The 57087-nt window shown below is 58.7% G+C and carries 53 protein-coding genes, 1 tRNA gene, 2 rRNA genes, 1 pseudogene and 1 riboswitch (1 of these 58 only partly in view); of the genes and pseudogenes, 27 read left to right on the top strand and 30 right to left on the bottom strand.

All coding sequences use genetic code 11. The annotated features are described in order from the left end of the window. The 5 genes from fadB to BN4575_RS18440 form a co-directional block, all read left to right on the top strand. Positions 1-200 carry the 3' end of a fatty acid oxidation complex subunit alpha FadB gene (fadB, locus tag BN4575_RS18460; RefSeq protein WP_068979281.1) on the top strand. It extends 1948 nt beyond the left edge of the window, so the window shows 200 of its 2148 coding nt (coding positions 1949-2148); its start codon lies off the left edge, out of view; it ends in the stop codon at positions 198-200. Further along, entirely contained in the window at positions 201-1385 is a 1185-nt protein-coding gene (gene fadA, locus BN4575_RS18455; protein ID WP_205125021.1) for an acetyl-CoA C-acyltransferase FadA, read from the top strand. 278 nt (positions 1386-1663) lie between these two features. Beyond that, a complete protein-coding gene (locus BN4575_RS18450) occupies positions 1664-2386 on the top strand; it encodes a response regulator (RefSeq protein ID WP_042021059.1) in 723 nt (240 codons plus the stop codon). Beyond that, complete coding sequence (locus BN4575_RS18445) at positions 2383-3825, top strand: ATP-binding protein (protein ID WP_068979280.1); 1443 nt, start codon at positions 2383-2385, stop codon at positions 3823-3825. The genes BN4575_RS18450 and BN4575_RS18445 overlap by 4 nt, the downstream gene beginning before the upstream one ends. A 6-nt stretch (positions 3826-3831) precedes the next feature. Then, on the top strand, positions 3832-5070 hold the full coding sequence (locus BN4575_RS18440; protein WP_068979279.1) for an ABC transporter substrate-binding protein: 1239 nt from the start codon (positions 3832-3834) through the stop codon (positions 5068-5070). 75 nt (positions 5071-5145) lie between these two features. Here BN4575_RS18440 and BN4575_RS18435 read toward each other — a convergent pair whose 3' ends face one another. Then, positions 5146-5337: a hypothetical protein gene (locus BN4575_RS18435; protein ID WP_005339471.1), complete on the bottom strand. Its 192-nt coding sequence runs from the start codon at positions 5335-5337 to the stop codon at positions 5146-5148. A gap of 169 nt (positions 5338-5506) precedes the next feature. Here BN4575_RS18435 and tusA point away from each other — a divergent pair, with 169 nt between their 5' ends. The 3 genes and pseudogenes from tusA to BN4575_RS18420 all read left to right on the top strand — a co-directional run. After that, positions 5507-5752 carry a sulfurtransferase TusA gene (gene tusA / locus BN4575_RS18430; RefSeq protein ID WP_068979278.1) on the top strand — a complete coding sequence of 82 codons (246 nt, stop codon included), beginning with the start codon at positions 5507-5509 and terminating at the stop codon, positions 5750-5752. A 21-nt stretch (positions 5753-5773) separates the two neighbouring features. Next, positions 5774-6121, top strand: a complete 348-nt coding sequence (locus BN4575_RS18425; RefSeq protein WP_042021067.1) for a RidA family protein — start codon at positions 5774-5776, stop codon at positions 6119-6121. Between the two features lie 28 nt (positions 6122-6149). After that, positions 6150-6239, top strand: a pseudogene (locus BN4575_RS18420) (endoribonuclease L-PSP); the annotation flags it as partial. 132 nt (positions 6240-6371) lie between these two features. Here BN4575_RS18420 and BN4575_RS18415 read toward each other — a convergent pair. After that, on the bottom strand, positions 6372-7028 hold the full coding sequence (locus tag BN4575_RS18415; protein WP_068979277.1) for an OmpA family lipoprotein: 657 nt from the start codon (positions 7026-7028) through the stop codon (positions 6372-6374). 254 nt (positions 7029-7282) lie between these two features. Between BN4575_RS18415 and BN4575_RS22500 the strand changes: the two genes are divergently transcribed. Then, positions 7283-7918: a hypothetical protein gene (locus BN4575_RS22500; protein ID WP_256029016.1), complete on the top strand. Its 636-nt coding sequence runs from the start codon at positions 7283-7285 to the stop codon at positions 7916-7918. Beyond that, on the top strand, positions 7918-9318 hold the full coding sequence (locus BN4575_RS18410) for a bacteriohemerythrin (protein ID WP_256029014.1): 1401 nt from the start codon (positions 7918-7920) through the stop codon (positions 9316-9318). Before BN4575_RS22500 ends, BN4575_RS18410 begins: the two co-directional genes overlap by 1 nt. Before the next feature lie 116 nt (positions 9319-9434). Here the strand turns inward: BN4575_RS18410 and BN4575_RS18405 are convergent, their stop codons facing one another. Both BN4575_RS18405 and BN4575_RS18400 read right to left on the bottom strand, forming a co-directional pair. Further along, positions 9435-9773 (bottom strand): hypothetical protein, encoded by a 339-nt coding sequence (locus BN4575_RS18405; protein WP_042021073.1) that lies wholly within the window; start codon positions 9771-9773, stop codon positions 9435-9437. 78 nt (positions 9774-9851) lie between these two features. Then, a complete protein-coding gene (locus tag BN4575_RS18400; RefSeq protein ID WP_068979288.1) occupies positions 9852-10427 on the bottom strand; it encodes a DNA-3-methyladenine glycosylase I in 576 nt (191 codons plus the stop codon). A gap of 236 nt (positions 10428-10663) precedes the next feature. Between BN4575_RS18400 and glyQ the strand changes: the two genes are divergently transcribed. The 4 genes from glyQ to BN4575_RS18385 all read left to right on the top strand — a co-directional run bounded on the left by glyQ (position 10664) and on the right by BN4575_RS18385 (position 15741). Then, on the top strand, positions 10664-11614 hold the full coding sequence (gene glyQ, locus BN4575_RS18395) for a glycine--tRNA ligase subunit alpha (RefSeq protein WP_042021076.1): 951 nt from the start codon (positions 10664-10666) through the stop codon (positions 11612-11614). Between the two features lie 9 nt (positions 11615-11623). Continuing rightward, positions 11624-13693 carry a glycine--tRNA ligase subunit beta gene (gene glyS / locus BN4575_RS18390; protein ID WP_068979276.1) on the top strand — a complete coding sequence of 690 codons (2070 nt, stop codon included), beginning with the start codon at positions 11624-11626 and terminating at the stop codon, positions 13691-13693. Positions 13694-13765: 72 nt separating this feature from the next. Further along, positions 13766-14377 (top strand): hypothetical protein, encoded by a 612-nt coding sequence (locus tag BN4575_RS21900; protein ID WP_141689867.1) that lies wholly within the window; start codon positions 13766-13768, stop codon positions 14375-14377. 476 nt (positions 14378-14853) lie between these two features. Continuing rightward, a complete protein-coding gene (locus BN4575_RS18385) occupies positions 14854-15741 on the top strand; it encodes an endonuclease/exonuclease/phosphatase family protein (RefSeq protein ID WP_068979275.1) in 888 nt (295 codons plus the stop codon). A gap of 396 nt (positions 15742-16137) precedes the next feature. Here BN4575_RS18385 and BN4575_RS18380 read toward each other — a convergent pair whose 3' ends face one another. Continuing rightward, positions 16138-16851 carry a hypothetical protein gene (locus BN4575_RS18380; protein WP_068979274.1) on the bottom strand — a complete coding sequence of 238 codons (714 nt, stop codon included), beginning with the start codon at positions 16849-16851 and terminating at the stop codon, positions 16138-16140. Positions 16852-17091: 240 nt separating this feature from the next. Here BN4575_RS18380 and BN4575_RS18375 point away from each other — a divergent pair, with 240 nt between their 5' ends. Further along, positions 17092-17586 carry a DM13 domain-containing protein gene (locus BN4575_RS18375; RefSeq protein ID WP_068979273.1) on the top strand — a complete coding sequence of 165 codons (495 nt, stop codon included), beginning with the start codon at positions 17092-17094 and terminating at the stop codon, positions 17584-17586. Positions 17587-17662: 76 nt separating this feature from the next. Here BN4575_RS18375 and BN4575_RS18370 read toward each other — a convergent pair whose 3' ends face one another. Together BN4575_RS18370 and BN4575_RS18365 are read right to left on the bottom strand one after the other, a co-directional pair. Further along, positions 17663-19927: a methyl-accepting chemotaxis protein gene (locus BN4575_RS18370; RefSeq protein WP_068979272.1), complete on the bottom strand. Its 2265-nt coding sequence runs from the start codon at positions 19925-19927 to the stop codon at positions 17663-17665. 252 nt (positions 19928-20179) lie between these two features. After that, positions 20180-21184 carry a substrate-binding domain-containing protein gene (locus tag BN4575_RS18365; protein ID WP_042021087.1) on the bottom strand — a complete coding sequence of 335 codons (1005 nt, stop codon included), beginning with the start codon at positions 21182-21184 and terminating at the stop codon, positions 20180-20182. Positions 21185-21618: 434 nt separating this feature from the next. On the opposite strand from BN4575_RS18365, the gene BN4575_RS18360 reads away from it, so the two are divergent. The 8 genes from BN4575_RS18360 (at position 21619) to BN4575_RS18325 (ending at position 28368) form a co-directional block, all read left to right on the top strand. After that, a complete protein-coding gene (locus tag BN4575_RS18360) occupies positions 21619-22740 on the top strand; it encodes a branched-chain amino acid ABC transporter substrate-binding protein (RefSeq protein WP_042021088.1) in 1122 nt (373 codons plus the stop codon). Positions 22741-22808: 68 nt separating this feature from the next. Next, complete coding sequence (gene livH / locus BN4575_RS18355; protein ID WP_042021090.1) at positions 22809-23735, top strand: high-affinity branched-chain amino acid ABC transporter permease LivH; 927 nt, start codon at positions 22809-22811, stop codon at positions 23733-23735. Between the two features lie 100 nt (positions 23736-23835). After that, positions 23836-25104: a high-affinity branched-chain amino acid ABC transporter permease LivM gene (locus tag BN4575_RS18350; RefSeq protein WP_068979271.1), complete on the top strand. Its 1269-nt coding sequence runs from the start codon at positions 23836-23838 to the stop codon at positions 25102-25104. 100 nt (positions 25105-25204) lie between these two features. After that, entirely contained in the window at positions 25205-25978 is a 774-nt protein-coding gene (livG, locus tag BN4575_RS18345; RefSeq protein ID WP_042021094.1) for a high-affinity branched-chain amino acid ABC transporter ATP-binding protein LivG, read from the top strand. Between the two features lie 10 nt (positions 25979-25988). Further along, on the top strand, positions 25989-26690 hold the full coding sequence (locus tag BN4575_RS18340; RefSeq protein ID WP_042021096.1) for an ABC transporter ATP-binding protein: 702 nt from the start codon (positions 25989-25991) through the stop codon (positions 26688-26690). 122 nt (positions 26691-26812) lie between these two features. Beyond that, positions 26813-27136, top strand: a complete 324-nt coding sequence (gene glpE / locus BN4575_RS18335) for a thiosulfate sulfurtransferase GlpE (RefSeq protein WP_068979270.1) — start codon at positions 26813-26815, stop codon at positions 27134-27136. Then, positions 27133-27966, top strand: coding sequence for a rhomboid family intramembrane serine protease GlpG (glpG, locus tag BN4575_RS18330; RefSeq protein WP_068979269.1), 834 nt, complete (start codon positions 27133-27135; stop codon positions 27964-27966). The genes glpE and glpG overlap by 4 nt, the downstream gene beginning before the upstream one ends. Before the next feature lie 144 nt (positions 27967-28110). After that, positions 28111-28368 carry a ubiquinone biosynthesis accessory factor UbiK gene (locus BN4575_RS18325; RefSeq protein ID WP_068979268.1) on the top strand — a complete coding sequence of 86 codons (258 nt, stop codon included), beginning with the start codon at positions 28111-28113 and terminating at the stop codon, positions 28366-28368. A 57-nt stretch (positions 28369-28425) separates the two neighbouring features. Here BN4575_RS18325 and BN4575_RS18320 read toward each other — a convergent pair whose 3' ends face one another. From BN4575_RS18320 to trxA, 6 genes are all read right to left on the bottom strand, one after another. Beyond that, positions 28426-29457 (bottom strand): diguanylate cyclase domain-containing protein, encoded by a 1032-nt coding sequence (locus BN4575_RS18320; RefSeq protein ID WP_256029013.1) that lies wholly within the window; start codon positions 29455-29457, stop codon positions 28426-28428. Between the two features lie 205 nt (positions 29458-29662). Continuing rightward, positions 29663-30361, bottom strand: coding sequence for an NAD(P)H-flavin reductase (gene fre, locus BN4575_RS18315; RefSeq protein WP_068979266.1), 699 nt, complete (start codon positions 30359-30361; stop codon positions 29663-29665). A gap of 155 nt (positions 30362-30516) precedes the next feature. After that, positions 30517-31986 carry a 4-hydroxy-3-polyprenylbenzoate decarboxylase gene (gene ubiD / locus BN4575_RS18310; protein ID WP_068979265.1) on the bottom strand — a complete coding sequence of 490 codons (1470 nt, stop codon included), beginning with the start codon at positions 31984-31986 and terminating at the stop codon, positions 30517-30519. A gap of 33 nt (positions 31987-32019) precedes the next feature. Then, positions 32020-33018 (bottom strand): hypothetical protein, encoded by a 999-nt coding sequence (locus BN4575_RS18305; RefSeq protein ID WP_068979264.1) that lies wholly within the window; start codon positions 33016-33018, stop codon positions 32020-32022. A gap of 108 nt (positions 33019-33126) precedes the next feature. Continuing rightward, positions 33127-34392: a transcription termination factor Rho gene (gene rho, locus BN4575_RS18300; RefSeq protein WP_042021112.1), complete on the bottom strand. Its 1266-nt coding sequence runs from the start codon at positions 34390-34392 to the stop codon at positions 33127-33129. 209 nt (positions 34393-34601) lie between these two features. Beyond that, positions 34602-34928: a thioredoxin TrxA gene (gene trxA / locus BN4575_RS18295; protein ID WP_005339416.1), complete on the bottom strand. Its 327-nt coding sequence runs from the start codon at positions 34926-34928 to the stop codon at positions 34602-34604. Between the two features lie 113 nt (positions 34929-35041). On the opposite strand from trxA, the gene rhlB reads away from it, so the two are divergent. The 3 genes from rhlB to BN4575_RS18280 are packed head-to-tail and all read left to right on the top strand — an operon-like array spanning position 35042 to position 38123. Continuing rightward, positions 35042-36334 carry an ATP-dependent RNA helicase RhlB gene (gene rhlB, locus BN4575_RS18290; protein ID WP_042021114.1) on the top strand — a complete coding sequence of 431 codons (1293 nt, stop codon included), beginning with the start codon at positions 35042-35044 and terminating at the stop codon, positions 36332-36334. 13 nt (positions 36335-36347) lie between these two features. Further along, positions 36348-37838, top strand: a complete 1491-nt coding sequence (gene gppA / locus BN4575_RS18285; RefSeq protein WP_068979263.1) for a guanosine-5'-triphosphate,3'-diphosphate diphosphatase — start codon at positions 36348-36350, stop codon at positions 37836-37838. Between the two features lie 30 nt (positions 37839-37868). After that, positions 37869-38123, top strand: coding sequence for a Rho-binding antiterminator (locus tag BN4575_RS18280; protein ID WP_068979262.1), 255 nt, complete (start codon positions 37869-37871; stop codon positions 38121-38123). A gap of 67 nt (positions 38124-38190) precedes the next feature. Here BN4575_RS18280 and BN4575_RS18275 read toward each other — a convergent pair whose 3' ends face one another. From BN4575_RS18275 to prlC, 3 genes are all read right to left on the bottom strand, one after another. Then, positions 38191-38943, bottom strand: a complete 753-nt coding sequence (locus BN4575_RS18275; RefSeq protein ID WP_068979287.1) for a class I SAM-dependent methyltransferase — start codon at positions 38941-38943, stop codon at positions 38191-38193. Between the two features lie 63 nt (positions 38944-39006). Then, positions 39007-41556, bottom strand: a complete 2550-nt coding sequence (locus BN4575_RS18270; protein WP_068979261.1) for a putative bifunctional diguanylate cyclase/phosphodiesterase — start codon at positions 41554-41556, stop codon at positions 39007-39009. A gap of 206 nt (positions 41557-41762) precedes the next feature. Further along, the gene (gene prlC, locus BN4575_RS18265; protein ID WP_068979260.1) at positions 41763-43805 is read right to left on the bottom strand and encodes an oligopeptidase A; all 2043 of its coding nucleotides are present in this window, start codon (positions 43803-43805) and stop codon (positions 41763-41765) included. 460 nt (positions 43806-44265) lie between these two features. Further along, positions 44266-44350, top strand: a riboswitch (cyclic di-GMP riboswitch). A 47-nt stretch (positions 44351-44397) separates the two neighbouring features. Here prlC and BN4575_RS22600 point away from each other — a divergent pair. Then, positions 44398-46593 carry an immunoglobulin-like domain-containing protein gene (locus BN4575_RS22600; RefSeq protein ID WP_068979259.1) on the top strand — a complete coding sequence of 732 codons (2196 nt, stop codon included), beginning with the start codon at positions 44398-44400 and terminating at the stop codon, positions 46591-46593. Positions 46594-46752: 159 nt separating this feature from the next. Here the strand turns inward: BN4575_RS22600 and hemB are convergent, their stop codons facing one another. The 14 genes from hemB to BN4575_RS18190 all read right to left on the bottom strand — a co-directional run. Further along, positions 46753-47769 (bottom strand): porphobilinogen synthase, encoded by a 1017-nt coding sequence (hemB, locus tag BN4575_RS18255; RefSeq protein WP_068979258.1) that lies wholly within the window; start codon positions 47767-47769, stop codon positions 46753-46755. Between the two features lie 3 nt (positions 47770-47772). Then, a complete protein-coding gene (locus tag BN4575_RS18250; RefSeq protein ID WP_068979257.1) occupies positions 47773-48558 on the bottom strand; it encodes a TatD family hydrolase in 786 nt (261 codons plus the stop codon). Positions 48559-48746: 188 nt separating this feature from the next. Then, complete coding sequence (tatC, locus tag BN4575_RS18245) at positions 48747-49502, bottom strand: twin-arginine translocase subunit TatC (protein WP_042021128.1); 756 nt, start codon at positions 49500-49502, stop codon at positions 48747-48749. Continuing rightward, positions 49499-49963 carry a Sec-independent protein translocase protein TatB gene (gene tatB, locus BN4575_RS18240; RefSeq protein WP_068979256.1) on the bottom strand — a complete coding sequence of 155 codons (465 nt, stop codon included), beginning with the start codon at positions 49961-49963 and terminating at the stop codon, positions 49499-49501. Before tatB ends, tatC begins: the two co-directional genes overlap by 4 nt. A gap of 3 nt (positions 49964-49966) precedes the next feature. After that, complete coding sequence (gene tatA, locus BN4575_RS18235; protein ID WP_042021132.1) at positions 49967-50218, bottom strand: Sec-independent protein translocase subunit TatA; 252 nt, start codon at positions 50216-50218, stop codon at positions 49967-49969. A gap of 42 nt (positions 50219-50260) precedes the next feature. After that, positions 50261-51901: a ubiquinone biosynthesis regulatory protein kinase UbiB gene (gene ubiB, locus BN4575_RS18230; protein ID WP_068979255.1), complete on the bottom strand. Its 1641-nt coding sequence runs from the start codon at positions 51899-51901 to the stop codon at positions 50261-50263. Further along, positions 51901-52509 carry a ubiquinone biosynthesis accessory factor UbiJ gene (locus BN4575_RS18225; RefSeq protein WP_068979286.1) on the bottom strand — a complete coding sequence of 203 codons (609 nt, stop codon included), beginning with the start codon at positions 52507-52509 and terminating at the stop codon, positions 51901-51903. Before BN4575_RS18225 ends, ubiB begins: the two co-directional genes overlap by 1 nt. 20 nt (positions 52510-52529) lie before the next feature. Continuing rightward, the gene (gene ubiE / locus BN4575_RS18220; RefSeq protein WP_068979254.1) at positions 52530-53282 is read right to left on the bottom strand and encodes a bifunctional demethylmenaquinone methyltransferase/2-methoxy-6-polyprenyl-1,4-benzoquinol methylase UbiE; all 753 of its coding nucleotides are present in this window, start codon (positions 53280-53282) and stop codon (positions 52530-52532) included. Between the two features lie 65 nt (positions 53283-53347). Next, positions 53348-53725 carry a fluoride efflux transporter CrcB gene (gene crcB, locus BN4575_RS18215; RefSeq protein ID WP_042021137.1) on the bottom strand — a complete coding sequence of 126 codons (378 nt, stop codon included), beginning with the start codon at positions 53723-53725 and terminating at the stop codon, positions 53348-53350. Between the two features lie 95 nt (positions 53726-53820). Next, positions 53821-55086, bottom strand: coding sequence for a cytosine deaminase (locus tag BN4575_RS18210; protein ID WP_068979253.1), 1266 nt, complete (start codon positions 55084-55086; stop codon positions 53821-53823). Next, on the bottom strand, positions 55080-56324 hold the full coding sequence (gene codB / locus BN4575_RS18205; RefSeq protein ID WP_068979252.1) for a cytosine permease: 1245 nt from the start codon (positions 56322-56324) through the stop codon (positions 55080-55082). Before codB ends, BN4575_RS18210 begins: the two co-directional genes overlap by 7 nt. A gap of 240 nt (positions 56325-56564) precedes the next feature. Further along, a tRNA-Thr gene (locus BN4575_RS18200) sits at positions 56565-56640 on the bottom strand. A 106-nt stretch (positions 56641-56746) separates the two neighbouring features. Then, a 5S ribosomal RNA gene (gene rrf / locus BN4575_RS18195) occupies positions 56747-56861 on the bottom strand. A gap of 121 nt (positions 56862-56982) precedes the next feature. Then, positions 56983-57087: ribosomal RNA gene (locus BN4575_RS18190) — 23S ribosomal RNA — on the bottom strand; the annotation flags it as partial.

The raw sequence follows: 57087 nt of genomic DNA, 5'->3' as shown, positions 1-57087 counted from the left end.
CCACCCCAGCCGAAGCCGACATCGCACTGGTCTACGGTCTGGGCTTCCCTCCCTTCCGCGGCGGCGTATTCCGCTATCTGGACACCATTGGTCTGGATCGTTACGTGGCCATGGCCGACCAGTATGCCGATCTGGGCCCGCTCTACCGCGTCAGCGACAAGCTGCGTGAGATGGCCGCCCAGGGCAAAACCTTCTACTGATTGCGGAAAGGAGATCCATTCATGAAAGACGTAGTCATTGTCGACTGTATCCGGACCCCCATGGGCCGGTCCAAGGGCGGCGCCTTCCGCAACGTGCGTGCAGAAGATCTGTCCGCGCACCTGATGAAATCCATCCTGCTGCGCAACCCCAACCTCGACCCGAACGAGATCGAGGATATCTACTGGGGCTGCGTGCAGCAGACTCTGGAGCAGGGCTTCAACATCGCCCGTAATGCCTCACTGCTGGCTGGTATTCCGAAGCAGGTGGGGGCGGTCACCGTCAACCGTCTGTGCGGATCAAGCATGCAGGCGCTGCATGACGCCTCCCGCGCCATTCAGGTGGGTGATGGGGACATCTTCATCATCGGCGGCGTCGAGCACATGGGCCACGTGCCGATGAGCCACGGCGTCGACTTCCACCCCGGCATGGCCAAGTCGGTGGCGAAAGCCTCCGGCATGATGGGGCTGACCGCCGAAATGCTCGGCAAGCTGCACGGCATCAGCCGCCAGCAGCAGGACGAGTTTGCCGCCCGCTCCCATCGCCGTTCCTATGCTGCGACCGTGGAAGGGCGTTTCGCCAAGGAGATCGTCGGGCTGGAAGGCCATGACGCCAGCGGCGCCCGCTTCTTCTACGACTACGACGAAGTGATCCGCCCGGAGACCACGGTCGAAACCCTGAGCCAGCTGCGCCCGGTGTTTGACCCGGTCAACGGCACCGTCACTGCCGGCACCTCCTCAGCCCTGTCTGACGGCGCCGCCGCCATGCTGGTGATGAGTGCGGATCGCGCCAAGGCCCTCGGCCTCACGCCCCGTGCCAAGGTGCGCGCCATGGCGATCGCCGGTTGTGATGCCGCCATCATGGGCTACGGCCCGGTGCCGGCGACCCAGAAAGCGCTCAAGCGTGCCGGTCTGACCGTTGGCGATATCGACCTGTTCGAGCTGAACGAGGCATTTGCCGCCCAATCGCTGCCCTGCGTCAAGGATTTGGGTCTGCAGGATCTGGTGGACGAGAAGGTCAACCTGAACGGCGGCGCCATTGCGCTGGGCCACCCCCTCGGCTGCTCCGGTGCGCGTATCTCCACCACCCTCATCAATCTGATGGAGGAGAAGGACGCCACCCTGGGGGTTGCCACCATGTGTATCGGTCTGGGTCAGGGCATCGCCACCGTGTTTGAACGGGTGTGATAACCAGCCGGATCGACGGGATGCATGACTGAGTGTTGTCCCTTTTCGGGGTCAGTCTGACTGGCCCCTTTTCAAGTCTGTGACGAGAGCCACACGGGGTGATCGTCAGTAGTCAGAAGTTATCTGTTGGCCGTCCCGTTTGGGTCGGCCTTTTTTCGTTTTAAAGTTATCAATAGCCTGTTATTGCCTTAAACCTCACATTAGATGGGGGGCTTGCTTGCTTTTTACTCCCCCGACAGGTTCAATCTGCACAAAAAAATGGGTGGATGCACATACATATGTCAATGAGCAAACAACTGCTGATCGTCGATGACGACCAAGAGATCCGCGAGCTGCTCAATGAGTACCTGACCCGGGCGGGCTTTCAGGTATTGACGGCCGCCGGTGGCAACGAGATGCGCCAGCAACTCGCCCAGCACAGCCCGGACCTGATTATTCTGGACATCATGATGCCCGGCGAGGACGGTTTTACCCTCTGCCAGCAGATCCGTCGTGACTCCCAGGTGCCCATTATCATGCTGACCGCCGCCTCCGACGAAGCGGATCGGGTGATCGGCCTCGAACTCGGCGCCGACGACTATATCGCCAAGCCGTTCAGCCCCCGTGAACTGCAGGCCCGCATCAAGGCGCTGCTGCGCCGCGCCGAATTCCGCCAACCGGAGAAAGAGAAGGAGCCGAGCCGCCGCCTGCGTTTTGCCGAGTGGACCCTCGACACCCTGAGCCACCAGCTGACCCATGACGATGGCAGCCTGCTGGATCTCTCTGGCAGCGATGCCATGCTGCTCGGCATGTTCCTGCAGCAGCCCGGTCTGGTGCTGGATCGCGATACCATCTCCGATGCCACCCGCGGCCGCGAGAGCCTGCCGATGGAGCGCGGCATCGACGTGCAGATCAGTCGCCTGCGCCAGAAGCTGGGTGACAACGGCAAGAGCCCGCGCATCATCAAGACCATTCGCGGCAGCGGTTACATGCTGATTGCCGAGGTGCACGAGCTGCCATGAGCAACAAGTGGTCCTGGGGGGCGCTGGTGCCCCGCTCCCTGCTATCACGGATGATCCTGCTGCTGTTGCTGGCCATCCTGCTCTCCCAGACCATTTTGACCGGCATCTGGATGCAGCAGATCCAGAAGCGGGAACTGGAGGGGATGATCAGCACCACCCGCAACCTGGCGCTCTCCGCCGCCTCCACCGTCAACTTCTTCAAATCCCTGCCGCTGCAGTATCGCCATATCGCGCTGGACCAGCTGCGCAACATGGGCGGCAGCCGCTTCTTCGTCTCGCTCAACGAGGAAGAGATCCACATCAACGCCATCCCCGACAGCGAGCGCAAGACGCTGGTGCTGCAGGAGGTGCAGGGGGTGCTGACCCGCAAGCTCTCCGATGCCATGGCGATCAAGGTGGACTTCTCCCGACCCGACGACCTTCACGTCTTCAACAATGACACCCTGCTGGCGGATCTCCCCTCCTCCTGGGCCCGCTACACCCTGTCGCTGGAACCGCTCAACCCGCCGGTACTGGTGACCCAGATCGAGATCGAAAAGGGGGAGTGGCTCTATCTGGCAGCCCTGCTGCCCGCCCCCTACATGACCCTCGACGATACCGTGATGCCAAGCAATCAGGTGCGCTTTATCGCCCTGATGACGGTGTTCCTCTGCTTCTTCACCTTTATGCTGGTGCGCTGGCAGACCCGCCCGCTGCGCCGTCTCGCCAAGGCGGCGGTCAATCTGGGCAAGGATATCGACCAGCCTTCGCTCAAAGAGGAAGGGGCGTCGGAGATCGTGGCGGCCACCCGCGCCTTCAACATCATGCAGCACCGCATTCGCCGTTATATCGATGATCGGGAACGGCTGTTCAGCTCCATCTCCCACGACCTCAAGACCCCCATCACCCGGCTGCGGCTGCGGGTCGAGCTACTCGACGACGAGGTGCAGATCGGTAAGTTCAACAAGGATCTCGACGAGCTGGAGCTGATGGTGAAAGGGGCGCTGCAGACGGTAAAAGAGACTGACATCCACGAGAACATCGAGGAGATCGACATCAACGCACTGCTGGAGCAGATGGCGGAGTCGATGAACCTCCATGACGAGCGGCTGACTATCGAGGGGCACTGCAAGTGGCCCTATCGCGGCAAGCTGCTGGCCCTCAAACGCTGCATCGGCAATCTGGTGGATAACGGCATCAAATATGGTCAGCGGGTACGCATCATCATCATGGATGACGCGGAAATGTTGATTCTGTTCATCATGGATGAAGGTCCCGGCCTGCCGGAAGATCAGTTCGAACGCATCTTCGAACCCTACTACCGGCTCAGCACCGATCAGGCTGGAACCGGCCTTGGCCTTGGCATCGCCCGCAATATTTCCCACGCCCATGGCGGCGATCTGGTGCTGGAAAATCGTCCGCAAGGCGGCCTGCAAGCCACCCTCTCTCTCCCAAGGTAGTTGCCCATGAAGTGGTTCCCGATCTCCCTGCTTGCCCTGCTCTGTGGCTCTGCCTCCGCCTCCCAGGTGGAGGTGCTGCACTGGTGGACCTCCGGTGGTGAAGCGAAAGCGGTGGAAGAGCTCAAATCCGAATGGGCTGCCCAAGGCAATCAGTGGAATGATTTCGCGGTGCAAGGGGGCGGCGGCAAGAGCGCCATGACGGTACTGAAAAGCCGGGCGCTGGCAGCCAACCCGCCGGAGGCTGCGCACCTCAAGGGTTACGAGCTCAAGGAGTGGGCCGGTCTCGGTTTCTTGCGCGATTTGAGCCCGATGGCCGAGCACCTTGGCTGGTATGCCAAAATGCCCCCCATGGTGCGGGCGACCCTCAGCCAGCATGACGCCCTGATGGCGGTGCCGACCGGTATCCATCGGGTCAACTGGCTGTGGCTAAATCGCAAGGTATTCGAGCAGCAAAAACTGACGCCACCCGACGACTGGGCCCAGTTCATCACGGTCGCCGAGCAGCTTAAAAAACGGGGCATCACGCCGCTCGCCATCGGCAACGAACCCTGGCAGCTGGCGGTGCTGTTTGAAACGGTGGCGCTCGGTGAGGGCGGTAAAGAGTTCTACCGTAAGGCGTTTCTCGAACAGGACAGCGCCACCCTGACCGGCCCCGACATGGTGCGGGTACTGACCCGCTTCCACCAGCTACGCGCCTATGTTCCACAAAAATACGCGGGTCTTAAGTGGCACCAGGCAACCAACTTGCTGGAGAGCGGTGGTGCCGCCATGCAGCTGATGGGGGACTGGGTGAAGGGGGAGCTGAGCGCGGGGAACTACCGGCCGGGTGAGGATATCGCCTGCCTGCCGAGCCCGGGCAGCGCCGGGCTGTTCAGCTACAACCTCGACTCCATCGCCATGTTCAAGCAGCGGGATCCGGCCCAGCTGCAGGCCCAGGGCGACTTGGCCCAGCTGCTGATGACACCGAAATTCCAGCAGGAGTTCAATCGGGTGAAGGGATCGATCCCGGCACTGACCAACCCCGATATGAGCAAGTTCGACCGCTGCGCCATCCACTCCTATCAGGATTTCCTGCAAGCGGAAAAGCAGGACAACCTGCTACCCAGCATGGCAGAGGGGATGGCCACCCCGACCAATATGCGTCAGGCCATCTTTGACGTGCTCGGTAACTTCTTCAATGACACCAAAGGCGACCCGCAACAGACGGCGCTGCAACTGGAACGGGCCATGCGCTCGACCCGCTGATCCGGACAAATTGCCAAACGGCAGAAATGACAAAGGCGGAATTGCTCCGCCTTTGTTGTTGAATCGTCATCCGATTCAGGATTGATCGTTTTCGTCCTCATCCTCGTCATAGTAATCGCTGAGCTCGATCCAGAGCCCCAATCCGACCATCACCATGGAGCCGAACCAGGTACCGGTATTCCCGATCGGGCTGCCCATCACTATCATGGCGAAAGACAAGAACCCCATGCCTGCGTAGGCCTGTAATCTGCCGTAGGAAACCTGCATATTCACCTCCTTGTTGAATATGGTGCAATTTTTATATTACTCGTCCGGCGCACACTGGATAGGGCCAAATAACATTTTGGTTACATATGCTGGTTGGCAGGGCGTTTATTTGATTATTTTTTAGCCCTGAGTATCATTGGCAGCCGAATAGGTTGAAGGTTGATAATAGATGAGTGATTTATTCTGCAGCGCAACCCATGTGTTGGACGCAATCGGGCTTCGCTGCCCGGAACCCGTAATGATGGTTCGCAAGAAAGTGCGGCTGATGGCGGATGGCGAGACCCTGCTGGTCAGCGCCGACGACCCTTCAACCACCCGCGACATCCCCAGTTTCTGCCGCTTTATGGATCACACCCTGATCGCCAGCGAGACAGAGCAGGCCCCTTACCGCTATCTGATCCGCAAGGGTCAATAAGCCCCAGTACCGGAGCAATCCATGACAACCATTACCCGAATCGGCACCACCCAGCGTTGGTCAGATGTGGTCATCCACAATGGCACCCTCTATGTGGTAGAAGTCCCTGTCAGTGAAGAGGCGGATATCCACCAGCAGACCCGCGAAGTGCTGACCAGCCTGCAGCGCCTGCTGGAAGCCAACGGCTCCGGCGTCAACAAGATCCTGATGGCCAACATCTATCTCAAGGACATTGGCGATATCGCCGCCTTCAACGAGCAGTGGGACAGCTGGATCCCGGCTGGCACCGCACCGGTGCGCGCCTGCGTACAGGCCCGCCTCGCCCATGAAGGCTACAAGGTGGAAGTGCAGCTGACTGCGGCTGTCTAAACGAAGCAGGATGCCTGGCTCCCCTGACGCCAACACAGCCCCCGTGCGCGCCTGCGTACAAGCCCGCCTCGCCCACGAAGGCTACAAGGTGGAAGTGCAGCTGACTGCCGCTGTCTAAGAGGCGGTTCTCCCCCTCATTCCCAACCCTTCTCCTGCAAGGGAAAAGGGAGCAGCCATTGTTCGCAACAGCATAAATGAAAAGGCCCCACCATCACTGGCGGGGCCTTTTCATTACCACAAACCGGACGACTTAGGCGGTCGGGGTCAGGGTAATGGTGACGCGGCGGTTCTGCGCCTTGCCGTCAACGGTGCTGTTAGAAGCAATCGGCTGATCCGGGCCAACGCCACGGGTAGAGATACGGCTGCCTGATACGCCCTGGCCAATCAGCTGGGCGGCAACGGCATCGGCACGATCGCGAGAGAGCTTCATGTTCAGATCGCGGGAACCTGAGCTGTCGGTGTGACCAACCACGTTCAGGCGGGTCTTGTCGAACTCGGCAACCACCATGGCTACGCCGGAGAGGGTATTGGCACCGGCCGCTTTCAACTGGGAGCTGGAGCTGTCGAAGGTCACGCTGTTCGGCATATTGAGGATCAGTTCGTCACCATTACGGGTGACACTGACGCCGGTACCCTGCAACTTCTCGCGCAGCTTGGCTTCCTGCACATCCATGTAATAACCGATACCACCACCCAATGCAGCACCTGCGGCCACGCCGGTCCAGATACCCTTCTTGCGATCGCCCTTGCTGGAAGACATGGCACCCACTGCAGCACCGGTCGCGGCACCCGCCAATGAACCCCACACAGCCTTGGAGGTTTGCTGTTCACCGGTATACGGGTTGGTAGTGCAACCACTCAGCGCCACAGCCAATGCAACCGCCGGAACAATCATCTTGAAATGCATGTAAGAACCTCTGAAAAAACGACTCAAAACGGGAAGGCGCGCATTCTACCCCAGAGGCGCGCCAAGGTGTGACGTCAGGGGATGAATTGCACCTTCTTCTGGTGGATGACCGCCATTATGTCAAACCGCACTGGATATGAGCTGAACACCGGACAATCCCATATAACCCGACTCCCTGTCACAAACGGCAGCGAGCTGGCTGACGCCATTGACTACTATTGAAGGCACTATCAATAGGTCTCTGAGGGCTCTCCATGTTTGCACTGCTTCGCAACCTCTCGATCCGCCATCTGCTGTTGGGCGCGAGCCTGGTTATCCTGTTTACCATGGTGCTGGGGGGTATCTGGCGCAGCACCCTGACCGATCGGCTCGGACAACTGCCAGAACAGTTGATTACCAGCGCCAACCGACAAATTACCCTGCAGGAGCTGCGCTATCACACCACCCAGGTGCAGCAATTTCTGACCGATGCCGCTGTCTCGGGCGAGCAGGACTCCATCGCCGCGGCGGAACAGCACGCGCAGGCCGCCCGCCAGTTGCTCGGCACCCTGCCACAGCTGCAAAGCGCCCTCACCCCTCTGCTCACCCGCCAGCTCGAGGTGGGCAAACAGATGGTCGATGCCTACCTGAAAGGGGGGCGCGAAGCGGGCAACCGCTTGATGAAGCAGCCGGGAGAGGGCTTTGACGCGATAACCGGTAGCATCGCCACTCAGGTGGAAGGGGCGCTGGAGCAGCAACAACAACAGCTGATGCGCCAGGAGCGGGAGATCGCCACCCAAAGCAGTGCCCTGCAAAGCCAGGATCTGCTACTACTGGTAGTCAGCCTGACCATCATCATGCTGATGTTGCTGCTGATCCATCTCAAGACGGTGCCCCGCTGCAACAACTGATGACCCAGCTGGTCGAGCTGGCCAATCACAGCCACAACCTCACCTTCCGGCTACGCAGCCGCGGGCAGGACGAGTTCGCCTACCTCGCCACCGTCTTCAACCGCTTCCTCGACAATATCGACAGCCTGATCGGCTCGGTGCAGCAGGTCTCCCACAAGACCCACGACAAGATGGCGCTGCTGATGGAACACTCCGGCAGCACCCTCAGCAGCATGCAGCAGGCCCAGCAAAGTACTGATCTGCTGGCGACCGCCATCAACGAAATGACCGCCACGGTGCACAATATCGAGCACAACACCGAGCAGGCCAGCCAGGATACCCTGCTCACCCAGCAGCAAGCCCACGATGGTCAGCAGCAGGTGAGCCAGACCATCACCCTGATCCGTCAGGTGGCCACCCATATCGAGCAATCAGCCGGTGAGGTGACCCGACTGGATCAGGAGAGCAGCCAGATCGGCAACATACTGCAGGTGATCAGCACCATCTCGGAGCAGACCAACCTGCTGGCCCTCAATGCCGCTATCGAAGCCGCCCGCGCCGGCGAACAGGGGCGCGGCTTTGCGGTAGTCGCCGACGAGGTACGCAAGCTGGCCACCCGCACTCAAGCCGCCACCATCGATATCCAGCAGCGGATTGAAGCGCTGCAGCACAACACCCGCCACGCAGTGACCACCATGCACACCACCCGCAACGTCAGTGAGCAGGCAGTCAATCAGGCTGCTGGCACCGGTGAAACCCTCGACGCCATCGTCGCCGCCATCACCCGGGTGGCTGATATGAACCACCAGATCGCCACCGCCGCCGAACAACAGGCGCAGGTCGCCGAAGAGACCAACCGCAACGTCATGCAGGTTGCCCATATTGCCCGTGAATGTCTGGATCTGGCCCGTGAGAGCCGCACCCATACCCGGGATCTCAATCAGGCCAACGAGGAGATCGGCCTTATCAGCGATCAGTTCGAAGTGAACCGGCAGGATCTCGGTGGCCACGAGCACGATCTGCTGCACTGGAACGAAGCCTTTATGGTGCGGGTGGCCAGCGTGGATCAGCAGCATCAGGGGTTGTTCGAGGCGATGAACCGCTTCTATCACGCGGTACGGGATAACAGCCCGGCTCAGCAGCGCAAGCAGCGGCTGGATGAACTACTGAAACTGGCCACTCAGCACTTTGCCGACGAGGAGCGCAGCATGGAGCGGGCCCGCTATCCCCAGTTGCAGCGTCACAAGCAGGAGCACACCAAGCTGCTGACCGAGCTGGATACCCTGATCCGGCGCGAAGATACCGACGAGCAAGAGCTCAACATGGAGCTAATCATCTTTCTGAAGAACTGGCTGCTCAACCACATCTTCAAGGTGGACAAGCAGTACAGCGAATGCCTGATCAAGGCGGGGGTAGAGTAAGCCGCCGCCCGGCAGCCAGATGCCAAAAGGCTCCCATCATCGGGAGCCTTTTTCATGTCACACTGTTTTGCTGCCAACGGTTGGCCACATCGGGCGCCGCTACCATGAAGCGAGGATCAGCGGCGGCGGATATCCCGCGCCTCTTCACGTACGTCCTGCTTGAACTGGCGCTTGTCCTGACGGCAGTCGACGTTGTTCAGGTACTCTTCCTGACGGCAATCCTGCTTGGTATCGCGGGCTTGCGGGCGGCCATCCTGACGCACATCACGGGCATCGTGGCGGGCATCCTGATGACCGTTGTAGCTATCCTGACGAACGTCACGCGCGTCGCTACGACCATCCTGACGAATATCGCGCGCCTCTTTGACAGCCAGTGCAGGCAGTGAGGTCAACAGGGTGGCACAAGCCAGGATCAGGGCACGACAAGTGCGTCCGCGAACAGTGATGAAAGACATGAATGACTCCTTAAGTTGGGAGCGAGATTCTGAACGCCCATCACTGTATACCGACTGAACCGGATGCAACAAAGAGGCTTAGAGCAGTGTCTTTTGACACTCTTCGTGGCAAGGACAGCTGACCAGATGATCGTTCACCATTCCCACCGCCTGCATAAAGGCGTAACAGATGGTGCTGCCGACAAAGTTGAAGCCGAGCTTCTTGAGCGCCTTCGCCATGGCATCCGACTCCGGTGAGGTGGCCGGAATATCGCCGTTACCCTGGCGCTGGTTGACCATGGGAGCGCCGCCGACAAAGCCCCACAGGTAATCGGCAAAGTCGATGCCCTGCTCCTGCAACGCCAGATAAGCGCGGGCATTTCTGATGATCGACTGCACCTTGAGCCGGTTGCGGATAATGCCGGTGTCCTGCATCAGCCGCTCCACATCCTGCTCGTCGAACCGGGCGATCAGCACCGGATCAAAGTCGGCATAGGCACGGTAATAGCTCCCGGTGCGCTTGAGGATGGTGAGCCACGACAAGCCCGCCTGCTGACCATCGAGACAGAGCTTGGCAAACAGTTCGCGGGGGTCATAAACCGGCCGACCCCACTGCTGGTCATGGTACGCAATATATTCCGCATCACGGGTCACCCAGGCACAACGCAGTTCCATCTCATTCATCTTTGGCTATCTCCTCTCTTCTCACTGATACCCGATATCCTCCCACCCCGTGGGCAGATCATCCCGTGAACATCCGGCGCCAACCCGCCGCTAACCCGTCATAACAGGGCGCCATCTCGCGAATCCCCAGCAATTTCGCCTATTATCCGACCATGCCAGACGGTATACTCCCTCGGTTCACATTCAGCAAATCTTGCTCTGATTTTCACTTCGCGCGAAAAAAAATTATGCAAAAATTCGATGTCAAAACCTTTCAGGGCCTGATCCTGCAGCTGCAGGACTACTGGTCCCGCCAGGGCTGTACCATTATTCAGCCGTTGGATATGGAAGTGGGTGCCGGTACTTCCCACCCCATGACCTGTCTGCGCGCACTGGGCCCTGAGCCCATCGCCTGCGCCTACGTGCAACCGTCCCGCCGTCCGACCGACGGCCGCTACGGTGAAAACCCGAACCGCCTGCAGCACTACTACCAGTTTCAGGTGATCATCAAGCCTTCCCCCGACAACATTCAAGAGCTCTACCTCGGCTCGCTGCAAGAGTTGGGTCTGGATCCGCAAATCCACGACATCCGCTTTGTGGAAGACAACTGGGAAAACCCGACTCTGGGTGCCTGGGGTCTGGGTTGGGAAGTGTGGCTCAACGGCATGGAAGTGACTCAGTTCACCTACTTCCAGCAAGTTGGCGGCCTCGAGTGCAAGCCGGTTACCGGCGAGATCACCTACGGTCTCGAGCGTCTGGCCATGTACATTCAGGGCGTAGACAGCGTTTACGATCTGGTCTGGTCTGACGGCCCGCTGGGCAAGACCACCTACGGCGACGTGTTCCACCAGAACGAAGTGGAGCAATCCACCTACAACTTCGAACACGCCGATGTAGATTTCCTGTTCCACTGCTTCGAGCAGTACGAGAAGGAAGCCCAACACCTGCTGGCACTGGAAAAACCGCTGCCGCTGCCTGCCTACGAGCGCATCCTCAAGGCCGCTCACTCCTTCAACCTGCTGGATGCCCGCAAGGCCATCTCGGTCACCGAGCGTCAGCGCTACATCCTGCGCATTCGCACCCTGACCAAGGCCGTGGCCGAGGCCTACTACGCCTCCCGCGAAGCGCTGGGTTTCCCCATGTGCAAGCGCAGCGACGAAGAGCGCCAGCGTCGTGACAGCAACGAGCAGCAAGGTTAAGGAACGGACATGGCACAACATACATTTCTGGTAGAGATCGGTACTGCTGAGCTGCCGCCCAAAGCCCTGCGCTCCCTGGCCGAAGCCTTTGCCGACAACCTCAAAAGCGAACTGACCAAGGCCGATCTGGCCTTCGCCGGTGTCGAGTGGTTTGCCTCACCGCGCCGTCTGGCGCTCAAGGTGAGCGAGCTGGCTGGCGAGCAGCCGAGCAAGAGCGTCGAGAAGCGCGGCCCGGCTGTCTCTCAGGCATTCGATGCCGAAGGCAAGCCGACCAAGGCTGCCGAAGGCTGGGCCCGTGGCAACGGCATCACAGTTGCTCAGGCCGAGCGTCTGGTCACCGACAAGGGTGAATGGCTGGTTCACACCGCCAAGGTCGAAGGCCGTCCGGCCAAAGAGCTGCTGGGCGAACTGGTCGCTGCTGCACTGGCCAAGCTGCCCATCCCGAAAATGATGCGCTGGGGCGACAAGACCATCCAGTTCGTGCGTCCGGTGTTCACCGTGACCCTGCTGCTGGATGGGGATCTGGTTCCCGCCACCATTCTGGGTATCGACTCTGCCCGCACCATTCGTGGTCACCGCTTTATGGGCGAGCCCGAGTTCACCATCGACAACGCCAGCCAGTACCCGCAGATCCTGCTGGACAAAGGCAAAGTGGTTGCCGACTTCATGGCGCGCAAGGCCAAGATCAAGGCTGACGCCGAAGCGGCCGCTGCCGCCTTCGGTGGCGTTGCCGATCTGGACGACGCCCTGCTGGAAGAGGTCACCGCACTGGTCGAGTGGCCGGTGGTGCTGACCGCCAACTTCGAAGAGAAGTTCCTGGCCGTGCCGGCCGAAGCGCTGGTTCACACCATGAAGGGTGACCAGAAGTACTTCCCGGTCTACGACAAGAACGGCAAGCTGCTGCCGAAGTTCATCTTCGTCACCAACATCGAGTCCAAAGACCCGAGCCAGATCATCAGCGGCAACGAGAAAGTGGTTCGCCCCCGTCTCTCTGACGCCGAGTTCTTCTTCAAGACCGACCTCAAGCAAACCCTGGCCTCCCGCCTGCCGCGCCTTGAAACCGTGCTGTTCCAGCAACAGCTGGGCACCGTCAAGGCCAAGGTCGAGCGCATCGAGACCGTCGCCGGCTTTATCGCCGAGCGTATCGGCGCCAACGTGGCTCAGGCCAAGCGTGCCGGTCTGCTCTCCAAGTGTGACCTGATGACCAACATGGTCGGCGAGTTCGCCAGCACCCAGGGTGTCATGGGGATGCACTACGCCCGTCACGATGGCGAAGACGAAGTGGTGGCCGTGGCCCTCAACGAGCAGTACATGCCGCGCTTCGCCGGTGATGCCCTGCCGTCCGCTCTGGAAGCCTGTGCCGTCGCGCTGGCCGACAAGCTCGACACCCTGGCCGGTATCTTCGGCATCGGCATGCTGCCCAAAGGTGACAAAGATCCGTTCGCCCTGCGTCGCGCCGCCATCGGTGCCCTGCGCATCATGACCGAGAAGCAGCTGGATCTGGATCTGGTTGAACTGGTTGAAGAAGCGGTACGCGTCTACGGCGACAAGCTGACCAACCAAACCGTCGTCACCGACGTGGTCGACTTTATGCTGGGCCGCTTCCGCGCCGCCTATCAGGACGAAGGCATAGGTGCCGACGTGGTGCTGGCCGTACTGGCCCGCCGCCCGACCCGCCCACTCGACTTCGATCGTCGCGTCAAGGCCGTCAGCCACTTCCGCACTCTGGATGCCGCACTGGCTCTGGCTGCCGCCAACAAGCGCGTGAGCAACATTCTGGCCAAGGTCGAAGGCGAGTTGCCGACTGCCGTCAAACCGGAACTGCTGGTCGATGCCGCCGAGAAGGCGCTGGCCACCCAGGTTGCTGCCCTGCAAGGCGAACTGGCGCCGCTGTTCGCTGCCGGTGACTATCAGGCTGCCCTCACCCGTCTGGCCGCCCTGCGCGAGCCGGTCGATACCTTCTTCAACGAAGTGATGGTGATGGCCGACGACGAAGCCCTCAAGGCCAACCGTCTGGCGCTGCTGAACAACCTGCGCAACCTGTTCCTGCAAGTCGCGGATATCTCGCTGCTGCAGTGATGTTGGTTGAGTAAGTGATATAAAAAAAACGGCGCCGTTAAGGCGCCGTTTTCAAAAGTTGGATGGAAAATCATGAATGAAAACTATCAAGAAAAAATGACGTTATATTTTATAAAAAACGGTGATATTCATCTTACACAAGAAAAAACAACTTCATCAGAAATACAGCTTAAAAACATAATAGAAAAAGACTATCAACCTTTAAAAATATCTGTAGAAACATCCACTGACTGGCCAATCGTTATTGCAACACTTATAGTAGGCATTGGTAGTATATTAACAACGTGTTTTGTTGCACGAATAAGCTATATAAATCAACGAGTCCAAATTAGCTCAAACATTGCAACCTTTAGGCAAAAATGGCAAGAGGAATTAAGGAACACTACCGCTGAATATTTTTCACATGCAAGTCAGATATATCATAACAAGACAGAGAATGGTCTATCAATATCGCCTGCAGATAATGGTGAGCTTACTCGTCTCCATGCAAAGCTTGAACTTCTTTTTGATAAAGAAAAATATAAAGACATAGAATCCCTTATTGAAAGGGTAACAAATTTAGCCATTTCTGGAAGTGATGGATTTTATGCTGAACTAAACTCTCTTCATTATGCTATAAATATAGTTTTAGAAAAAGCATGGGGAGATATTAAGAATGATCTTCGAGGTATATCGCCAGATTAAAAACATGCTATAAAGGCAATAAAATCACTTACTATAATTATTAGCCGTCAGACGTAATCGGACGTTCGCGTAAATAAATTCTCCCGCCATAACGGCCAGCCGAATTTCCCCCTCCGGCTGGCCGCCCCAGCTTCACGGCAACAACCGTAATCAAAGCCTCTCGATCGTCCGATTACGCTGCGCTAATCGCACCTACAGAAAGTGGTAGCTTGTGGTGCGTCTGCCTGACGCCGATCAGCTATGGCCCGCACCATTCACACTACTATTATTTTATTTATAAATACCTGCTTAATAATGGGACAGGTGAAACGCCTGAATAGTGGGCTGCATCACAATAACAGCAAAAACAACTTGGTTAATTCTCATCGAAAATTTAGTGTATAAAAATCAGAGGTTGAATATAAAAACCTCCATAAAACCATTCCATTTCAGATAAAAACATCACGCACAATACAGCATTTTCTATAGAGATATTTATGAACAAACTATACAGTCTTTTTTTCATTGGGGCGCTAACACTTCCACTCTGTGCCAATGCTCAGGATGGGCGTGCCAACAACAACCAGAACAGCCGTGAAGTGGCCAGTGCCATGAACGGGTTATCCAACAAGGTGTTTGCACAAAATAAAGGCCCATCCATTACTGTTGCCACGTTCAATATTGGTGCGGCAAAAGTGTCAAATATCAGCGCTATTGCAGCAGCAATAAAGGCTAGCTCAGCAGATATTGTTGCTTTGCAGGAAGTTGATCAACTAACAAAGCGCAGTGGCAATATCGATCACTTGGCTGAATTAAAAAAACTCACCGGCATGAATGGTGTGTTTGGTGCAGCAATTGACTTTGATGGTGGTAAATATGGTTTGGCATTCTTGTCAAAATATCCGATCAAAACCAAAGAAATTGTACAGCTGCCATCCGGCAACAGAGAACAACGAATAGCGCTGATCACCGAAGTTTCCGTGCCGGGCTTCCCGGCCACCATTACCGCAATCAACACCCATCTGGATACCAAGGAGAATCCAGAAATGCGGATTGGCCAAATCCAGGAGCTTAATGACAGGACAATTGAAATTCGTGGCATAAAAGTGCTCATGGGTGATTTTAATGACACACCAGAGACCGCCAGCATCAAGGAAGTCACAAAATACTGGAACTCGATAACCCCACTAAATCGGGAGCATCGTACATGGCCTGCAAATAACCCTGAAATCGGGGTTGACTACATTTTTACCAGCAATGCGCAGCGCTGGAATATCAAAAATGTCACCATTCCGGCCCAGACCGGTGTTTATGCCGGGATCAATTGGCCAACCGTCAGCGATCATCTGCCAATTATGGCGACACTGCAATTAACCGAACAGTAATTAGGTGGTCAATTCCTGAGGCTTTTTGCTTTTATAGCATGCACTTCTGGATATCACGCCCCGAGAGGAAAATACTCTCGGGGCTATGACATATCCTCTTGCCAGCCCATAGCCATTGATTAGCTGAAGGCCTAATTGAGACTTGTTGTATATCGCTCTTTCCTCTATAGCTACCCCCGATTTACCCCCTCCGGCTGGCCAACCCTGACTCGCGGCAGCAGCCGGAACAACAGCCTCTCGATCGTCCGATTACGCTGCGCTAATCGAACCTGCATAAGGCGGTGAGATATGGTGCATGCCGGTCGGAAATCCGGGGCACCCACCTTTCTACACAAGTAATCATCTGACTGATGACTGACATCGTCACCAGCCCACTCAACCGGGGTTCATTGCTCGCTAGATGCTGGCGGAGGATGCCCGCCGTACCAGCAGCGGGGTTTCGCCGCTGATGCGGGCCACGTCGAGCTTGAGCTGGTCAATGCGTGACGGGTCCTGTTCGCACAGGTAGAGGACGTAGTGGGGCTCGCCATCGCGGTTCTTTTTCACTGCCTCGAAGGTGACGTTCTGCTGGCGCGCCCAGCGGCGCCACTTCTCGACGTTATCCGCCTGTTTGTAGACGCCGATCTTCAGCTTGGCTGGCTTCTGGTTAGGAACAGCTACCGGCTGCGGGATGGTGGTCTCGCGCGGCGGAAAGGCCAGCTCCATGGCATAGAGGGGGTCCGGCTGATCCATGGCAGCCACGCCAAACTCAGCCAGTGGCTGCGGCTCGTTGACCACCAGAGGAAGTGCCGCAAGGTGCAGGCGGGCAATGAAAACCAGCGAGGCCACCAGCGCCAGGCTGGTACAGATCAGCGCCCCGACCAGCTTGTTGCTGGCGCGAGCAGGCAGTGGCTGCGTAACCGGCACCACCACAATCGGCGGAGCTGACAGTGAAGTGGTGCCTGAGTGAAACGAGGGGAGCGGTCGCTCAGCAAGCACAGGCGCGATGGGCGGCTCGCTGGGTGCCTCACGCGCTGGCTCGGCGGGCAGCATAGTCTCGGGTTCGTCAGACGGCATCTGCGGGATCTGGCGTTCAGGCATGGACAGCAGGGATTTATTGGTCGGTTTCACTCTTTCGATTCCACGTTCGGCAACTGGCGCAGGGTTGTCAGCGGCGGGAGCCAAATCCGGCCACCAGCTCGGCGCTGGCAGCCATTATCCCGCCCCCCCTTGTACCGGAGCTTAAGGAGCGGTCTATTTTCGCGCGGCCGGTGCTGCGCAAACATCCTGCTCCATTACGCCGGACGACAAGCGGGCCAACCGGTGCCACTGCTATGATGCTGACTCCTGTTCATCAACGACCGAGATATCATGAAACGCAAAACCATGGCCCTGCTGGTGGGCACCCATCTGCTGGTCGCGGCGGCAGGCTTTGCCGCCGGTGTCTATACCCTGCCAATTCTGATCGCACCGCTCGCACCTGATACTGAGCAGGTAGCGGCCAGCCAGCAACAAGCCAGATTCCACGGCACCTTTCGTCGGGATCTGACAGACAGCGATCGGCTGCACTGGGGGGAAGGCAAGGTGAGCATAGGGCCGGATACCATCAGCCTGATGGGCAAGTTGGCCCCCGGGCCCGACTACCAGCTCTACCTCTCCCCCGAGTTTGTCGAGACCGAGGCCGATTTTGCCCGCCTCAAGGATCAGATGGTGCGGGTCGGGCCGGTGAAGACCTTCGACAACTTTATCGTGCCGCTGCCTGCCACGGTCGATCCGGCCCGTTACAGCAGCGTGATCGTCTGGTGTGACACCTTCGGCCAGTTCATCACCGCCGCCCGTTATCAGGATCAGCACCCGGTGCAGTAACCTCGCGCCCCTGACCAGCGCCATTAAAAAGGGCTGACATCGCTGTCAGCCCTTTGGCTATCCGGCCCGAGCGTGATTAACGCTCCGGCTGGGTCATCTCTCGCAACAGCTGATCGATACAACCGACCACTTTCTCGGAGTTCTGCTCGATCTCCCGGTAGAGGGCCTCCGCCTCGTCGTGCTTGTGCTGATTTTTAAGCTCGATGACCTGCTGGATCACCTGATGCAATCTGGCGTGAGGGGTGGCAATCGCCTTGAAGGCCGGTTGTGAACTGCAGCAAGATGCCCCCTCGCTGAAGTACCAGCGGCCGAGACGGCACTCCTTGTCACTGACCGCTTCGCTGCGCGACAACCCCTCCTGCCCATCCAGATAGGCGCGCACCCGGGTCTTCCAGCCCAGATGGGCGGCGCGGGCGCGGGTCAGCACCATCTGCACGTTGGAGCCATCCTGAAACTGCCCGGCCAGCTCTCCCAGCTTGTCCACCAGGGTCGCCACATGGGTGGCAATCTGGGCGGTATCCCGCGCCACCAGCGTGGTGGCCTGAGAGATCTCGTGGACGCTGACGATATTGCGGGTGATCTCGTCGCTCACCGAGGATTGTTCCTCCGAGGCGGCGGCGATCTGGGCGTTCATGTCGCGAATGCTGTTGACCGCCCCCTTGATCCGGCTGAGAGCATCCCCCGCCTGATTGGCCCGCTCCACCGATTCCCCCGCCTGCGAGACGCTGTGCTCGATCATGGTCACCGTCGCGCCCACCGCCCGTTGTAGCTGCTCGATGGTGCCGCGGATCTCGGCTGTGGAGTGCTGGGTGCGACCCGCCAGCGAGCGCACCTCGTCGGCCACTACCGCAAAACCGCGCCCCTGTTCACCGGCCCGGGCCGCCTCGATGGCGGCGTTGAGGGCCAGCAGGTTGGTCTGCTCGGCGATGGACTGGATCACCGCCAGCACCGAGCCAATCTGCTCGCTGGCCTTGGCGACCTCTCTCACCGTGTTGCCCGCGCTGGCAATCTCCTCAGCCAGCTGTTCGATCATGCTGACACTCTGCTGCACCACCTCATCGCCGGTGACCGCCTGATTGTCTGCCTCGCTGGCCGCCTCGGCCGCCTGCACCGTGTTGTGGGCCACTTCGTGCACCGTGCTGGTCATCTCGGTCATGGCAGTGGCAAGCTGGGTGGTCTGCTCCTGCTGGCGCGTCATGCTGCTGAGGTTACCCGCCGCACTGCGCGACAGCCGCTCGCTCTCGCCAGCCAGTTCGCCCAACGTGGTGGTGAGCTGGCTGATGGTGTCGCGGATCTTGGCAACGAAGACATTGAACGCCGACCCAAGGCGGCGGATCTCCTCCGGCCCCGCCACCGGCAGCTTGCTGCCCAGATCTCCGGAGCCGTTGGCCAGCGCCTCCAGCGCCTTGACGCTGTCGAGCAGCGGGCGGCTAAGACGCGCCAGCAGCAGCACCAGCGCAACTGCAATCAGGGCGGTGCCGAGCAGCGCGATCATCACCATCTGCCAACTCTGACGCGCCAACGCAGCGGCAACCACGCTGTGATCCCGTGCCAGCTCGATCACCCCGACCGCCTTGCCGGAGAAGTCGCGCAGCGGCGCCGCCATCACCAAAAAATCGCTCCCCTGCTGCTTGATGGTGGTGAAGCGGCTCTCGCCCGCCAGCACCCCCTGATACCAGTCTCCCGACTCGTTGAGCATGGCGGTGCCGGTCAGCATCACGGGTTTGCCCTGTTCAAACAGATAGATGGCGAGCCGACTGCCCTTGCCCAGCAGATCGGCAAACAGCGAGGCATCGAGGGCGCGGCCAAACTCCACCGAGCCAACCGGCTGGCCGTTGAAGGTAACCGGCACCACACCGCGGATCCCGGTGCCGCCCTGACCGGTCTCCAGCCCGCCCACCGGTTGATGGTTGCGGTTCACTTCGACCACCGCCAACCGGGTAGTGGAGAGGTCGTCGCCATGGTTCGCGGGTTTATGCACCCGATAGAGGGAGGTGGCCGGGGGAATGTGGAAGTGGAACTGCTGGATCCCCTGCGCCTTGAGGGCGGGCCAGAGCGGATCGAACAGACTGGCCAGCGTCTGCCAATCCTGGTCGGCCACCGCCTTGGCGGCATCCGGCCGCTGGGCAATCAAAGTCGCTGCCAGCATGGTTTCATGGCTGGCATTGCGGATCACCGATTCGATATTTTGCAGCTCGGTTTGCAGTGCGCCCTGTTCCGCCGTCACCGCCCGCTGGCGGTTTTCAAACAGGTTAAAGGTGAGCAAGACCACGGCGAGCAACACGATGCCGCTGATTGCCAGCAGCGTGATCTGGTGACCCAGCTTGCGAGGGGGGAACATAAGACACCATCCTTGACAGTCATATCCAACCTACAGCATGGAACGGATAAGATGGGAACCCATCAGAACTTAACCCTTTGTTGATATTGATCAAACGACCGACAGACAAAGTGAGAGGTGGCTCAAACGGTTGAAATAATCGCCAGCTGGACTGATATTCGCCGTTTGGGCAGCCACTTGAAATCCACCGATCCATAAACAAAAACCCCCTCGTGACAGAGGGGGTTTTTCATTGGGGCAATAGAGGTGTGATTAACCCAGCGCTTTGACCGAGCGACGGATGATCAACTCGGGCTGTACCGTCATTGACTCGACATCCAGCTCTTTGTTGCGGATCCGGCTGACCAGATGCTTGACCGCCAACAGACCGAGTTCGGCCTTGGGATGGCGGATGGTGGTCAGTGGCGGGCTGGAGAAGCGGGCCATCGCCACATCGTCGTAGCCGATCACAGAGATGTCATCAGGCACCTTGACCCCGGCTTCCCAAGCGGCACAGATAGCCCCGATTGCCATCGGATCGTCGAACGCGAACACCGCGGTCGGCCGGGGCTGCAAGGCCAGGATACGCTGCATGGCATCGAAGCCGCTCTGGCTCTCGTAATCCCCTTCAAAGATCTGTTCATCTTTGAGGGTCAGACCATGCTCGCCCAAGGCGTCGCGCACCCCGTCCAGTCGCTGCTGGGTGGTCTCTTTAGAGACCTGACCAGTGATACAGACGATATCGGTGTGCCCCAGTTCCAGCAGATGGCGCACAGCCATGCCGGCACCGATGCGAGCGTTATCGTTGATCACGTTGGCGAAATCGCACTCCGTACCCCAATCCAGCACCACCTGTGGCACATGTTTGTGGATGCGCAACATATCGCGCAACGGAGTATCGATATCAGTACCCAATACCAGCAGGCCATCCACCCGTTTTTCCATCAGCATTCTCAAGTAATGCTGCTGGCGGGGCGGCTGGTTTTCGGTGTTGCAGAGGATCAGGCTGTAGCCTTGTTCGAAGCAGTACGCTTCGACCCCTTGCACCACTTCGGCAAAGAAGGGGTTTACGCTGGTGGTCACCAGCATGCCAATGGTCTTGGTCGAATTGATTTTTAGACTGCGCGCTACCGAGTTGGGCGCGTAGTTGAGTTCTGCCACCGCCTCAATCACTTTCTGGGTCGCGTCTTCGCTGACCCGCCGAGTGTGGTTGAGCACATGTGAGACGGTGGAGATGGATACGCCTGCGCGAGAGGCGACATCCTTGATAGTGGCCATCTCAGTCTCCTGACTGTCAAAGGCGGAACATTAGCAGATTTCCCGAATAAAGGCTTGGTTTTAACGGGCTCGGCCACGGAATTGTCAATGCTGGCTAATCTATGCGCCCATTTGTATTTGCGCAAATTAATTGTGGTCAAAATGGGAGCGCCATCAGGGTAAATTATCACCAGATTAATCCTCTGGCATTTCACCAACCAGCAACTCGTTGCCAAGATGTTAAGAGGCAAAATCAATATTAAATTCTAAACCAACAAAAATAACAGGTCATTAGTTTCAAAATACCCCCATCCAACCCCCTCTGGTTAGTATCTTTAACAGCTTGTTATTGTCCCGTGAGGAATGATAGAACCTTATCTACTGCCGGACATGTGGGATCAAGATCCGGAACAAGGTACGGAAATGAAATAATTCACTGATTAAGGGACGAATCAATGCATAAGTTGAGCAAAATAACAGTAAGCGCAGCGGTTTCTTTGGCTCTGTTTGGATCGATATCCATCGCCAATGCAGCAGACACCATCAAGATTGGTATCGCCGGTCCGGTCACTGGTCCGGTCGCTCAATACGGCGACATGCAGTTCACCGGCGGCAAGATGGCGGTAGAGCAGATCAACAAGGCTGGCGGCATCGCTGGCAAGCAGATTGAGGCGATCGTCTATGACGACGCCTGCGACCCCAAGCAAGCGGTGGCAGTCGCCAACAAGGTGGTGAACGACGGCGTTAAGTTCGTGGTCGGTCACCTCTGTTCCGACAACACCCTGCCCGCGTCCGACATCTATGAAGACGAGGGGATCCTGATGATTACCCCCGCCTCCACCAACCCCAAGATCACCGAGCGCGGTTACCAGCTGACCCTGCGTACCATAGGTCTGGATAGCGATCAGGGCCCGACTGCCGCCAAGTACATCATCGAGCAGGTCAAACCCCAGCGCGTCGCTGTTATCCACGACAAGAAGCAGTACGGTGAAGGGATCGCCTCCAGCGTCAAGGCATCGCTCGACAAGGCGGGCGTCAAAGTGGTGGCCTTTGAAGGGATCACCGCCGGTGACAAGGACTTCTCCGCCCTGATCGCCAAGCTGCAGAAAGAGAACGTCGATTTCGTCTACTACGGCGGCTATCACCCGGAGTTGGGGCTGATCCTGCGCCAATCTGCCGAGAAAGGGTTGAAAGCCAAGTTTATGGGCCCGGAAGGGGTGGGTAACAAGGATATCTCCGCCATCGGCGGCCCGGCGTCCGAAGGACTGCTGGTCACCCTGCCGAACAAGTACGATCTGGTCCCTGCCAACGCCCCGCTGGTTGCGGCATTCAAGGCCAAGGGTCAGGACTCTTCCGGTCCGTTCGTCTGGACCACCTATGCCGCGGTGCAAACCCTGGCAGCCGGTATCGCCAAAGCGGGTGAAGATGACCCGGCCGCCGTGGCCGCCGCCATCAAGGCAACCCCAATCGATACCGTGATGGGCAACCTGAACTGGGCACCGAACGGTGACCTGAAAGGCTTCGAATTCGGGGTGTTCCAGTGGCACGCTGACGGTACCTCCAGCCAAGTCAAATAATCTGCCGATTTGGGGGTGAGCCTCACTCACCCCCTCCTCTCTTTGCGGGCAAGTACAGGGAACGCAGTATGTCCGAACACCTCCTTTATCTGGTTCAGCAGCTGCTGAACGGATTAACCATAGGCAGCACCTATGCGTTGATCGCCATCGGCTACACCATGGTCTATGGCATCATCGGCATGATCAACTTCGCCCACGGCGAGGTTTACATGATCGGCTCCTATGTCGCTTTCATGGTGATGGCGGGGCTCATGATGATGGGCATCGACAGCACCTTTCTACTGCTGGGGGGCGCCTTCCTGGTCAGTATCGTCATCACCGGCACCTATGGCTGGAGCATCGAGCGGGTCGCCTATCGGCCGCTGCGCGGTGGTAACCGGTTGATCCCCCTCATCTCCGCTATCGGCATGTCGATCTTCTTGCAGAACATGATGCGGATGGCCCAGGGCTCGCGGGATATCGCCATGCCCACCCTGATCTCCGGTGGTTGGACCCTGGGGGGCGAGGATGGTTTTCAGGCCAGCCTCTCTTACATGCAGCTGATCATCTTCGTGGTGACTTTTATCACCATGCTGGCGCTGACCCAGTTCATCAACCGCTCCCGCATGGGCCGCGCCTGCCGTGCCTGCTCGGAAGATATCAAGATGGCCAACCTGCTGGGGATCGACACCCACGTGGTCATCTCCATCACCTTCGTGCTGGGGGCCGCGCTGGCCGCCATCGCCGGGGTGCTGCTCGGCATGTATTACGGCGTCATCAACCCCTATCTCGGCTTTATGGCCGGTCTGAAAGCCTTCACGGCCGCGGTATTGGGTGGCATCGGCAGCATTCCGGGCGCCGTGCTCGGTGGCCTGCTGCTGGGGGTGGTTGAAGCGCTCACCGCCGGTTATCTCAGCACCGAGTACAAGGATGTGATGGCGTTTGCCCTGCTTATCTTTGTGCTGCTGTTTATGCCCACCGGCATTCTGGGTCGCCCGGAGGTAGAAAAAGTATGATGAAACATCCATTCACTCATGCAGATACCACCACTCTGATGCTGCTCTCTCTGCCCAGCAGCGGCACCCGTGGTCGCCCGCAACTTTTGGAGGTGAAGGCATGAAAAGCCAATTCATCCACGCCAGCATCGCCAGTCTGGTGTTACTGGTGCTCTCCTTCTGGCTGCTCGGCTTTCGTTTTGAGTCAGAGGGGGGTCAATTACTGATCGTCAGCCGCCTCGATGTGTCGCTGGCCTGGTTGCTGGGCGGTGCCACCCTGGTGTTCTGGTTCCAGCTGATGCGCGGCCAGATCAGTCGGCTGTTCCACTCCTCCATCAGTGGCTTCTCGGTCGGCTTCACCAAGCTGGTGCTGCCAAGTCAGGAAGAGGCGCCTCGGCTCTACAACACCACTGCGGTGCTGGTGCTGCTGTTTGCGGTGCTCTGGCCCTTTATGGCCTCGCGCGGTGCCATCGATCTGGCTACCCTCACCCTGATTTACATCATGCTGGGGTTGGGCTTGAACGTAGTGGTGGGTCTGGCGGGGCTGCTCGATCTCGGCTATGTCGGCTTCTATGCGGTCGGCGCTTACAGCTATGCCCTGCTCAACACCTATTTCGGTCTGAGCTTTTGGGAGTGCCTGCCTATCGCCGGGCTGATGGCCGCCACCTTCGGCTTCCTGCTCGGCTTTCCGGTGCTGCGGCTACGGGGGGATTATCTGGCCATCGTCACCCTGGGCTTTGGCGAGATCATCCGTATCCTGCTCAACAATATGACCTCCCTGACCGGCGGCCCGAACGGGATCTCCGGCATCCCGAAACCGACCCTGGCCGGGCTGGAGTTCAACCGCACCGTCAAGGATGGCGGCTGGGAGACTTTCCACGAATTTTTTGGCATCACCTATAACGCCAACCACAAGGTGATCTTCCTCTACCTGATGGCGCTGCTGCTGGTAGTGGCGACCCTGTTCGTCATCAACCGTCTGCTGCGGATGCCGCTCGGCCGCGCCTGGGAAGCACTGCGAGAAGACGAGATCGCCTGCAAGTCGTTGGGGCTCAACCCCACCATCATCAAGCTGACCGCCTTCACCATAGGCGCCACCTTTGCCGGTTTCGCCGGTAGCTTCTTCGCCTCGCGGCAGGGCTTTATCAGCCCGGAATCCTTCGTCTTTATCGAGTCGGCCATAGTGCTCGCTATCGTGGTGCTGGGGGGCATGGGCTCCCAGATCGGGGTGGTGCTGGCCGCCATCGTGATGACGGTGCTGCCGGAGCTGGCCCGTGAATTCAACGAGTACCGCATGCTGATGTTCGGTCTGTTGATGGTGTTCATGATGATCTGGCGGCCACAAGGATTGCTGCCGATGACCCGTCCGCATCTGGAGTTGAAGAAATGAGTACCCATCAGAAGTTCATAGATGTCTCTGATCTGTCGATGCGCTATGTGGCCGAATGGCTGGCAGTGACTTGCTCCACATCGAATAGGGAGCTGAAAAAATGAGTGCCAATCAGAAGTTATTGGAAGTCTCTGATCTGTCGATGCGCTTTGGGGGTCTGCTGGCAGTCAACGGGGTCAAACTGGATATCGACAAGGGCGAGGTGATCTCCATCATCGGCCCCAACGGCGCGGGCAAGACCACCATCTTCAACTGCCTGACCGGCTTCTACAGCCCGAGTGGCGGCACCATCCGCTACAAGGGTGAGGAGATCCAGGGGCTGCCCGGCCACCTCATCGCTCGCAAGGGGATAGTGCGAACCTTCCAGCATGTGCGGCTGTTCAAGGAGATGACGGCGGTGGAGAACCTGCTGGTCGCCCAGCACCAGCACCTCAACACCAACTTTATCGCCGGTCTGTTCAAGACCCCGGCCTTTCGCCGTGCCGAGCAAGAGGGGCTGGAGCGAGCCGCGTTCTGGCTGGAGAAGGTGGGGCTCACGGATCTTGCCAACCGCGCCGCAGGCAATCTGGCCTACGGTCAGCAGCGCCGCCTCGAGATCGCCCGCTGCATGGCAGCCCGGCCCGAGCTGCTGATGCTGGATGAACCGGCTGCAGGCCTGAACCCGAAAGAGACCGACGAGCTGGATGAATTGATCACCTCTTTGCGGGACGAATTCGGCGTCTCTGTGCTGCTGATCGAGCACGATATGAAGCTGGTGATGGGCATCTCCAACCGCATCTTCGTGGTCAATCAGGGCACACCGCTGGCCCACGGCAAGCCGGATGAGATCCGCAACAATCCGGCAGTGATCAAGGCCTATCTGGGCGAGTCGTAAGGAAAACAAGATGTTAGAACTTCGCAACGTATCGACCCACTACGGCAAAATTCAGGCGCTGCACGATGTCAGCGTCGAGGTAAAAGAGGGGGAGATCGTCACCCTGATCGGTGCCAACGGCGCTGGCAAGACTACCTTGCTGATGACCCTCTGTGGTGAACCCAAGCCCAGCAGCGGCTCCATCTGGTTTGAAGGTGAACAGATCAGCTCCCTCACCACCGCCCGCATCATGCGCAAGGATATCGCCGTGGTGCCAGAAGGGCGCCGCATCTTCGCCCGCCTGACGGTGGAGGAGAACCTGTTGATGGGGGCCTTCTTTGTCGACAAGGCCGAACAGCCCGCCCTGCTGGATCAGGTGTTCACCCTGTTCCCGCGGCTGCACGAACGGCTGCAACAGCGGGCGGGCACCATGTCTGGCGGCGAGCAGCAGATGCTGGCCATCGGCCGCGCCCTGATGAGCAAACCGCGCCTGCTGCTGCTGGATGAACCCTCGCTGGGGCTGGCCCCCATCATCATCCAGCAGATCTTCGACACCATAGAGCAGCTGCGCCAGAAGGGGATGACCATCTTTCTGGTGGAGCAGAACGCCAACCAGGCGCTCAAACTGGCCGACCGCGGCTATGTGCTGGAGAACGGCCACGTGGTGCTGCAAGACACGGGCGCTGCCCTGCTGGCCAACCCTGCGGTACGGCAGGCTTATCTCGGTGGCTGAGCCTGGAACGGCGCTGACATAACGACAAGGGAGCCGCTGGCTCCCTTATCTTTTGTGGGGTTAGTTTGCGCCCCGGCTTGCGGTACACTGACCCGTAATCAACCTATTCGCAGGACATTTCAATGGACCAGTTTGCCCATATCAGTGCCCATGATGCTCACCAAAAACTGAGCGCCGGTGATGCTCGACTGGTGGATATTCGCGACCCGCAATCGTTCGAAACGGCCCATGCGGTCGGCGCTTATCACCTCACCAACGGCTCCCTGGTGCGCTTCATGAATGAAGTGGATTTCGATACCCCGGTCATAGTGATGTGCTATCACGGCAACAGCAGTCAGGGGGCCGCCCAATACCTGCTGCAACAGGGCTATGACGAGGTCTACAGCATGGATGGCGGCTTCGAGGCGTGGCGCCGGGAGTTTCCCATCGAGGCAGGCGAGGCATGATCCAGCTGCTGGTGCTCGACAACGCCCGCATGGCGCAGGCGCTGGTGGACTATCTGGCGACCCTGGGCATCTCCTGCGAACTGACCCAATCAGAGCTGGGGGTCACCATCTGGCTGGCAGACGAGCAGCGCCTCGCCCAAGCCCAGCTGGAGGTGAAGCGCTTCCTGACTGAACCAAACCACCCGCGCTATATGGAAGCCTCCTGGCAGTCTGGCCAAGCCAATGCCCGCATTGACTACAGCAAGGGGATGATGGATCCGGTCACCGATTTTCTCCATCAAGCGGGACCACTGACCCTGGTAGTGATCATCGCCTGCCTCGCCATCTACGGGATCGATGCCATCGGCCTGCCAATCTTCAACGAGCTGGCGTTCCACCCGACCTTGACCCAGTTCACCGACTGGCAGGCATGGCGCTATTTCACCCCCGCCCTGATCCACTTCTCGGTGCTCCATCTGGTGTTCAACTTGCTGTGGTGGTGGTATCTGGGGGGCCAGATCGAACAACGTCTTGGCAGCGGCAAGCTGCTGATCTTGCTGCTGATCGGGGCGGCCTTGCCCAATATCGCCGAGTTCTTCGTCAGCGGCCCGCTGTTTGGCGGCCTCTCTGGTGTGGTCTATGCCCTGCTCGGCTACTGCTGGCTGCGCAGCAAGCTGCAACCAGCCTGTGGCCTGACTCTGCCACCGGCGCTGATGGGCTTTATGCTGTTCTGGCTGGTGCTCGGTTTCTTCGACATGCTTGGTGCCAAAACCGCCAATATGGCTCATCTTGTCGGCCTGCTAGTCGGCCTGCTGCAAGGCTGGCTGGATAGAAATCACCAACCTGCCTGAGATGTGCAAGCTGCCTGCAGAAACGACAACGCCGCCCTTCGGGGTGGCGTTTAGCTGATGGCACAAAGCGTAAAAAGCCACCGCGATCTCGGCAAAGTGAGGGAATTGTCGGTAGAATGTCAGCCAACGCTTAAGGAGAACGTCATGATCGACCCGAAGAAACTGGAAGAGATCGCCAAGCAGGTACACAACTCCCTGCCGCCCGGCATTCGTAGCATGGGTGAAGAGGCCGAGAAGAAGATGCGTCAGGTACTGCAAGCCCAGCTGGGCAAGCTGGATCTGGTCAGCCGCGAAGAGTTCGACGTGCAGACCAAGGTGCTGCTGCGTACCCGGGAAAAACTGGCCGCCATCGAAAGCAAGCTGGCTCAGCTCGAACAGCAGTTCAGCGCCAAAGGCGAATAACAAAAACCCCAGCTCGGCTGGGGTTTTTGTTATGTGATGGTCAGCCGAATGGCTCAATCAAGCATGTAGCAGATGCCAGGCCCGTTTTCCCCGTGCCTTGGCTTCATACATGGCCCTGTCCGCCACATCCAGCACCTCTCTTAACGACAATTCGGCCTCCCATAGCGCAATGCCTATGCTCATCCCGACCCGGAGCGGGCAATCGGGTTGCGGCACATAACGCTGTATCTCGCTGATCAGGACATCGGCCAACTGGGCCGAGGTGTGACTCGATACCTCATGATGCAGATGGACCACAAATTCATCGCCACCGTAGCGACCACACAGTGCCGACGCCGGCATGATGCGCCGCAACCACTGCGCGATCTGCTGCAGCACCCGGTCGCCACAGGCGTGACCCAGCTGGTCATTTATCCCTTTAAAATCATCCAGATCGATAAACAGCAAAGCCCTTGGCCCCTGCGGCTTTAACTGCTTGAAGGCCTTGCCAAATCCCTGCCGGTTGAGCAACCCGGTCAGGGCGTCGCTGTTGGCGCGCTCTGCCAGCTGTAGCTCATACGCCTTGCGCTGGGTGATATCGATGTGGGAACCCATGATCCGCAGCGGCTTGCCGTCACCATCCCAATCGACGACCCGCCCCCGATCCCACAGCCAGGTAATCTCGCCCTCCGGGCTGACGGTGCGATATTCGGCTTCATAGCAGGGAGTCAGCCCCTGCAGGTGGTCATGGTAGTGGGCCAGGGTGTGGCTACGATCATCAGGATGGAGCTTGGCGCTCCACAGATCGAAATGAGGGGCCATATCTCCGGCCTGGAAGTTCTGCAGATTGAATACCCGCAGCTCACCGGTGGGAATGGAGCCCTGCCAGAGGCAGATACCGGTGCCATCGAGGGCGGCATTGAGCTTCTCTTGCAGCAGGTTATTTTCACGCTTCAGGGCCGCTATTTCAGCCTGCAAACGGGCACGTTCACCACCATGAAGAGACGGGTTTGGCATCGCGACCCATTCAGCACGACGGGCCTCACCCGCGACATCCTCTGCAGCTACCCGGCCCTCTTCACTCAACGCTACCCCTCCTTGTGCTGTCACTTCGGATATCCTTATCCAGCCTGCTGATCATCACCGACCAAGATGCCACCAGCCACGGCTAATTAGTAGCCATTCATCTCAAAAATGACGAAAAATCATGGGATAACACCGAGTTCGTCGCGCCACGCCCGCTCACGATAACAACCCCGAAAAAACAGCAGCCCCCGGTCACACCGGGGGCTGCATCAGCCAACCCTGCTGTTGGTCAGATAAATTCGTAGGCATCACCGAAGATGCGCTCCGGCTCGGCACCGAGGATCTTGAACTCCTCCCGCGCCGCACCCGCCATCTCGAAACGACCGGCCACATAGATGTCGTAGTCGTGCAGACTGACGAAGTCATCCATGATCGCCTTGTGCACCAGCCCGCTCTTGCCAGTCCAGTCAGCCTCCGGCTCCTGCACCACCGGGATGAAGGTGAGCGGTGCGTAGTCACGCTCCCACTGCTGCATCTGCTCCAGCTCGTAGAGCCAGTGAGCCTGACGCACACCCCAGTAGAAGAACACCGGACGCTTGCTGCCTTTGTCGATCAGATATTCCAGAATGGAGCGGGCGTAAGAGAAGCCGGTGCCACCCGCCATCAGGATCAGTGGACGGGGGGACTCATCGCGCAGGAACGCCTTGCCAGCCGGCAATTCGACCTCGATCTCGCCCTGCTCGCGCATCCGGGCCAGCACCTGACCGGCGTAGGCATTTTCGGGAGTGGCACCAATTTGCAGCTCCAGCACACCCGGGCGGGTCGGCGAGTTGGCGATGGAGAAGGGGCGCTTGTCCGAATCGCTCATCACCACCAGCAGATACTGGCCCGGCTTGAAGCTGATCTCTTGCTGCGGCGTCAGTGCCACATGCCAGATGGTGTCGACATATTCGCGCAGTTCCTCTACGCGGCATTTGATACGTTGCATTCTTGTCCTTGTGGCGGGCTCGCTCGGCCCGCTTCGCTCATTGTTTCACTATGGAATGACGACCAGCAGCCCTGGTCCCGTCAGTCGAGAATACTCAAATCAGTGCGGATCGCATCACTTTTTGCAGCAAACGCCGCAAAGTGGCCATCTTTGGCTCAGCTGAGGATATTTAGCTCATCCCAAATGGTATCGATCTTCTGCTTCACCGCTTCGTCCTGCACTATGGGCTGACCCCACTCACGACTGGTCTCACCCGGCCACTTATTGGTGGCATCCAGCCCCATTTTGGAGCCGAGCCCGGAGACCGGTGAGGCGAAATCCAGGTAGTCGATCGGGGTGTTTTCGATCAGGGTGGTGTCCCGTGCCGGGTCCATTCGGGTGGTGATGGCCCAAATCACATCGTTCCAGTCGCGGGCATTGATGTCGTCATCGCAGACAATCACGAACTTGGTATACATGAACTGGCGCAGGAAGGACCAGACCCCCAGCATGACGCGCTTGGCATGGCCCGGGTAGCGCTTCTTGATGGTCACCACCGCCATCCGGTAGGAGCACCCTTCCGGTGGCAGATAGAAGTCCACAATCTCGGGGAACTGTTTTTGCAGCAGCGGTACGAACACCTCGTTCAGCGCCAGCCCCAGTACTGCGGGCTCATCGGGCGGACGACCGGTGTAGGTACTGTGATAGATGGCATCCCGCCGCTTGGTCATATGGGTAATGGTAAAGACCGGGAACTCATCCACCTCGTTGTAGTAACCGGTATGATCGCCATAAGGCCCTTCCGGCGCCATTTCACCCGGTTCCAGATAGCCTTCCAGCACGATCTCGGCGCTGGCGGGCACCTCCAGATCACAACTTATCGCTTTCACCACTTCGGTACGGCTACCGCGCAGCAGACCGGCAAAGGCATACTCGGAGAGGGTATCCGGCACCGGCGTCACAGCGCCGAGAATGGTCGCCGGATCGGCACCGAGCGCCACCACCACCGGGAATCGCTCGCCCGGATGGGCCTCTTGCCATTCGCGAAAATCGATGGCGCCGCCACGGTGATCGAGCCAACGCATGATCAGCTTGTTCTTGCCGATCTTCTGCTGGCGGTAGATACCGAGGTTCTGTCGCTTCTTGTAGGGGCCACGGGTAATGGTAAGGCCCCAGGTAACCAGCGGCGCCACATCGCCAGGCCAGCAATGCTGGATCGGGATCTGGTCGAGATCGACCGCATCCCCCTCCAGCACCACCTGCTGGCAGGGGGCAGAAGAGAGCCGCTTGGTCGGCATGTTGAGTACCTGCTTGAAGATCGGCAGCTTCTCCATCAGCTCCTTGAGACCACGGGGCGGTTCAGGCTCCTTGAGATAAGAGAGCCAAACCCCGACCTGACGCAGGGCACCCACATTCGGCTGGCCCATGCCCATGGCAACCCGATCCGGGGTACCGAACAGGTTGGTCAGCACCGGCATGGTGTAGCCTTTGGGATTTTCGAACAGCAGAGCCGGGCCACCCGCACGCAGGGTGCGATCGCTGATCTCGGTCATCTCCAGATAGGGGTCTATCTCGCGAGTGATGCGCTTGAGTTGTCCGTTTTGTTCCAGCTGCGCGATGAAATCACGCAAATCCTTGTATTTCATGCAAGTTCCCAACCGGGTTCAGGAGGTTGTGCATTATAACCCTGGCCGCACATCGGTTGTACCCGTATCGGGTAACAGACTCGGGGCGATGGGAGGGGGGTCACGCTGTCCCAGACGCCTGACCAGTGCAGAGAGCAACAGCGGCTCGTCCACTTCCATCAATAAACCCGCCACCAGCGCACCGTATTGGCGGTTGGAGAGTTCCGCCAGCAGATAGCTTTGGGCCTGCTGCGGCAAGGGAGATAGCGCGCTCAACTGGCGCAGGGCGGGCTCTTTCAAATCCGGGTTAAAACTGGCCGCAATCAATAGATCACTGGCCGCCGCACCTTGATGGAAGTGACTGATGGTGGACAGCGCCATCAACGCATCCTGATCCGCCGGCTGGCGCCACAGTCGGGCATAGAGTGCTGGCTCGCCGGTACGTTCCAGCAGATAGCGCAACAACTGGTTGTCGGGCAGATAGATATTCTGACCCGCCAGCTGGCGGGCCTCCCGACCCCAGATCGACGGCGGCACTTGGGCAAGGGCCAGCAACAGGGCTTGCTGCTGCATGGCAAGGTCGGGGTTACGGCTGTAGTAAATGGATTTGAGCGCAAAGCTCCCCTGGGCAAGCTGCTGGTGATAGCTCACCACCAGCCGCTGGAGTTGCCATTGACCAAGCAACTGGCGGGCGCGGGCGGAAAAATCGTAGGCGGGTTGCTGCACCAGAAAACCGTCTACCTGCTGCTCCAGTAGCCACTCGGGGGCCTTGTCGGCCTGAGCCTCGACCCACTGTTGCAACTCGGGGGACGCAGGGGCGGTAAGCGGAATATCCCGCAGCAGCTGCAACAGCAGGAACTCCCGCTGCTCGCGGCTCAAGGTTGCCAGCAGGGTGTCGATGGCAGCAAATTGCCCCTGTTGCAGACGGCTCGCCAGATAGCGCTGGTGCGTTTGCAGAGTCTCAACGGTCGCCGGCAATGAGGGCGATGCCACTTGGGCATGGAGCGGCATTGCGAACAGCAACCCAAGCCAGAACCAAAAAATGGGTTTCATGACGTCTCTATCCTTGTGACATCGGGATTTCATACTACTAGGGCGACCGGAAAACAGATAAACAAAAACCGCGACCAGGGCCGCGGTTTCGTCATTTTGTGACCGGACTTACTTCTGCTGGCGCCGCATGGCGTCAAAGAACTCGTCGTTGGTCTTGGTGCCTGCCAACTTGTCGATCAGGAACTCGATGCTATCGATCTCGCCCATGGGGTGAATGATCTTGCGCAGGATCCACATCTTCTGCAGCTCGTCAGGCGCTGTCAGCAGCTCTTCCTTACGGGTGCCAGAGCGGGTGATGTCGATGGCCGGGTAGATGCGCTTCTCGGCAATCTTGCGCGAGAGGTGCAGTTCCATGTTACCGGTACCCTTGAACTCTTCGTAGATAACCTCGTCCATTTTGGATCCGGTATCCACCAGCGCGGTCGCGATGATGGTCAGGCTACCGCCCTCTTCCACATTACGCGCGGCGCCGAAGAAGCGCTTGGGACGGTGCAGGGCGTTGGCATCCACACCACCGGTCAGTACCTTGCCCGATGACGGGATGACGGTGTTGTAGGCGCGCGCCAGACGGGTGATGGAGTCCAGCAGGATCACCACATCCTTCTTGTGCTCGACCAGACGCTTGGCCTTTTCGATCACCATATCGGCAACCTGAACGTGGCGGGAAGCAGGCTCGTCAAAGGTAGAAGCGATCACTTCACCCTTCACCATGCGCTGCATCTCGGTCACTTCTTCCGGACGCTCGTCGATCAGCAGGACGATCAGTTCACAGTCCGGGTGGTTGTAGGCGATGCTCTGGGCGATGTTCTGCAGCAGCATGGTCTTACCGGCCTTGGGCGGTGCCACGATCAGACCACGCTGGCCTTTACCGATGGGGGATGCCAAATCCAGTACACGGGCAGTGATGTCTTCGGTAGAACCGTTACCCCGTTCCATGCGCAGACGTTCGTTGGCATGCAGCGGCGTCAGGTTTTCAAACAGGATCTTGTTGCGGACGTTTTCCGGACGGTCATAGTTGACCTCGTTGACCTTGAGCAGTGCGAAATAACGTTCGCCCTCTTTCGGTGGTCGGATTTTGCCGGAAACGGTATCGCCAGTACGCAGGTTGAAGCGGCGAATTTGGCTCGGGGAGACGTAAATATCGTCCGGGCCAGCCAGATAGGAGCCATCTGCACTACGCAGGAAGCCAAAACCATCGGTCAGGATTTCCAGCACACCGTCGCCAAAGATATCCTCACCACCCTTGGCGTGCGCCTTGAGGATCGCGAAAATAATATCTTTCTTGTGCGCCCGAGCCAGATTTTCCAACCCCATGGATTCGCCAAGCTTGACCAGCTCGGACACAGGAGTGTTCTTTAATTCAGTCAGATTCATAGTGGTGAAAGTCTGTAAGCAAGGATTGAAATGGGAGGAGACAGTCTGCTGGATTGGTGCTGTTCAGATTTGACTTGCCAGCCGACTTTTGCAAAAGCGGGTCTGACAAAAAGGTTAGCAAACGAGCGATAAATTAGCACTAATCGGGATGAGCGTCTAGGTGATAAAACAGAAGGAGCGCATTATTGCAATGCGCTCCCCTTAGGTTATTACAGGTTGCCGTCCAGAAACTCTTTCAACTGAGTCTTGGACAGTGCACCGACCTTGGTCGCTGCCACTTCGCCATTCTTGAACAGCAAGAGGGTCGGGATACCACGAATGCCGTACTTGGGCGGAGTATCAGAGTTATGGTCGATGTTCAGTTTGGCCACGGTCACGCGACCTTCGTACTCTTGGGCAACTTCTTCCAGGATCGGGGCAATCATCTTGCACGGACCACACCATTCGGCCCAGAAGTCGACCAGGACGGCGCCATCGGCTTTGATTACATCTGCCTCGAAGCTGGCATCGCTCAGCTGAACAATCTTGTCACTCATCTCCAACTCCAGTCAGTAAATAAGGCTTTATTGATACGTCAACAAAGGCAATAGTTGCCCTATTTGAAATGATCCTGTTTATTAATGCAAGCCTAACCTGATAACCTACCGCCATGAGCAAAACACACTTAACGACCGAAAAATTCGCCCAAATGGGCCTCGAACCCGAAGTTCTGGCTGGTCTGGAATCAAAGGGATTTCACTATTGCACCCCCATCCAGGCACTGTCTCTGCCACTGCTGGTAGAAGGCCATGACCTCGCCGGTCAGGCTCAGACAGGAACCGGCAAGACCATCGCCTTCCTGGCCGCCACCTTCAACTATTTGCTGACTCACCCACTGACCACTCCCCGTCTGGTTAATCAACCCAGAGCCATCATCATGGCACCCACCCGGGAACTGGCAGTACAGATTTACAACGATGCCGACAGCATTGCTGCCTCTACCGGCCTGAAACTCGGCCTCGCCTACGGTGGCGAAGGTTACGACAAGCAGCTGGCTGTGCTGGAGCAGGGTGTCGACATCCTGATCGGCACCACTGGTCGCATCATCGACTACTTCAAGTCCAAGGTGATCGATCTGAGCAATATTCAGGTCGTGGTACTGGACGAAGCGGATCGCATGTTCGATCTGGGCTTCATCAAGGACATCCGCTTCCTGTTCCGTCGCATGCCTGCCCCGACCGAGCGTCTGAGCATGCTGTTCTCCGCGACCCTCTCCCTGCGCGTGCAGGAGCTGGCCTACGAGCACATGAACCACCCGGAACATGTGCAGGTAGAGCCGGAGCAAATGACAGGAGTACGCATTCAGGAAGAGCTGTTCTACCCCTCCAATGAAGACAAGATGCTGCTGTTGCTCTCTCTGATGGAAGAGGAGTGGCCAGAAAAAGCCATCGTGTTCGCCAACACCAAGCATATCTGTGAAGACGTGCAGGCGTGGCTGGAGAATGACGGCCACCGCGCAGGTCTGTTGACTGGCGACGTGCCGCAGAAGAAGCGGATGAAGATCCTGGAAGACTTCACCAAAGGGACGCTGGACATCCTGGTCGCTACCGACGTGGCTGCCCGTGGTCTGCACATCCCTGACGTGACCCACGTCTTCAACTATGACCTGCCCGACGACGCCGAAGACTACGTGCACCGTATCGGTCGTACCGGTCGTGCCGGCAAGAGCGGCCACTCCATCAGCCTGGCCTGTGAAGACTATGCCTTCAACCTGCCAGCCATCGAGGAGTACATCCACCACGCTATCCCGGTCAGCAAATATGATCGTGAAGCGCTGCTGGATGATGTGACTGCGCCGAAACGTGTTGTTCGCAACCGCCAGCCGGTCAACCGCAACATGCGTGACCGTCAGGGTGGCAGCAACAACAGCAACAACCGTCGTCGTCCACCGCGCAAGAGCTAAAGGACAGGCCCAGTTGCACAACTCGCCGCTCTATGCCGCCATCGACCTCGGCTCCAACAGCTTTCATATGCTGGTGGTGCGCGAGGTCGCCGGTGCCCTGCGCACCGTCACCAAGGTCAAGCGCAAGGTTCGCCTCGCTGCCGGGCTCGATCCGGAATTTCACCTCAGCCGTGCCGCCATGGAGCGGGGCTGGGACTGTCTGCGGCTGTTCTCCGAGCAGTTGCAGGATATTCCGGCCGACAACATCCGGGTGGTAGGCACCGCAACCCTGCGCCTTGCCACCAACGTCGACGAGTTCCTCAGCGAAGCGGAACGGTTACTCAACCACAACATCGAGATTATCTCGGGTGAGGAAGAGGCCAAAACCATCTACGAAGGGGTCTCCTGGACCTCTGCCGGAGAGGGCAACCGGCTGGTGATCGACATTGGCGGTGCCAGTACCGAACTGGTGATTGGCGAGCACAGCGAAGCGAAACTGCTCAACAGCCTGCACATGGGCTGTGTCACCTGGCTCAACAACCACTTCGGTGATGGCGAGCTGAGTGCCACGCGTTTCGAGCAGGCGATTGCCGCCGCCAAAGCGGTGCTGGAGAAGGTGGCGGAAGATTACCGCACCCTCGGCTGGCGCACCTGCGTCGGCGCCTCTGGCACGGTGCAGGCACTGCAAGAGATCATGCTGGCACAAGGAAAGAGCGAGCGGGTTACCCTGCCGAAATTGCAGGAGCTGATGGGTCAGGCCATCGCCTGTGGCAAGCTGGATCGGTTGCAGCTGGAAGGGCTAGCGGCCGAACGGCTGACTGTGTTTCCCTCCGGCCTCGCCATCCTGATCGCCATCTTTGAAACCCTGAATATTGAGAGCATGACCCTGGCGGGTGGTGCTCTGCGTGAAGGCTTGATCTACGGTCTACTGGGCAACAATCACGACTGTGATGCCCGGGATCGCACCGCCGACAGCCTGATCAGCCGCTATCAGCTGGATAAAGAGCACGCCGAGCGGGTGCGCGATACCGCCGTCGAAGCATTCACCCAGCTGCAACCTGGCTGGCGTCTATCCAAACGTTATGGTCGCCCCATCCTTCGTTATGCCGCTTTGCTACACGAACTGGGCCTCTGTATCGAGTACAAGAAAGCACCGCAACACGCGGCCTACATCATCGACAACATCGATATGCCGGGTTTTACCCCTGCACAAAAGAAGCTGTTGTCGGCCCTGCTGTTCAACCAGCGGGACGAATTCAAGCTGGAAACCCTGGAAAAACAGGGTGCAGTCACCGCTCGTCAGGCGATCCGGCTGGCCCGCATCCTGCGCATATCGCTGATCCTCTGCATGCGCCGCACCCAGGGCACAGTTCCCAGCTTCACCCTGCAGGCCGAAGAAGAGTCACTGACCCTGACCCTGCCCAAGGGCTGGATGGATGAGCACTACCTGCGCGCCAGCGAGCTGCGCCTGGAAGTAGAACGCCAGCAAAAGATGGGCTGGCCAACCCGCCTGCAGGAAGCCTGAACCAGCAACTTGCCTGCTTTGGAGTCGATCATGCCGGATTATCAACCCATCAGCTGCGATCTCTACGACTGGCTCGAAATTGCCGCCAGCTGGCAACTGCCGGTGACCCTCGCCAGTCGCGATGGTCGTCAGCGGGATGACAAGATCCGCACCATAGAGGCCTGTGAAGGGGTCGAATATCTGCTGCTACACAGTGGCGAGCGGCTCAGTCTGGCAGAGCTGGCAACCCTGCGCCTGAACTGGCAAGGGGAAGAGAAGCTAATCCGCTTCACTCCAACCAACTGAATCAATAAAAAAAAGAGGGCCAACCCAAGGTTGGCCCTCTTTTTTCATCCAGCATTCAACGCGACAGTTAACCCGTCGCCAGCGCCGCCATCACATAGACATCGAAGCGGTTACCCTTGGTCTCGATGGCCATGCTGGGTTTATGTTCATTGAGCCAGCCAGCATAGGCTGGGCGCTTTACCACCACCCGCTTGTTCGCCATCTTGAGCGCCGCCGGCAGCAGGGCATCCGCATCGAGATCCGGTCCCACCAGCGACTGGAACACCCGCATCTCTTTTTTCACCAGCGCCGACTTCTGCTTGTGGGGGAACATGGGATCGAGATAGATGACATCAGGCCGCTCGCTCAACGCCAGCAGGTTGTCCACCGCCGGGCCTTGCAGCAGTTGCATCCGCTCGCTGACCCAGGGGCCAATCTCGGGATCCTGCGTCGCCCGCGTCAGCCCGTCCTGCAACAGAGCCGCCACCACAGGGCTACGCTCGATCAGGGTCACCTTGCAGCCGAGGGAGGCGAGCACGAAGGCATCACGCCCCAGTCCCGCAGTGGCATCCACCACGGTCGGAGTGGCTCCGGCCTTGAGCCCCACCGCCTTGGCGATAGACTGGCCACGGCCGCCGCCAAACTTGCGCCTGTGAGCCACCGCCCCTTCCACAAAATCCACATAGACGGCACCCAGCTTGGGTTCATCCAGCTTGCGCAGTTCCAGCCGATCTTCAGTCAGTACCAGTGCAAACGGGGCCACAAACTCCACGTCAGCAAGGCGTAAACGCAGGGCGTCGAGCTCGCCATCACGGGCGGGTACTTCACTGAAAACCTGAATATGGGGCATAGGAGGCAGACTCATGGCACGTACAGAAGCGGCCATGATAACAGAAGCAGTGGATCAGCTCACGACAGTGAGGTTCATCCCCTGACGGTTGAGTGCGAGGTAATCGGTCAGGTCGTCATAGGCCAGCGGGCGGCTGAGCAGGTAGCCCTGAGTGAAGGCACACCCCTTCTGACAGAGGAAGTTGAGCTGCTCACGGGTTTCCACCCCTTCGATCACCACCTCCATGCCGAGGTTGTGCACTATGTTGATGATGCCATCCAGCAGCAGTCGATCCTGCTCGTTGAAGGGGATATGGCGCACGAAAGAGCGGTCGATCTTGACCAGATCCACCGGGAAGGTACGCAAGTAGTTGAGCGCCGAGTAGCCGGTGCCGAAATCATCAATGGCCAGCAGGCATCCCGCAGCACGCAACGCATCGATCCGCACCCTGTGCTGATCGCTACTCTCCATCAGCAAGGATTCGGTAATTTCGATGACGATGTCGGCAGGATCAAGCCCGTAGTGCTCAATCACCTTGAGCCACTCGCTCGCCTCCGGATCTATGGTCTGGAACTCCAGGGTCGAGCGGTTGATCGACATCTGCATCTGTGGGAAACCGGATTGCTGCAAGCGCGCCAAATCCCGGCACGACTGCCACAACACCAGCGCCCCCAGCCCCTGAATCAGACCCGCCTCTTCCGCCAGCGGAATGAACTCGGCGGGGGAGACCTGTCCCCATTGGGGGTGATACCAGCGCACCAGCGCTTCCAGCTTGGCGACCCGTCCACTGCGGTTATCCCAGATGGGCTGGTAAGCCATGGTCAACTGCTCCAGCTTGATCGCTTCGGCCAAATCCTGCTGCATCTGGTGGCGCTGGCGCACCTCTTCCCGCATGGTCGCGCAGTAGGCGCCTAGCAACCGTCCCTGCCGCTTGGCCGCAAACAGCGCCTGCTCGGCGTTGCGTAGCAGCTCGTCGCTCTCGCTGCCATCTACCGGACAAAGGGTCATGCCGATGGTCGCGGTGACATAGAGCTGCTGGTTGGCCAGCATAAAGGGACGCGCAAAGCTGCCGATCACCTGCTTGGCAAACACCTCCGCCTGACGGCGGGTGACGATACCGGGCACCAGAAAGGCGAACTCGTCACCGCCGATACGGGCCACCATATCTTCGGTACGCACCCGACTCACCAGTCGATCCGATACTTCCCGCAACAGGGCATCACCGGCCTGGTGATCCATGCTGTTGTTGACCGCCTTGAAGTTATTGAGATCGAGCACCATCAGGGAAAAGCGTTCGCCCCGCTCGCAAAAACGGGTCAAGCAGCGGCTAAACAACCAGCGGTTGGGCAGGCTGGTGAGAGTGTCATAGTTTGCCTGGGCGGCGATCTTCTGCTCAGCCTGCTTGGTTTGGGAAAGATCGCTGAAAATGGCGATATATTGCTGTATTTTCCCTGCTTCACGCAGGGTACTGATCATCAGCTGCTGGGGATAGAGCTTGCCGTTCTTGCGTTTGTTCCACACCTCACCGCGCCACACCCCCACCCGCTCCAGCGCATGGTACATGTCGGCATAGAAGGTCTGATCGTGTAGCCCGGATTTGAGGATGCTGGGACGCTGGCCACGGGCCTCGTCACCACTGTAACCGGTGATCTGCTCGAATGCCGGGTTGACCGAAATGATGCGGCTATCGGCATCACACACCAGAATGGCCTCGGAGAGGTTGTCATAGACCCGATGCGAAAGTTTAAGCTGTTCAGCATGACGCTTGAGAGGATCGATATTCTCCAGCAGCACCATCAGGTAGTCCGGCTGCTGTTGCTCGTCATTGATGAGGGTAACCGTGACCCGCCCCCACAGGATCTCCCCCCCTTTGCGCAGGTAGCGCTTCTCCAGCGTAAAACGACTGCACTCACCGCGGTGAATTTGCTGGTAGCACTCGAGACTGCGTTGCCAATCCTCGGGGTGATTGATGTCAGAGATGGATCGCTGCAGCAGCTCGTCGAGGGAATAACCCAACATCTTTTCAATGGCCGGATTGGCCCAGAGGATCCGGCCTGTGAGATCGAGCTTGCCGATCCCCACCGGAGCCTCAAAAAGCATGCTCTGCAAAACATGGGGTGCATCAGGCACAGGCTGCGGCAGCTGTCGCTGCAACAGCAACGCCAGCTCGCGACCCGCCAGTGGCCCCAGTAGCCTGAGCAAGCCCATCACCCGGCCCATATCAGTCTGGGGCTGGCGATAGAGCAAACTGCAGATACCTATGGTCTCGCCGTCAGCATTCTTGAGGGCAATCCCGACATACGCCCGGGCTTGCCACTGCCGGGCAAGTGGCATCTCGGGGAAGAGTTGTAGCAGACGATCGCTGAACCAGGCTTCCCCCTCCTGCCAGGTAATGGCATCAGGAGAGTCAGTCAGTGGCAGCGTCAGGATATCGGGGTCAAGGGAGGAGGGATAGGCCGCCTGCACCGTCAAGTAGGTGTCATTGAGCGCCCCGCTGGAGATCAGGACGACATCAGCCATCACAGCAGCGGCGATTTCACTCACAAAAGTATCGAAATATCCCCGCCCACTCGAATGAGCCAGACTGGAGATGATTTGATAGACGGAATCGAGAGCTCGCCTCATGGCAAGTGGCTTTCTCACCTTGACTGATTAGAACACGACTCTACTGAAGAGCCGCAGGCAGTGCAAATATGCAATCAGCAAGATATTAAAAAGCCTTGAAAAAAGGGACCATAAGGTCCCTTTTTGTCGCACCCATCACAAGTTGACCCTGCAAGGTCACAAATATGTACCTGCTTGAAGCTCACCCCGGCGCTGGAGGGAAGATATCACGCAGCGATCCCGCTGTGGCGCAGCAGGGCATCCACCTTGGGCTCGCGGCCACGGAAGGCACGGAACAGCTCCATTGGCTCTTTCGAGCCGCCCTTCTCCAGAATGTGCTTCAGGAAGGATTGGCCGGTGACCGGATTGAAAATCCCCTCCTCCTCGAAGCGGGAGAAGGCGTCAGCAGAGAGCACTTCAGCCCACTTGTAGCTGTAGTAACCCGCCGCATAGCCACCTGCAAAAATGTGGGAGAAGCTGTGCTGGAAGCGGTTGAACTCGGGTGGCGTCATCACGGCCACCTGACTCCGCACTTCGGCCAGCAGGCTCGGGATCTGATCCGGGTTGGCCGGGTCAAATGTCTGATGCAACCGGAAGTCAAACAGAGAAAACTCCAGCTGGCGCAGCATCTGCATCGCAGCCTGGAAGTTGCGGGCGGTCAGCATCTTCTCCAGCAGATCGGCAGGCAGCGGCTCGCCGGTCTCATGATGACCAGAGATAAAGGCCAGTGCCTCGGACTCCCAGCACCAGTTCTCGAGGAACTGGCTCGGCAGCTCCACCGCATCCCAGGCCACGCCATTGATACCGGCGACACCGGCCACGTCGATGCGGGTCAGCATATGATGAATACCGTGACCGAACTCGTGGAACAGGGTGACCACTTCGTTGTGGGTAAACAGCGCCGGCTTGCCATCCACCGGGCCGTTGAAGTTGCAGGTCAGGTAGGCCACCGGCTTTTGCAGCGAGCCATCCTGACGGTAGCGACGACCCAGGCAGACATCCATCCAGGCACCGCCCTGCTTGTGTTCGCGGGCGTAAAGATCGAGATAGAAGCTGCCACGCAGCTCGTCTTCGGCATCGAAGATGTCGTAGAAGCGCACGTCCGGGTGCCAGGTGTCGATACCAAGGCGCTCGCGCACCTTCATGCCAAACACCCGCTTCACCACTTCAAACAACCCCTTCACCACCTTGCTGGCGGGGAAGTAGGGGCGCAATTGCTCGTCGGAGATGGAGAATTTGTGCTGCTTGAGCTTCTCGGCGTAATAAGCGAGATCCCAGGCGGCCAGCTCGCCCTGACCATGTTGCTCGGTGGCGAAGGCGCGGATCTCCTCCAGCTCGGCTTTGCCTTGCGGCAGGGATTTGGCCGCCAGATCGGTGAGGAAGCTCACCACCTGTTCGGTCTTGTCCGCCATCTTGGTCGCCAGCGACAGCTCGGCATAGTTGGCAAAACCGAGCAGCTGGGCCAATTCGCGGCGCAGGGTGAGCAGCTCGCTCATGATGGCGGAGTTATCCCACTTGCCCGCATTGGGGCCCTGATCCGAGGCGCGAGTGGTGAAGGCCTGATACATCTCGGCACGCAGTTCGCGGTTGTCCGAGTACATCATCACCGGCAGATAGGAAGGGATGTCCAGGGTGAACAGCCACCCCTCTTTACCCTTGAGCTCGGCCATCTGGCGGGCAGCGGCCCGCACGCTGTCGGGCAGACCGGCCAGTTCGGCTTCCTCGGTTACCGGTTTGTGCCAGCCTTGGGTGGCATCCAGCACATTGTTGCTGAAGCGGGAGGCCAGCTCGGAGAGGCGGGCCTGAATCTCGCCGTAACGCTGCTGCGCCTCGGCAGGCAGACCGATACCGGAGAGGCGGAAGTCGCGCAGGGTATTGAGGATTTCCTTGCGCTGGGCACCGCTCAGCAGCGGGAAGTCATCGCTTTGGGAGAGGCCAAGATAGGCTTGATAGAGCCCTTCATGCTGGCCGACATAAGTCTGGAACTCAGAGAGCAGCGGCAGGCAGGCATCATGTGCCACTCGTAGCGCTTCGCTGTTAAGGACGGAATTAAGGTGGCTGACCGGTGACCAGATCCGAGCCAGACGGTCATTGACCTCTTCCAGCGGGGCAATCAGGCTATCCCAGGTGTGGGTTTCATTCTGGGCCAGCACATCGCTGATCTTCTGCTTGCAGTCAGCGATCGCCTGTACCACGGCAGGTTGCACCTGCTCTGGCTGGATCTGGCTGAAAGGGGGCAGTGCATCCATTGTCAGCAAAGGGTTATTCATCCCGGTTACCTCTTGTTAGGTCTTGAACAGACCGCTTTATCAGCTCTGTATGGTTTTCTAACATGTGGGCAACCCATGCAATAATCAAGCTGGAATCACACTCCAGCCCCCTTTTTGCCATCCGTCTCACAACCGGAGTGCCGCCAGCCAGCCGGGGGCCACCTCGCGTCAGCTAATGACACAACCCGCAGCCCTTGTTCCCCATCATTCCCGTGCTACTGCTAGGCATGCCACCGGTGGTGAGCCTCAGGGTAAATTCCTCACCAACCCTGTGGCCATCAGGCTTTCCCGCTCTTCGAACATCCTGTTATTTAAACAAAGACCCTCTGGAACACTTTGAATTATTAACTTTTTCCAAAATGTGACATACAGGAGAGCGCGTTGATTAATTTATCTTCCCCCTCCTACCATATGCGGCTAATTTAGGGGGCCACTTGATTGTCTGTACCACACAGAGGTCGGGTGAAAAAGGCAAAGTGGCTCGAAAGGCCACCACGCAAAGCCACCGGTCTAAGGGATTTTCCTATGACAGCGGAGCTGCCCCCGAAGCCCATCCCCTGATGGGCCTCCTTTTGCAACGTACGGAGCAACAATGAACAAGTTCAAACTCTCCCTGCTGGGCTGCCTGATCGGCGCTACCAGCCCCATGCTGCACGCCGCCAGCGCAGGCCAGAACATGGTCAACCCGCAATCTGGCGTGGTGGTCGGCTACTGGCACAACTGGTGCGGCGGCGCTGGCTACAAGGGTGGCGTCGCCCCCTGCGTCAAGCTGGATCAGGTCAACCCGCAATACAACGTGGTCGATGTCTCCTTCATGAAGGTTTATGGCGGCAACCCGATCCCGACCTTCAAGCTGGATACCGGCACCGGTATGAATGAAAGCCAGTTCATCGAACAGATCGCTGAGCTGAACCGTCAGGGCCGCGCCGTGCTGCTGGCACTGGGTGGCGCCGATGCCCACATCGAGCTGCGCACCGGCCAGGAGCAAGCCTTCGCTGACGAGATCATTCGTCTGGTGGAGACCTATGGTTTTGACGGTCTGGACATCGATCTGGAGCAAACCGCAGTCACCGCTGCCAACAACCAGACCGTGATCCCGGCCGCCCTGCGCATCGTCAAAGATCACTATCGTGCCCAGGGGAAAAACTTCCTCATCACCATGGCGCCGGAGTTCCCCTACCTGACCGCCAACGGCCTCTACACCCCCTATCTGCGGGCGCTGGAAGGTTACTATGACTGGATCAACCCCCAGTTCTACAACCAGGGTGGCGACGGTATCTGGATCGACGGCTTCGGCTGGATTGCCCAGAACAACGATGCCCTGAAAGAAGAGTTCATCTACTACATGGCGGACTCGCTGATCAACGGCACCCGTGGCTACTACAAGATCCCCCACGACAAGCTGGTATTCGGCATCCCGACCAACATCGACGCCGCAGCCACCGGCTACGTCACCAATCCGCAAGATCTGTTCGATGCCTTCAACAAGCTGAAGAGCCAGGGCCAGCCCCTGCGCGGCTTGATGACCTGGTCCATCAACTGGGACATGGGTCGTAACGCCGCCGGTCAGGCCTACAACGAATCCTTCATCAAGAGCTACGGCCCCTTCATCCACGAGCAGGAGATCACTCCGCCGATCGACAACGGCAAACCGGTGTTCAGCGGCGTGAGCGATACCCGCATCAAGCAGGGCACCGCCTTTGATCCCATGGCCGGTGTCACCGCCAACGACAAGGAAGATGGCGACCTGACTGGCCAGATCCTGGTGGAAGGCTCGGTAGACAACCAGCGCATCGGTCTCTACCCCCTCACCTACAAGGTGAGCGATCGTGACAACAACGTCACCGAACAGCTGCGTAGCGTCGAAGTCTATAGCATGAAGCCGGTATTCAGCGGCGTCACCGACACCACGCTGGAGCTGGGCACCCCCTTCGATCCGATGACTGGTGTCAGTGCGAATGATGAAGAAGATGGTGACCTGACTGCCCAGATCAAGGTCAGCGGCAGCGTCGACAGCAACAAGGTCGGTCGCTACACCCTCACCTATCAAGTGACCGACAGTGCCGGTCAGCTGGTGACCCAGCAGCGCAACGTGACCGTCAAGGAGCAGGGCGCTATCTGTGAAAACAGCTGGGATGCCAAGAAGGTCTATGTGGGCGGCGACATCGTTAGCCACAACGGCAAGAACTGGCTGGCTGGCTGGTGGACACAAAACGAAGAACCGGGTACCACAGGTGACTGGGGTGTCTGGAAAGCGCAGGGTGACAGCGACTGTGACGGTGGCAACAAGCCGCCGGTAATCGACAGCAGCGACTTCACCGTCGGCGCCATGGCCAGCGAGTACACCATAGTCAACGGTCAGGTCAGCATCCGTTTCAACGTGACCACCGCCAACCCGGTGCAGATCACTGCGACCCTGGAGCAGAACGGCCGTAGCCACGGCACCACCAGCAGCAAGGTGAATGGCACCAGCGCCCTGGTACTGCAAGGCAGCAACGTCACTGACGGTAGCTATGAAGTGGTCATCAGCGGTCTGGCTGACGGCCAGAAGCCGGTAGTACAGCGCTTCCCGGTCACTCTGGCTGAAGAGAGCGACAACGGCGGCAACGATGGCGACTACCCGGCCTATGCCCCCAACACCAGCTATCAGGCCGGTGATCGGGTCAGCAACGCCGGTGGCAACTTCGAGTGCAAACCCTGGCCGTACAGCGGCTGGTGTGGTGGCTCTACCAGCCACTATGCACCAGGTACCGGCTCTGCCTGGAGCGACGCCTGGACCAAGCTGTAATCAGCAGGTCATAACCAAGAGGGAGCCGCTGGCTCCCTCAGCCACATCGCATCAACCGCGACTGGCACCGCCCGGAGTTATGTCCGGGCGACATTCATAACGAAAGAGGGGAGCCATCGGCTCCCCTCTTTTTTATCCATCTTTATCCGTCACGTCTGCTTAACGGGCATCTTCCTTCAGCCACTGCGCCACGCGCTTGGCGAAGTAGGTGAGGATGCCGTCAGCCCCGGCCCGCTTGAAGCAGAGCAGGGACTCCATGATGCACTCCTTCTCTTTCAGCCAGCCGTTCTGGATCGCCGCCATGTGCATGGCGTACTCGCCACTCACCTGATAGGCGAAGGTCGGCACGCCGAACTGATCCTTCACCTGACGGATCACGTCCAGATAGGGCATGCCCGGCTTGACCATCACGCTGTCAGCCCCTTCCTGAATATCCAGCGCCACTTCGTGCAAGGCTTCGTTGCTGTTGGCCGGATCCATCTGGTAGGTGGCCTTGTTGCTCTTGCCGAGGTTGCCGGCAGAGCCGACCGCATCGCGGAACGGACCGTAGTAGCAGGAGGCGTACTTGGCGGAGTAGGCCATGATCTGGGTGTTGATGAAGCCGTTCTCTTCCAGCGCAGCACGGATGGCACCGATGCGGCCATCCATCATGTCGGACGGCGCCACGATATCGACCCCGGCCTCGGCATGGGAGAGCGCCTGCTTGATCAGGATCTCGGTGGTGATGTCGTTCAGCACATAGCCTTCGTCATCTATGATGCCATCCTGACCGTGGGTGGTGAACGGGTCGAGCGCCACGTCGGTAATCACCCCCAGCTCCGGGAAGCGGGCCTTGAGGACACGCACGGTGCGCTGGGCCAGTCCGTTCGGGTTGTAGGCCTCTTCCGCCAGCAGGCTCTTGCTCTCCAGTGGGGTGACCGGGAACAGGGCGATGGCGGGTACGCCCAGCGCTACCAGTTCCGCAGCCTCTTCCAGCAGCAGATCGATGGAGAGACGCTCCACCCCCGGCATGGAGGGAACAGCTTCCCGGCGGTTCTCCCCCTCCAGCACAAATACCGGATAGATGAGATCGTTGACGGTCAGTACGTTCTCGCGCACCAGACGACGGCTGAAATCATGTTTGCGCACTCGGCGCAGGCGGCGGCCCGGAAAGGCGCCCGGAAGAGTTGTAGCCATGAATCACTCCTGGAGAGGAAGTTGGAAGAACGCGGCGGAGGTGGCCCGGGTGTGGGCCAGCAAGGCCTCGGGCGCTTCACCACGACAGGCCGCCACCACTTGGGCGATGTGCGGCAAAAAAGCGGGTTCGTTGCGTTTCGGGCGGGGTTTCAGATCCCGCGGCACCAGATAGGGGGCGTCGGTCTCGATCATCAGCCGACCAGCCGGAATGCGGGCCACCTGCTCACGCAGCAGCTGACCGCGTCGCTCGTCGCAAAGCCAGCCGGTCACCCCGATATGCAGCCCCAGCGCCAGACACTCGTCCAACTCTTCATCGGAGCCGGTGAAGCAGTGCAGCACAGCTCCCGGCAGCCTGGGCAACCAGGGTCTGAGGATCTCGATAAAACGGGCGTGGGCATCGCGACAATGCAGAAACACCGGCATACCTAGCTCGGCCGCCAGCGCCAGCTGGGCGTCGAACACCGCATCCTGCACCGGACGGGGGGAGAAATCGCGGTTGTAGTCGAGGCCACACTCGCCGATGGCCACCACCTGCGGCAGCGCCGCCAGCTCACGCAAGGCGGGCAGGGTCGCCTCATCGACACTCTTGGCATCGTGGGGATGCACCCCGGCGGTGGAGAAGCAGTAGCCCGGCCAGCGGGCGGCCAACTCGGCGCTGTCGCGGCTGCCAGCCAGATCGGTACCGGTGAGGATCAGGGCCTCTACCCCGGCGGCGCGGGCACGGGCCACCAGTTCAGGCTGCTCACCGGTGAACTGGCTGCTGGTCAGATTTAAACCGATATCGATCATGGGATAAGACGTTCCGAACAAAAGGAATACATATCAGGCATTTGAAAACCATCTACTCGATGGGCCAACACCATACGCCTCGAACGGGAGCATGAAAAGAGGAAGGGAGCCTCAGCTCCCCTCGTTCTACTATTCCTGCGGACTTCGTCATCCTCTCGCCGTCCGGCAAACAGGTGACGAACAGAGCCTCAGCTCTCCACATCCGGTTGTTCCTGTTGCTCTTCATCCTCTTTCTTCACATAGAAGCGGGCGAAGAACAGACCGACCTCCCACAGCGCCCACATCGGGATGGCGAGCAGGGTCTGGGAGAAGACATCAGGCGGCGTCAGCAGCATGCCGACCACAAACACCCCGACGATGACGTAGGGACGCTTCTCCTTCAGGTTTTGCGGCGTGGTCACGCCGGTCCAGCACAGCAGTATGGTGGCCACCGGAATTTCGAACGCCACCCCGAACGCAAAGAACAGGGTCAGTACGAAGTCCAGATAGCTGGCGATGTCGGTCGCCACCGTCACCCCGACCGGGGCGGTACTGGTGAAGAAACCGAACACCAGTGGAAACACCACGTAGTAGGCAAACGCCATCCCTGCATAGAACAGCAGGGCTGTCGAGACCACCAACGGCATAATCAAACGCCGCTCATGCTGGTACAGGCCGGGGGCAATAAAGGCCCAGGCTTGATAGAGCAGATAGGGGATCGCCACGAAGAAGGAGACCACCAGAGTCAGCTTGATCGGCGTCAGGAAGGGGGTCGCCACATCCGTCGCGATCATGCTGGTCCCTTCCGGCAGCTGGCTGAGCAGCGGCTGGGCCACGAAGTCGTAGATGTTGTTGGAGAAGTAGATCAGTGCGATAAACACGATCAGGATGGCGGAGATGGATCGCAGCAAGCGGGTTCTCAGCTCAACCAGATGGCTGATCAGGGGTTGTTCGGCCTGACTCATGGCTTCACCTCCCCTTTCACTGCTGACTCGCCGACTGGCACAAGTTCGCTCTCCCGCTGGCTGTTGACCGGCGGCACGTCGCGGCTCAACTGCACCGCAGGCTCCACCGGCGTGTCAGGTTCAACCTGGGCGACCGGCTCGGGGCGTGGCGGACGGATCTCGTTCTCCACCTGATAGGGGCGATTGACCGACTGGGCCGCCGCCTTGAGCTGTTCGATGGACTCCTGCAGCTCGGGACTCAAGTTGCTCATCTGCAGCTGTTCCGCCTTCTTCAGATCGTTGTGCAGCTCTTGCAACTTGAGCTCCTGTTCCAGCTCGGACTTGACCGAATTGGCAGTCGAACGAATGAGGCGGATCCAGTGGGTAGCCGTGCGGATGGCAACTGGCAGCCGCTCGGGCCCCAGTACCACCAACGCCACCACACCGATGACGACCAGCTCCCAAAAACCGATATCAAACATGGCTTAGGCCTGATCTTTGTCTTTCTGCTTGGCAGCATCGCCACTCTGACTAGCCGCTTCGTTCAGCTGTTTCGGGGGAAACTCGGCATCTTTCTGCTCGGCCTTGGCATCGGCCGGATCGTCGGAGAGTGCTTTCTTGAACCCTTTGACCGCGGCCCCCAGATCACCGCCAATCCCGCGCAGTTTCTTGGTACCGAACAGCAGCACCACGATGACTGCGATGATCAACAATTGCCAAATACTGATACCACCCATGACTTTCTCTCCAGAGCAGGCGCCTGATGGCGCGGTTTTTGTTTAATTGGAACGGGTTCGCAACCAGCCAACCAGCCAGCAGAGGGCTGCTCCGGCGAGACTGATTTGTCCCCACTCAATATGTTGTTTTTGGGTCAGCAAGAATACACCCACCAATAGCAGGCTGGCTCCAACCCCTAAGAGGTAGCGGGCCTGCCCTTGCCGACGGCTGTGACGGCGGAACTCGGCAAACATCTGGTCGAAATGACGCTGCTGATGACGGGTCTGGCGCAGGGTCTCGTAGACCAGCTCAGGCAATTCAGGCAGCTTCTCCGCCCAGAATGGCGCCTTCTCCTTGATGGCATTCCACACCGCTTTCGGCCCGACCTGCTCGTGCATCCAGTTTTCCAGATAGGGCTTGGCGGTCTGCCACAAATCGAGCTGCGGGTAGAGCTGACGCCCCAACCCTTCCACATAGAGCAGGGTCTTTTGCAGCAGCACCAGCTGCGGCTGTACCGTCATATGGAAGCGGCGGGCTGTGTTGAACAGGTTGAGCAGCACATGACCAAACGAGATCTCGGAGAGCGGCTTCTCGAAGATGGGCTCCAGCACGGTACGGATGGCGAACTCGAACTCGTCCACCTTGGTGTCTGCCGGTACCCAGCCAGACTCCACATGCAGCTCTGCCACCCGGCGATAGTCGCGGTTGAAGAAAGCGAGGAAGTTCTCTGCCAGATAGCGTTTGTCCTCCCGATTGAGGGTGCCGACGATGCCGCAGTCGATACCAATCCAGAGCGGATTTTCCGGATGTTCGTAGGAGACGAAAATATTGCCCGGGTGCATATCGGCGTGGAAGAAGCTGTCGCGGAACACCTGGGTGAAGAAGACCTCTACCCCGCGCTCGGCCAGCAGCTTCATATTGGTGCCGTTGGCTTCCAGCGCCTCAATATCGGAGACCGGAATGCCATAGATGCGCTCCATCACCAGCACCTGCTCGCGGCAGAGATCGGTGATGATTTCAGGCACATAGAGCGCCTCGGAGCCGGTGAAGTTGCGGCGCAGCTGGATAGCGTTGGCCGCTTCGCGCATCAGGTTGAGCTCGTCGAGGATGGTCTTGCGATACTCCTCTACCACCTCGATGGGACGCAGCCGCGCACTCTGGGGCGCGAAACGGGCCACCAGACGGGCCAGCGCCTGCATCAGCCGCAGGTCGGCTTCGATGACCGGCTCGATGTCGGGGCGGATCACCTTGATGACGATCTCGCGGCCACTCTCCTTCAGGCGAGCGGTGTGCACCTGGGCGATGGAGGCCGACGCCAGTGGCGTCTCGTCGAAGTCGTCAAACAGGGTCTCGATGGGGCAACCCAGGCTCAGCTCGATCTGCTGGCGCGCCGCCTGACCACAGAAGGGGGGCACCCTGTCCTGCAGCAGGGCCAGCTCTTCGGCGATATCCGGCGGCAACAGGTCGCGGCGGGTCGAGAGCATCTGGCCGAACTTGATGAAGATGGGGCCAAGAGCCTCGAAGGCGAGACGGATGCGGGCACCACGGCTGAGTTCCGGTTGCTTGTTCTTGAGCCAGAACAGGGAGCGACGGGCCAGACGACCCGGCCAGGGTTGATAGCGGGCGGGCACCAGTTCGTCGATGCCCTGCTCCAGCAGGATGGTGATGATGCGATAGAGGCGTTTGAACTCCTTCGGGGTCATCAGGTCACCTGCTGTTCGAAGCGGGCCAGCCGCAGTTCAACAGCCTTGAGCTGCTGGGCCAGCACCTCGACGTCATCGTTGAAGCTCGCCACTTCCAGCGGGCCGGGCGCGAGGCGGGCCTCTTCGGTCAGATATTCCGCCAGCTGGCTGCGGGTGCGACACAGCTCACGGCCGACCAGACGGCGCGCCTGACGGGCACCACTGAACAGGGTGTGGGCCAGCACGTCGCCGGTATAGCGCGACAGCTCCTCTTCCCAGTCAATATCCAGCTCGCCCAACAGCACGCTGAATGCCTGTACCAGCTGGGGATCGCCGCTCAGATCCAGCTTCTCCTCGCGGATATAGCGGGTCAGGGCGGACGGATCTTTCAGCAGACCGAGGGCGGTCAGCGACAGACTGAGCACCGCATCGGCCTCCCCTTCATGCAGGGCCAGCACATCCAGCCGACGCTCGGAGAAGACAAACCAGAGCGGCTTGAGTTCACGCAGCTCCAGCTTGAGCACCTTGCCCACCAGTTTGCGCAGCCGCTCCGGGCTCTGTTTGTCCAGCGCCAGCAACTGGTTGAGGCTGGTTTCGATCACCGCGGTGACCATGGCATCCAGTTGTATCGGGATTGGCATAGGCAACCTTAAAACTTGTAACCGCGGTGCAGGGCGACCACACCCTGAGTCAGGTTGTAGAACTCGACCTGCTCGAACCCGACATTTTCCATCATGCCCGCCAGGGTCTGCTGATCCGGGTGCATGCGGATGGACTCTGCCAGATACTTGTAGCTTTCACCGTCGTTCGCGACGATTTCGCCCATTTTCGGCAGCAATTTGAAGGAGTAGAGGTCATAGAGCTTGGCGATCACTTCGCTGACCGGCTTGGAAAATTCCAGCACCAGCAGACGGCCACCCGGCTTGAGCACCCGGAACATGGAGGCGAGCGCCTTGTCCTTGTCGGTGACGTTGCGCAGGCCGAAGCCGATGGTGATGACGTCGAAGTGGTTATCCGGGAAGGGGAGCGCCTCGGCGTTGGCCTGCACGTAGGAGACGTTGTTGGCGACCCCCAGATTGCGCAGCTTGTCGCGGCCCACTTTCAGCATGGAATCGTTGATATCCGCCAGCACCACCTGGCCGGTCTCACCGACGATGCGGGAGAACTTGGCGGTCAAGTCACCGGTGCCACCGGCCAGATCCAGCACCTTCTGGCCCTTGCGCACACCGGAGCAGTCGATGGTGAAGCGCTTCCACAGGCGGTGGATGCCGAACGACATCAGATCGTTCATCAGATCATACTTGGCTGCCACCGAATGGAAGACACCAGCTACCAGAGTTTCCTTCTCGGTCGCGGCCACGGTTGTAAAGCCAAAATGCGTTGTCGTTGCTTGTTCTGACATCCCTTAAACACCCATAGAGCAAAGAATGGCCGCCAGTTTACCAGAGCCAAAGGCGTGCGGACACCTTAAACCCGGCTCGCAACCAACTGCATGCCCAGCACCACCATGGCCAGACAGAGGAAGAGATTGAGCGCAATGTTGAGCAGTGCTTTCAGATAAGCTCCGTGTTGAGCCAGCACTACTGTATCGAGGGCAAAGGAAGAGAAGGTGGTCAAGGCACCGAGGACCCCGACCATCAACAGGGGCTTCATCGGGTGCTCCACGATATGACCGTGGCTGATGAGGGCATAAGCTATCCCCATGATGAAAGAGCCCACCACGTTGACCACCAGAGTCCCGTAAGGGAAGTGGCGGCCCAACAGCAAGGCCATCAATTCGGCAATCCCAAAACGAAGGGAGGCACCAATAGCCCCCCCTGCTGCAACATAGAACCAGGTTTGCATGTTGTCACTCCCTCAGGGTCAGGCCGCCATTATGTCGCAATGGCGGCCCTTGTGCCCAGAGGCGGAACTAATCGTCATCCAGCCTGATTGAAAACTCAGCGCCGGAAATCGATCGGCTCGGGCTGACCCAACATGATTTCGGTCTGGGCCGGACGGGTCTGGGCAATCACCTTGCCATGGCGTATTGAATAGCGCACCGGCACCTGACGACGCACCGCATCGAAGCCGTTGTCGGCGGGCAGGATCAGCAGGTTTGCCGGTTTGCCCACCTCGATGCCATAACGATCCTGCACATTCAGAGTGCGAGCGCTGTGGCTGCTGATCAGCTTCAGACCATCGTTGATCTGCTCGTAACCCATGATCTGGCAGACATGCAGCCCCATGTGCAGCACCTGCAACATGTTGGCGGTGCCCATGGGGTACCAGGGATCGAACACGTCGTCGTGACCGAAGCAGACGTTGATGTTCGCCTCCAGCATCTCCTTCACTCGGGTGATACCGCGGCGCTTGGGATAGGTGTCGAAGCGCCCCTGCAGGTGAATGTTCACCAGCGGATTGGCCACGAAGTTGATGTCTGCCATCTTGAGCAGCCGGAACAGGCGGGAAGCATAAGCGCCATTGTAGGAGTGCATGGCGGTGGTGTGACTGGCCGTCACCCGATGGCCGATACCGCGCTCGTAGGCCAAGGTTGCCAGCGTCTCGATAAAGCGGGACTGCTCATCATCGATCTCGTCACAGTGCACATCGACCAGAACCTGATACTTCTCGGCAAGATCGAAGATGTAGTGCAAACTTTCGACCCCATATTCCCGGGTAAACTCGAAATGGGGGATCGCGCCGATCACATCGGCCCCCAGCTTGAGCGCCTCCTCCAGCAATGCCTTGCCGTTGGGGTAGGAGAGGATTCCCTCCTGCGGGAAGGCAACGATTTGCAGCTCGACCCACTCTTTCATCTCCTCCCGCACTTCCAGCATAGCCTTGAGCGCGACCAGATTGGGATCGGAGACATCAACGTGAGTACGCACAAACTGGATGCCGTTGGCGATCTGCCACTTCAGTGTCTGGATGGCGCGCTGTTTCACATCTTCATGGGTCAGCAGTGCCTTGCGCTCGGCCCAGCGCTCGATCCCCTCGAACAGAGTCCCAGAGAGGTTCCAGCTCGGCTCACCGGCCGTCTGGGTGGTATCGAGGTGAATGTGGGGTTCGATAAAGGGGGCGATCGCCAGCCCCCCCTCCCCGTCCAGCACCCGACCGGCGACGGCATGTTCGTCATGGGGTTCGATGGCGGTGATGACCCCATCCTGACAGCGGATCTGCCACAACCCTTCCCGATCGGCAAAACGAATATGTTGAATCAGCATTTGCTAGCTTCCTGTACCAGAACCGGCCGCTGGGTGAGGCGAACCAAAATGAAATAGGTGAAGGCGGCGCCCAATACCGCGTTGAGTGGCACTATGCCCGGCAGCCACTTGCCGACAGCCACCCCGACTGCCGTAGCAACCAGCGCCTGCCAGCGCACCGTCTCGAACTGCTGATCGGCAAACTGACGGTAACGCTCACGATTGAGCAAGAAATCCATGATGATAATGCCACCGATCGGCGGAATTGCCGTACTCAAAAAGGCCAGCCAGCCGACAAAGTTGTTGTAGAGCCAGAGGGCGCAAGCCGTGCCGACAAGGCCGTTGATCACGCTGAGCGGCTTGCTCTTGAGACCGGTAATGTTGGCAAAACCAAGGCCGGAGGCATATAGAGCGTTGTCGTTGGTGGTCCAGATATTGAGGCCCAGCACCAGAATGGCGGGGATCAGCAGCCCCTGCATCAGCATCACTTCCGAGATATCGGCCTGCCCGGTCACCGCCGCACCGGCTGCGCCGAAGACGAACATCAGAGTGTTGCCCAAAAAAAACGCCACCATGGTAATCATGACGGCGCCCCAGGGTTTGCGACCAAATCGAACAAAGTCGGCGGTCAGGGTTCCTGCACTGATAAAGGAACCGACCACCATGGTCAGCGCCGTGGTGAACTCGATGGGATTGCTTGGTTGCACCTGCTGCAACGCCGCCATGCCACCGGTCGAGGTCACCGCCAGCCAGACCGAGTAACCACCGAGCAGTGCGATAGCCGGTACGGCCACAAAGCTCAGTACCATCAGGGCGGAGATCCCGAAGTAGACGGTCACCGTCATCAGAATGCCCGAAATGGCGATCAGCCAGTTCACATCGATCCCGGTCGCCTTCTGTACCGGCAGAGCAAACATCGCCACGCCAACGCCGAACCAGCCGATCTGAGTACCGCCCAGCAGCAGCGAAGGCAGCCAGGAACCTTTCACCCCAAAGGAGTAACGAGCCAGCAGATGGGTAGAGAGACCTGTCGAGGCACCGATATAACCGAGACAAGCGGTGTAGATCCCCAGCAACAAGTTGCCGATCAGTACCGCCTTGATGAAGTCATCGAACACCAGCCCGGTACCCAGCGCCCCGCCGGTCCACATGCTGGCAGAGAAGAAGGTCAGGCCGAGCATCACCAGCATCAGCGACAGCACACCTTTGCGCCCTTTGGCGGGAACCGCCCCCAAACAGTATTCGTTATCCTGCGCCATGCTCTCTCTCCACGTAATAGGCAAAACGCGCCGGATTTTACATGTAAAACGTTTTACGTCAATCAAACCACGATGAATATCGCGAAATTAATGGGTTTTGTGGTCAAACGAGCCACAAAAATGGGGAGTAATGGAGAAGTATGAAACCCTGCGAAATGGCGATCAGCAGAGGATATGGTGACTTTTTACCGAGAGATAAATGCAAAAAAGCCTCCCTTTTCAGGGAAGCTTTTGCTTTCATGGTGCTGATACCCAGAGTCGAACTGGGGACCTCATCCTTACCAAGGATGCGCTCTACCAACTGAGCCATATCAGCACACTAACCGGTAAAGACCGCACTGTGTGCGCTATCTAAATCTTTTGTCCAATACAACCTGACGTTGTATCGCGACCAACCACATCGCTGCAGTTGCTTAATTGATGCCTGGCAGTGTCCTACTCTCGCATGGCGAATGCCACACTACCATCGGCGCTACCGCGTTTCACTTCTGAGTTCGGCATGGGATCAGGTGGTTCCACGGCGCTATGGCCGCCAGGCAAATTCTTAATCTAGAAAGCTGACGTGAATAACGATGTTGCTCATGGCTTGTCGTTATCACTGAATTAGTTAGTAGTTCATGCACTTGCTACAAGGCCCAGAACACTTCTTGGGTGTTGTATGGTTAAGCCTCACGGGTAATTAGTATGGGTTAGCTCAACACGTCGCCGCGCTTACACACCCCACCTATCAACGTTGTGGTCTCCAACGGCCCTTTAGGACCCT

Source organism: Aeromonas sp. EERV15, from assembly GCF_900079845.1.
In the GTDB taxonomy this organism is placed as follows: domain Bacteria; phylum Pseudomonadota; class Gammaproteobacteria; order Enterobacterales; family Aeromonadaceae; genus Aeromonas; species Aeromonas sobria.
This window is presented reverse-complemented; position numbering and strand designations above follow the sequence as displayed.

Excerpts from the sequence above, each read along its gene's own strand:
- livH (WP_042021090.1), top strand. The coding sequence starts at position 22,809 with ATGTCCGAACACCTCCTTTATCTGGTTCAGCAGCTGCTGAACGGATTA.
- BN4575_RS22600 (WP_068979259.1), top strand. The coding sequence starts at position 44,398 with ATGAACAAGTTCAAACTCTCCCTGCTGGGCTGCCTGATCGGCGCTACC.
- glyQ (WP_042021076.1), top strand. The coding sequence starts at position 10,664 with ATGCAAAAATTCGATGTCAAAACCTTTCAGGGCCTGATCCTGCAGCTG.
- glyS (WP_068979276.1), top strand. The coding sequence starts at position 11,624 with ATGGCACAACATACATTTCTGGTAGAGATCGGTACTGCTGAGCTGCCG.
- fre (WP_068979266.1), bottom strand. The coding sequence starts at position 30,361 with ATGCAACGTATCAAATGCCGCGTAGAGGAACTGCGCGAATATGTCGAC.
- BN4575_RS18325 (WP_068979268.1), top strand. The coding sequence starts at position 28,111 with ATGATCGACCCGAAGAAACTGGAAGAGATCGCCAAGCAGGTACACAAC.
- ubiE (WP_068979254.1), bottom strand. The coding sequence starts at position 53,282 with ATGTCAGAACAAGCAACGACAACGCATTTTGGCTTTACAACCGTGGCC.
- BN4575_RS18340 (WP_042021096.1), top strand. The coding sequence starts at position 25,989 with ATGTTAGAACTTCGCAACGTATCGACCCACTACGGCAAAATTCAGGCG.
- BN4575_RS18405 (WP_042021073.1), bottom strand. The coding sequence starts at position 9,773 with ATGTCTTTCATCACTGTTCGCGGACGCACTTGTCGTGCCCTGATCCTG.
- BN4575_RS18250 (WP_068979257.1), bottom strand. The coding sequence starts at position 48,558 with ATGATCGATATCGGTTTAAATCTGACCAGCAGCCAGTTCACCGGTGAG.
- BN4575_RS18370 (WP_068979272.1), bottom strand. The coding sequence starts at position 19,927 with ATGTTCCCCCCTCGCAAGCTGGGTCACCAGATCACGCTGCTGGCAATC.
- BN4575_RS22500 (WP_256029016.1), top strand. The coding sequence starts at position 7,283 with ATGTTTGCACTGCTTCGCAACCTCTCGATCCGCCATCTGCTGTTGGGC.
- rho (WP_042021112.1), bottom strand. The coding sequence starts at position 34,392 with ATGAATCTGACTGAATTAAAGAACACTCCTGTGTCCGAGCTGGTCAAG.
- trxA (WP_005339416.1), bottom strand. The coding sequence starts at position 34,928 with ATGAGTGACAAGATTGTTCAGCTGAGCGATGCCAGCTTCGAGGCAGAT.
- BN4575_RS18270 (WP_068979261.1), bottom strand. The coding sequence starts at position 41,556 with ATGAGGCGAGCTCTCGATTCCGTCTATCAAATCATCTCCAGTCTGGCT.
- tatA (WP_042021132.1), bottom strand. The coding sequence starts at position 50,218 with ATGGGTGGTATCAGTATTTGGCAATTGTTGATCATCGCAGTCATCGTG.
- ubiD (WP_068979265.1), bottom strand. The coding sequence starts at position 31,986 with ATGAAATACAAGGATTTGCGTGATTTCATCGCGCAGCTGGAACAAAAC.
- BN4575_RS18440 (WP_068979279.1), top strand. The coding sequence starts at position 3,832 with ATGAAGTGGTTCCCGATCTCCCTGCTTGCCCTGCTCTGTGGCTCTGCC.
- BN4575_RS18450 (WP_042021059.1), top strand. The coding sequence starts at position 1,664 with ATGTCAATGAGCAAACAACTGCTGATCGTCGATGACGACCAAGAGATC.
- BN4575_RS18425 (WP_042021067.1), top strand. The coding sequence starts at position 5,774 with ATGACAACCATTACCCGAATCGGCACCACCCAGCGTTGGTCAGATGTG.
- BN4575_RS18435 (WP_005339471.1), bottom strand. The coding sequence starts at position 5,337 with ATGCAGGTTTCCTACGGCAGATTACAGGCCTACGCAGGCATGGGGTTC.
- BN4575_RS18365 (WP_042021087.1), bottom strand. The coding sequence starts at position 21,184 with ATGGCCACTATCAAGGATGTCGCCTCTCGCGCAGGCGTATCCATCTCC.
- glpG (WP_068979269.1), top strand. The coding sequence starts at position 27,133 with ATGATCCAGCTGCTGGTGCTCGACAACGCCCGCATGGCGCAGGCGCTG.
- ubiB (WP_068979255.1), bottom strand. The coding sequence starts at position 51,901 with ATGACCCCGAAGGAGTTCAAACGCCTCTATCGCATCATCACCATCCTG.
- hemB (WP_068979258.1), bottom strand. The coding sequence starts at position 47,769 with ATGGCTACAACTCTTCCGGGCGCCTTTCCGGGCCGCCGCCTGCGCCGA.
- prlC (WP_068979260.1), bottom strand. The coding sequence starts at position 43,805 with ATGAATAACCCTTTGCTGACAATGGATGCACTGCCCCCTTTCAGCCAG.
- BN4575_RS18445 (WP_068979280.1), top strand. The coding sequence starts at position 2,383 with ATGAGCAACAAGTGGTCCTGGGGGGCGCTGGTGCCCCGCTCCCTGCTA.
- tatC (WP_042021128.1), bottom strand. The coding sequence starts at position 49,502 with ATGAGTCAGGCCGAACAACCCCTGATCAGCCATCTGGTTGAGCTGAGA.
- rhlB (WP_042021114.1), top strand. The coding sequence starts at position 35,042 with ATGAGCAAAACACACTTAACGACCGAAAAATTCGCCCAAATGGGCCTC.
- tusA (WP_068979278.1), top strand. The coding sequence starts at position 5,507 with ATGAGTGATTTATTCTGCAGCGCAACCCATGTGTTGGACGCAATCGGG.
- tatB (WP_068979256.1), bottom strand. The coding sequence starts at position 49,963 with ATGTTTGATATCGGTTTTTGGGAGCTGGTCGTCATCGGTGTGGTGGCG.
- BN4575_RS18280 (WP_068979262.1), top strand. The coding sequence starts at position 37,869 with ATGCCGGATTATCAACCCATCAGCTGCGATCTCTACGACTGGCTCGAA.
- BN4575_RS18410 (WP_256029014.1), top strand. The coding sequence starts at position 7,918 with ATGACCCAGCTGGTCGAGCTGGCCAATCACAGCCACAACCTCACCTTC.
- BN4575_RS18415 (WP_068979277.1), bottom strand. The coding sequence starts at position 7,028 with ATGCATTTCAAGATGATTGTTCCGGCGGTTGCATTGGCTGTGGCGCTG.
- codB (WP_068979252.1), bottom strand. The coding sequence starts at position 56,324 with ATGGCGCAGGATAACGAATACTGTTTGGGGGCGGTTCCCGCCAAAGGG.
- BN4575_RS21900 (WP_141689867.1), top strand. The coding sequence starts at position 13,766 with ATGAATGAAAACTATCAAGAAAAAATGACGTTATATTTTATAAAAAAC.
- BN4575_RS18385 (WP_068979275.1), top strand. The coding sequence starts at position 14,854 with ATGAACAAACTATACAGTCTTTTTTTCATTGGGGCGCTAACACTTCCA.
- glpE (WP_068979270.1), top strand. The coding sequence starts at position 26,813 with ATGGACCAGTTTGCCCATATCAGTGCCCATGATGCTCACCAAAAACTG.
- BN4575_RS18400 (WP_068979288.1), bottom strand. The coding sequence starts at position 10,427 with ATGGAACTGCGTTGTGCCTGGGTGACCCGTGATGCGGAATATATTGCG.
- BN4575_RS18360 (WP_042021088.1), top strand. The coding sequence starts at position 21,619 with ATGCATAAGTTGAGCAAAATAACAGTAAGCGCAGCGGTTTCTTTGGCT.
- BN4575_RS18305 (WP_068979264.1), bottom strand. The coding sequence starts at position 33,018 with ATGAAACCCATTTTTTGGTTCTGGCTTGGGTTGCTGTTCGCAATGCCG.
- BN4575_RS18350 (WP_068979271.1), top strand. The coding sequence starts at position 23,836 with ATGAAAAGCCAATTCATCCACGCCAGCATCGCCAGTCTGGTGTTACTG.
- livG (WP_042021094.1), top strand. The coding sequence starts at position 25,205 with ATGAGTGCCAATCAGAAGTTATTGGAAGTCTCTGATCTGTCGATGCGC.
- BN4575_RS18375 (WP_068979273.1), top strand. The coding sequence starts at position 17,092 with ATGAAACGCAAAACCATGGCCCTGCTGGTGGGCACCCATCTGCTGGTC.
- BN4575_RS18210 (WP_068979253.1), bottom strand. The coding sequence starts at position 55,086 with ATGCTGATTCAACATATTCGTTTTGCCGATCGGGAAGGGTTGTGGCAG.
- crcB (WP_042021137.1), bottom strand. The coding sequence starts at position 53,725 with ATGCAAACCTGGTTCTATGTTGCAGCAGGGGGGGCTATTGGTGCCTCC.